58 protein-coding genes and 1 pseudogene (1 of these 59 running past the window's edge) are annotated in these 57,671 nt (G+C 32.4%); 37 read left to right on the top strand and 22 right to left on the bottom strand.

Going from position 1 to position 57,671, the window contains the following annotated elements:
* The 3 genes in view from IEV63_RS07730 to IEV63_RS07720 are tightly spaced (at most 3 nt apart) and all read left to right on the top strand, a layout consistent with a single transcriptional unit that may run on beyond the window.
* A protein-coding gene (locus IEV63_RS07730; protein WP_188406224.1) for a DUF368 domain-containing protein crosses the window boundary here: on the top strand, nt 1–322 show its 3' portion. The gene continues 692 nt to the left of window position 1, outside the view; 322 of the gene's 1,014 nt are visible here — the last part of the coding sequence; its start codon lies off the left edge, out of view; its stop codon occupies nt 320–322.
* Nucleotide 323: 1 nt separating this feature from the next.
* Nucleotides 324–1,061 carry a shikimate dehydrogenase family protein gene (locus tag IEV63_RS07725; protein WP_188406223.1) on the top strand — a complete coding sequence of 246 codons (738 nt, stop codon included), beginning with the start codon at nt 324–326 and terminating at the stop codon, nt 1,059–1,061.
* A 3-nt stretch (nt 1,062–1,064) separates the two neighbouring features.
* Complete coding sequence (locus IEV63_RS07720) at nt 1,065–1,808, top strand: succinate dehydrogenase/fumarate reductase iron-sulfur subunit (RefSeq protein ID WP_188406222.1); 744 nt, start codon at nt 1,065–1,067, stop codon at nt 1,806–1,808.
* 101 nt (nt 1,809–1,909) lie between these two features.
* Here the strand turns inward: IEV63_RS07720 and IEV63_RS07715 are convergent, their stop codons facing one another.
* A complete protein-coding gene (locus IEV63_RS07715; protein WP_188406221.1) occupies nt 1,910–2,719 on the bottom strand; it encodes a lysophospholipid acyltransferase family protein in 810 nt (269 codons plus the stop codon).
* Between the two features lie 40 nt (nt 2,720–2,759).
* Nucleotides 2,760–3,395: an NUDIX hydrolase gene (locus tag IEV63_RS07710; protein WP_229737208.1), complete on the bottom strand. Its 636-nt coding sequence runs from the start codon at nt 3,393–3,395 to the stop codon at nt 2,760–2,762.
* Here IEV63_RS07710 and IEV63_RS07705 point away from each other — a divergent pair.
* The 5 genes from IEV63_RS07705 (at nt 3,383) to IEV63_RS07685 (ending at nt 7,181) form a co-directional block, all read left to right on the top strand.
* On the top strand, nt 3,383–4,114 hold the full coding sequence (locus tag IEV63_RS07705) for a peptidylprolyl isomerase (RefSeq protein WP_188406220.1): 732 nt from the start codon (nt 3,383–3,385) through the stop codon (nt 4,112–4,114). The two genes, IEV63_RS07710 and IEV63_RS07705, sit on opposite strands and share 13 nt — an antisense overlap.
* A gap of 79 nt (nt 4,115–4,193) precedes the next feature.
* Complete coding sequence (gene gcvT / locus IEV63_RS07700; protein WP_188406219.1) at nt 4,194–5,276, top strand: glycine cleavage system aminomethyltransferase GcvT; 1,083 nt, start codon at nt 4,194–4,196, stop codon at nt 5,274–5,276.
* Nucleotides 5,277–5,341: 65 nt separating this feature from the next.
* The gene (locus IEV63_RS07695; RefSeq protein ID WP_188406218.1) at nt 5,342–6,172 is read left to right on the top strand and encodes a sugar nucleotide-binding protein; all 831 of its coding nucleotides are present in this window, start codon (nt 5,342–5,344) and stop codon (nt 6,170–6,172) included.
* Between the two features lies 1 nt (nt 6,173).
* Nucleotides 6,174–6,458 carry a 4a-hydroxytetrahydrobiopterin dehydratase gene (locus tag IEV63_RS07690; protein ID WP_188406217.1) on the top strand — a complete coding sequence of 95 codons (285 nt, stop codon included), beginning with the start codon at nt 6,174–6,176 and terminating at the stop codon, nt 6,456–6,458.
* A 90-nt stretch (nt 6,459–6,548) separates the two neighbouring features.
* Nucleotides 6,549–7,181 carry an NAD(P)H-dependent oxidoreductase gene (locus tag IEV63_RS07685; RefSeq protein ID WP_188406216.1) on the top strand — a complete coding sequence of 211 codons (633 nt, stop codon included), beginning with the start codon at nt 6,549–6,551 and terminating at the stop codon, nt 7,179–7,181.
* A 5-nt stretch (nt 7,182–7,186) separates the two neighbouring features.
* On the opposite strand, the gene IEV63_RS07680 is transcribed toward IEV63_RS07685, so the two are convergent.
* Complete coding sequence (locus IEV63_RS07680) at nt 7,187–8,428, bottom strand: protoporphyrinogen/coproporphyrinogen oxidase (RefSeq protein WP_188406215.1); 1,242 nt, start codon at nt 8,426–8,428, stop codon at nt 7,187–7,189.
* 315 nt (nt 8,429–8,743) lie between these two features.
* Here IEV63_RS07680 and IEV63_RS07675 point away from each other — a divergent pair, with 315 nt between their 5' ends.
* The gene (locus IEV63_RS07675) at nt 8,744–9,163 is read left to right on the top strand and encodes an arsenate reductase family protein (RefSeq protein WP_188406214.1); all 420 of its coding nucleotides are present in this window, start codon (nt 8,744–8,746) and stop codon (nt 9,161–9,163) included.
* A 121-nt stretch (nt 9,164–9,284) separates the two neighbouring features.
* On the opposite strand, the gene yaaA is transcribed toward IEV63_RS07675, so the two are convergent.
* The 5 genes from yaaA to mfd form a co-directional block, all read right to left on the bottom strand.
* On the bottom strand, nt 9,285–10,046 hold the full coding sequence (gene yaaA, locus IEV63_RS07670) for a peroxide stress protein YaaA (protein WP_188406213.1): 762 nt from the start codon (nt 10,044–10,046) through the stop codon (nt 9,285–9,287).
* A gap of 70 nt (nt 10,047–10,116) precedes the next feature.
* Entirely contained in the window at nt 10,117–11,217 is a 1,101-nt protein-coding gene (locus IEV63_RS07665; RefSeq protein WP_188406212.1) for an AMP-binding protein, read from the bottom strand.
* 50 nt (nt 11,218–11,267) lie between these two features.
* Entirely contained in the window at nt 11,268–12,218 is a 951-nt protein-coding gene (locus IEV63_RS07660) for a CPBP family intramembrane glutamic endopeptidase (protein WP_188406211.1), read from the bottom strand.
* A gap of 4 nt (nt 12,219–12,222) precedes the next feature.
* On the bottom strand, nt 12,223–13,254 hold the full coding sequence (locus IEV63_RS07655) for an o-succinylbenzoate synthase (RefSeq protein WP_188406210.1): 1,032 nt from the start codon (nt 13,252–13,254) through the stop codon (nt 12,223–12,225).
* Between the two features lie 203 nt (nt 13,255–13,457).
* Complete coding sequence (mfd, locus tag IEV63_RS07650) at nt 13,458–16,874, bottom strand: transcription-repair coupling factor (protein WP_188406209.1); 3,417 nt, start codon at nt 16,872–16,874, stop codon at nt 13,458–13,460.
* Between the two features lie 640 nt (nt 16,875–17,514).
* Between mfd and IEV63_RS07645 the strand changes: the two genes are divergently transcribed.
* The 10 genes and pseudogenes from IEV63_RS07645 to IEV63_RS07600 all read left to right on the top strand — a co-directional run bounded on the left by IEV63_RS07645 (nt 17,515) and on the right by IEV63_RS07600 (nt 25,209).
* On the top strand, nt 17,515–17,736 hold the full coding sequence (locus IEV63_RS07645) for a hypothetical protein (RefSeq protein WP_188406208.1): 222 nt from the start codon (nt 17,515–17,517) through the stop codon (nt 17,734–17,736).
* Nucleotides 17,737–17,823: 87 nt separating this feature from the next.
* Nucleotides 17,824–18,516, top strand: a pseudogene (locus IEV63_RS07640) (GLPGLI family protein); the annotation flags it as partial.
* A gap of 206 nt (nt 18,517–18,722) precedes the next feature.
* Nucleotides 18,723–18,941, top strand: a complete 219-nt coding sequence (locus IEV63_RS07635; RefSeq protein WP_188406207.1) for a hypothetical protein — start codon at nt 18,723–18,725, stop codon at nt 18,939–18,941.
* Between the two features lie 61 nt (nt 18,942–19,002).
* A complete protein-coding gene (locus IEV63_RS07630; RefSeq protein ID WP_188406206.1) occupies nt 19,003–19,701 on the top strand; it encodes a GLPGLI family protein in 699 nt (232 codons plus the stop codon).
* 91 nt (nt 19,702–19,792) lie between these two features.
* Nucleotides 19,793–20,038, top strand: a complete 246-nt coding sequence (locus IEV63_RS07625; protein ID WP_188406205.1) for a carboxypeptidase-like regulatory domain-containing protein — start codon at nt 19,793–19,795, stop codon at nt 20,036–20,038.
* Between the two features lie 359 nt (nt 20,039–20,397).
* On the top strand, nt 20,398–20,622 hold the full coding sequence (locus tag IEV63_RS07620; RefSeq protein WP_188406204.1) for a hypothetical protein: 225 nt from the start codon (nt 20,398–20,400) through the stop codon (nt 20,620–20,622).
* Between the two features lie 51 nt (nt 20,623–20,673).
* Nucleotides 20,674–21,387, top strand: a complete 714-nt coding sequence (locus IEV63_RS07615; protein ID WP_188459565.1) for a GLPGLI family protein — start codon at nt 20,674–20,676, stop codon at nt 21,385–21,387.
* A gap of 104 nt (nt 21,388–21,491) precedes the next feature.
* Nucleotides 21,492–21,737 carry a hypothetical protein gene (locus IEV63_RS07610; protein WP_188406202.1) on the top strand — a complete coding sequence of 82 codons (246 nt, stop codon included), beginning with the start codon at nt 21,492–21,494 and terminating at the stop codon, nt 21,735–21,737.
* A 4-nt stretch (nt 21,738–21,741) separates the two neighbouring features.
* Nucleotides 21,742–22,449 carry a GLPGLI family protein gene (locus IEV63_RS07605; protein WP_188406201.1) on the top strand — a complete coding sequence of 236 codons (708 nt, stop codon included), beginning with the start codon at nt 21,742–21,744 and terminating at the stop codon, nt 22,447–22,449.
* Between the two features lie 177 nt (nt 22,450–22,626).
* Nucleotides 22,627–25,209: a peptidase associated domain and porin domain-containing protein gene (locus IEV63_RS07600; protein ID WP_229737207.1), complete on the top strand. Its 2,583-nt coding sequence runs from the start codon at nt 22,627–22,629 to the stop codon at nt 25,207–25,209.
* Nucleotides 25,210–25,240: 31 nt separating this feature from the next.
* Here the strand turns inward: IEV63_RS07600 and IEV63_RS07595 are convergent, their stop codons facing one another.
* Genes IEV63_RS07595 through gldB form a run of 3 tightly spaced genes read right to left on the bottom strand, consistent with a single transcriptional unit; the run spans nt 25,241 to nt 26,926 of the window.
* Nucleotides 25,241–25,621: a GTPase gene (locus IEV63_RS07595; protein ID WP_188406199.1), complete on the bottom strand. Its 381-nt coding sequence runs from the start codon at nt 25,619–25,621 to the stop codon at nt 25,241–25,243.
* A 1-nt stretch (nt 25,622) separates the two neighbouring features.
* The gene (gldC, locus tag IEV63_RS07590) at nt 25,623–25,958 is read right to left on the bottom strand and encodes a gliding motility protein GldC (protein ID WP_188406198.1); all 336 of its coding nucleotides are present in this window, start codon (nt 25,956–25,958) and stop codon (nt 25,623–25,625) included.
* Nucleotides 25,958–26,926, bottom strand: a complete 969-nt coding sequence (gldB, locus tag IEV63_RS07585) for a gliding motility lipoprotein GldB (RefSeq protein ID WP_188406197.1) — start codon at nt 26,924–26,926, stop codon at nt 25,958–25,960. The genes gldC and gldB overlap by 1 nt, the downstream gene beginning before the upstream one ends.
* 167 nt (nt 26,927–27,093) lie before the next feature.
* Between gldB and nadE the strand changes: the two genes are divergently transcribed.
* Nucleotides 27,094–27,882, top strand: a complete 789-nt coding sequence (gene nadE / locus IEV63_RS07580) for an NAD(+) synthase (RefSeq protein ID WP_188406196.1) — start codon at nt 27,094–27,096, stop codon at nt 27,880–27,882.
* Between the two features lie 91 nt (nt 27,883–27,973).
* Here nadE and folK read toward each other — a convergent pair whose 3' ends face one another.
* On the bottom strand, nt 27,974–29,098 hold the full coding sequence (gene folK, locus IEV63_RS07575; RefSeq protein WP_188406195.1) for a 2-amino-4-hydroxy-6-hydroxymethyldihydropteridine diphosphokinase: 1,125 nt from the start codon (nt 29,096–29,098) through the stop codon (nt 27,974–27,976).
* 114 nt (nt 29,099–29,212) lie between these two features.
* Here folK and IEV63_RS07570 point away from each other — a divergent pair, with 114 nt between their 5' ends.
* The 5 genes from IEV63_RS07570 (at nt 29,213) to IEV63_RS07550 (ending at nt 34,361) form a co-directional block, all read left to right on the top strand.
* Nucleotides 29,213–29,923 (top strand): queuosine precursor transporter, encoded by a 711-nt coding sequence (locus tag IEV63_RS07570; protein WP_188406194.1) that lies wholly within the window; start codon nt 29,213–29,215, stop codon nt 29,921–29,923.
* An 11-nt stretch (nt 29,924–29,934) separates the two neighbouring features.
* Nucleotides 29,935–31,182 carry a peptidase T gene (pepT, locus tag IEV63_RS07565; protein ID WP_188406193.1) on the top strand — a complete coding sequence of 416 codons (1,248 nt, stop codon included), beginning with the start codon at nt 29,935–29,937 and terminating at the stop codon, nt 31,180–31,182.
* A gap of 18 nt (nt 31,183–31,200) precedes the next feature.
* Nucleotides 31,201–32,418, top strand: a complete 1,218-nt coding sequence (locus IEV63_RS07560; protein ID WP_188406192.1) for a DNA recombination protein RmuC — start codon at nt 31,201–31,203, stop codon at nt 32,416–32,418.
* A 360-nt stretch (nt 32,419–32,778) separates the two neighbouring features.
* Nucleotides 32,779–33,117 (top strand): P-II family nitrogen regulator, encoded by a 339-nt coding sequence (locus tag IEV63_RS07555; protein WP_188406191.1) that lies wholly within the window; start codon nt 32,779–32,781, stop codon nt 33,115–33,117.
* 11 nt (nt 33,118–33,128) lie between these two features.
* The gene (locus IEV63_RS07550) at nt 33,129–34,361 is read left to right on the top strand and encodes an ammonium transporter (protein ID WP_188406190.1); all 1,233 of its coding nucleotides are present in this window, start codon (nt 33,129–33,131) and stop codon (nt 34,359–34,361) included.
* A 267-nt stretch (nt 34,362–34,628) separates the two neighbouring features.
* Here IEV63_RS07550 and IEV63_RS07545 read toward each other — a convergent pair whose 3' ends face one another.
* Nucleotides 34,629–35,348, bottom strand: coding sequence for a DUF4294 domain-containing protein (locus IEV63_RS07545; protein ID WP_229737206.1), 720 nt, complete (start codon nt 35,346–35,348; stop codon nt 34,629–34,631).
* An 89-nt stretch (nt 35,349–35,437) separates the two neighbouring features.
* On the opposite strand from IEV63_RS07545, the gene IEV63_RS07540 reads away from it, so the two are divergent.
* On the top strand, nt 35,438–36,508 hold the full coding sequence (locus tag IEV63_RS07540; protein WP_188406189.1) for a M42 family metallopeptidase: 1,071 nt from the start codon (nt 35,438–35,440) through the stop codon (nt 36,506–36,508).
* A gap of 338 nt (nt 36,509–36,846) precedes the next feature.
* On the opposite strand, the gene IEV63_RS07535 is transcribed toward IEV63_RS07540, so the two are convergent.
* The 4 genes from IEV63_RS07535 to IEV63_RS07520 form a co-directional block, all read right to left on the bottom strand.
* A complete protein-coding gene (locus tag IEV63_RS07535; RefSeq protein WP_188406188.1) occupies nt 36,847–37,827 on the bottom strand; it encodes a LuxE/PaaK family acyltransferase in 981 nt (326 codons plus the stop codon).
* Nucleotides 37,828–37,907: 80 nt separating this feature from the next.
* Nucleotides 37,908–39,629 carry a T9SS type A sorting domain-containing protein gene (locus IEV63_RS07530; RefSeq protein WP_188406187.1) on the bottom strand — a complete coding sequence of 574 codons (1,722 nt, stop codon included), beginning with the start codon at nt 39,627–39,629 and terminating at the stop codon, nt 37,908–37,910.
* Between the two features lie 83 nt (nt 39,630–39,712).
* Complete coding sequence (locus IEV63_RS07525) at nt 39,713–42,529, bottom strand: TonB-dependent receptor (RefSeq protein ID WP_188406186.1); 2,817 nt, start codon at nt 42,527–42,529, stop codon at nt 39,713–39,715.
* A gap of 79 nt (nt 42,530–42,608) precedes the next feature.
* On the bottom strand, nt 42,609–43,871 hold the full coding sequence (locus IEV63_RS07520; RefSeq protein ID WP_188406185.1) for a beta-helix domain-containing protein: 1,263 nt from the start codon (nt 43,869–43,871) through the stop codon (nt 42,609–42,611).
* A 290-nt stretch (nt 43,872–44,161) separates the two neighbouring features.
* Between IEV63_RS07520 and IEV63_RS07515 the strand changes: the two genes are divergently transcribed.
* On the top strand, nt 44,162–44,851 hold the full coding sequence (locus IEV63_RS07515; RefSeq protein ID WP_188406184.1) for a response regulator transcription factor: 690 nt from the start codon (nt 44,162–44,164) through the stop codon (nt 44,849–44,851).
* A complete protein-coding gene (locus tag IEV63_RS07510; protein ID WP_188406183.1) occupies nt 44,841–45,911 on the top strand; it encodes a sensor histidine kinase in 1,071 nt (356 codons plus the stop codon). Before IEV63_RS07515 ends, IEV63_RS07510 begins: the two co-directional genes overlap by 11 nt.
* Before the next feature lie 26 nt (nt 45,912–45,937).
* Here the strand turns inward: IEV63_RS07510 and IEV63_RS07505 are convergent, their stop codons facing one another.
* Nucleotides 45,938–46,987, bottom strand: a complete 1,050-nt coding sequence (locus tag IEV63_RS07505; RefSeq protein ID WP_188406182.1) for a glycosyltransferase — start codon at nt 46,985–46,987, stop codon at nt 45,938–45,940.
* Nucleotides 46,988–47,051: 64 nt separating this feature from the next.
* On the opposite strand from IEV63_RS07505, the gene trmB reads away from it, so the two are divergent.
* The 7 genes from trmB to IEV63_RS07470 all read left to right on the top strand — a co-directional run bounded on the left by trmB (nt 47,052) and on the right by IEV63_RS07470 (nt 51,850).
* Nucleotides 47,052–47,729, top strand: a complete 678-nt coding sequence (gene trmB, locus IEV63_RS07500; RefSeq protein WP_188406338.1) for a tRNA (guanosine(46)-N7)-methyltransferase TrmB — start codon at nt 47,052–47,054, stop codon at nt 47,727–47,729.
* A gap of 4 nt (nt 47,730–47,733) precedes the next feature.
* The gene (locus tag IEV63_RS07495) at nt 47,734–48,357 is read left to right on the top strand and encodes a LysE family translocator (RefSeq protein ID WP_188406181.1); all 624 of its coding nucleotides are present in this window, start codon (nt 47,734–47,736) and stop codon (nt 48,355–48,357) included.
* On the top strand, nt 48,350–48,685 hold the full coding sequence (locus IEV63_RS07490; RefSeq protein WP_188406180.1) for an MGMT family protein: 336 nt from the start codon (nt 48,350–48,352) through the stop codon (nt 48,683–48,685). The genes IEV63_RS07495 and IEV63_RS07490 overlap by 8 nt, the downstream gene beginning before the upstream one ends.
* Before the next feature lie 319 nt (nt 48,686–49,004).
* Complete coding sequence (locus IEV63_RS07485) at nt 49,005–50,147, top strand: Mrp/NBP35 family ATP-binding protein (RefSeq protein ID WP_188406179.1); 1,143 nt, start codon at nt 49,005–49,007, stop codon at nt 50,145–50,147.
* A complete protein-coding gene (locus IEV63_RS07480; protein ID WP_188406178.1) occupies nt 50,147–50,389 on the top strand; it encodes a NifU family protein in 243 nt (80 codons plus the stop codon). The genes IEV63_RS07485 and IEV63_RS07480 overlap by 1 nt, the downstream gene beginning before the upstream one ends.
* Before the next feature lie 61 nt (nt 50,390–50,450).
* Nucleotides 50,451–51,512, top strand: a complete 1,062-nt coding sequence (locus IEV63_RS07475) for an NAD(P)/FAD-dependent oxidoreductase (protein ID WP_188406177.1) — start codon at nt 50,451–50,453, stop codon at nt 51,510–51,512.
* Between the two features lie 5 nt (nt 51,513–51,517).
* Nucleotides 51,518–51,850, top strand: a complete 333-nt coding sequence (locus IEV63_RS07470) for a 2Fe-2S iron-sulfur cluster-binding family protein (protein WP_188406176.1) — start codon at nt 51,518–51,520, stop codon at nt 51,848–51,850.
* Between the two features lie 210 nt (nt 51,851–52,060).
* Here IEV63_RS07470 and IEV63_RS07465 read toward each other — a convergent pair whose 3' ends face one another.
* From IEV63_RS07465 to IEV63_RS07455, 3 genes are all read right to left on the bottom strand, one after another.
* Nucleotides 52,061–52,969 carry a TIGR01777 family oxidoreductase gene (locus tag IEV63_RS07465; protein WP_188406175.1) on the bottom strand — a complete coding sequence of 303 codons (909 nt, stop codon included), beginning with the start codon at nt 52,967–52,969 and terminating at the stop codon, nt 52,061–52,063.
* A gap of 61 nt (nt 52,970–53,030) precedes the next feature.
* Entirely contained in the window at nt 53,031–53,732 is a 702-nt protein-coding gene (mnmC2, locus tag IEV63_RS07460; RefSeq protein ID WP_188406174.1) for a tRNA (5-methylaminomethyl-2-thiouridine)(34)-methyltransferase MnmC2, read from the bottom strand.
* Nucleotides 53,704–54,300: a DUF4920 domain-containing protein gene (locus tag IEV63_RS07455; protein ID WP_188406173.1), complete on the bottom strand. Its 597-nt coding sequence runs from the start codon at nt 54,298–54,300 to the stop codon at nt 53,704–53,706. The genes mnmC2 and IEV63_RS07455 overlap by 29 nt, the downstream gene beginning before the upstream one ends.
* A gap of 101 nt (nt 54,301–54,401) precedes the next feature.
* Here IEV63_RS07455 and IEV63_RS07450 point away from each other — a divergent pair, with 101 nt between their 5' ends.
* Entirely contained in the window at nt 54,402–55,472 is a 1,071-nt protein-coding gene (locus tag IEV63_RS07450; RefSeq protein WP_188406172.1) for a branched-chain amino acid aminotransferase, read from the top strand.
* Nucleotides 55,473–55,615: 143 nt separating this feature from the next.
* Entirely contained in the window at nt 55,616–56,950 is a 1,335-nt protein-coding gene (locus tag IEV63_RS07445) for a fasciclin domain-containing protein (RefSeq protein WP_188406171.1), read from the top strand.
* 283 nt (nt 56,951–57,233) lie between these two features.
* Here the strand turns inward: IEV63_RS07445 and IEV63_RS07440 are convergent.
* On the bottom strand, nt 57,234–57,671 hold a 438-nt coding region (locus tag IEV63_RS07440), incomplete at its 5' end, for a T9SS type B sorting domain-containing protein (RefSeq protein ID WP_188406170.1).

The following is a 57,671-nucleotide window of genomic DNA, read 5'->3' as shown; positions in this document are numbered from 1 at the left end:
TGGGTCTGTTTTTGGCTTAATTAGTTTATCTCACCTATTAGGATTTGTTTTAAAAAACTATAAATCAATTACTTATTCAATAATTATTGGTTTTATTACTGGTAGTTTAGGTGTGGTTTGGCCTTGGAAAAAACCAGTTTTTAAAACTGATGCTGTAGGAAAAATGATTTTAGACTCCAATAACAATAAAATCCTTTCAAACTACCAACGCTATTGGCCAAATTTAGAAGATTCTTCTACTTGGATAGCAATTATTTTTATGTTTGTTGGGATATTTATTGTTTTATCCTTAGCTTGGTATGGTAAAAAGAAAAGGAAATAATATGCGCAAATTTGGTTTACTTGGAAAAGATATAGACTATTCATTTTCAAAAACATTCTTTACAGATTACTTCAAAAAAAACAATATTAAAGCAGAATACATTAATTTTGATGAAGCAGAAATACCAAAATTATCTTCGTTAACTTCAACACATTCTAACTTAGAAGGTTTTAATGTAACAACTCCATATAAGGAAGCAATTATTCCATTTTTAGATGAATTAGATGAAACTGCAAAACGCATAAAAGCAGTGAATACCGTTAAGTTTGAAAACGGGAAATCTGTGGGCTACAATACAGATGCATATGGGTTTATAAGGTCTATTTTTCCCTTAATTGAAAACCACCATGAGCAAGCGCTAATTCTTGGAACAGGTGGCGCTGCTAAAGCTATCGCTTCTGCTTTAAAATCCATGTCTATTGCAACAACATTTGTAAGCAGAAATCCTAAAAATGCTGGAGAAATTGCCTATACAGATTTAACTGAAGAATTATTAAACAAACACTTTTTAATTATAAACTGTACACCAATTGGTACAAGTCCTAATGAAGAAAAATGCCCTGATATTCCTTATGTTTATCTAACTAAAAAACACTTTTTATACGATTTAGTTTACAATCCACCACTCACCAAATTTTTAGCTCTTGGTAAACAAAAAGGGGCCAAGTTAAGTAACGGTTTAAAAATGTTAGAATACCAAGCTTTAAAAGCTTGGAATATTTGGAATGAAAATAAGTAGCTTATGAATTTAAAATTAAAAATTTGGCGCCAACCCAATCGAGCAGCAAAAGGTAAATTCGAAAACTATTTTTTAGAGGGTTTAGATGTAGATATGTCTTTCTTAGAAATGCTTGATTTTTTAAATGAAAAACTTATTTTAGAAGGTAAAAGCCCGGTGGTTTTTGATCACGATTGCAGAGAAGGAATTTGCGGACAATGTGGTTTTATGATCGACGGAATAGCCCATGGTCCAATTCAAAACATCAGTACTTGTCAATTGCATTTACGTGCATTTAAAGATGGGCAAGAATTAGTTTTAGAACCGTTTCGTGCCAATGCCTTTCCAGTAAAAAAAGATTTAAAAGTAGACCGCAGTAGTTTTGATAGGATTATTGGAGCAGGCGGATATGTTTCGGTAAATACCGGTCAAGCTCCAGAAGCTAATTCTATTCCAATAACTCACAAAACAGCCGAAGCTGCATTCGATGCTGCTTCTTGTATTGGCTGCGGAGCCTGTGTTGCAACTTGTAAAAATGCAAGCGCAGCTTTATTTACAGCTGCAAAAATTAGCCACTTAAGTTTACTTCCGCAGGGAAAACTTGAACGTGAAGAACGGGTGGTGAATATGGTTAACCAAATGGATAATGAAGGTTTTGGAAATTGCAGCAATACTTATGCTTGCCAAGTTGAATGTCCACAAGATATTGACGTATTACAAATTGCAAGAATGAATGCTGAATACATAAAAGCTAAAACTAATATTTAATGTATTTAATGTATTTATTGAACTCAAGATATCTATTTAAAATTAAATGCCTTGTTGCAACCTAATAAGACTATTTATTTTGAAATTATTTCGCATAGTTTTTAATCTTTAGCACTATACCTACGTTTTTCATTCAATAATTCTTCTTCTTCCAATTGTTTTTTAGTAAGTACTTTTAAAAATGAAGGATGTTGTTCGATAGCATATTGTAGTTTTTCAACAATTACGTTGACAGTATCATTTTCATAATCAAATTCGAGTGGTTCCTTAATGTGCATACTTTGTAGAATTCCACGCTTTTTTATATTGATACCTTTTTTATCAAAAGATCTTCTAAAACCATCGATTACGATAGGAATTACTATGGGTTTATATTTTTTTATAATATGAGCAGTTCCTTTTCGTATAGGTTTCCAAGGAGTAGTTGTACCTTGCGGAAAAGTAATTACCCAACCATCGTTTAAAGCTTTCCCTATATTGGTAATATCGCTCATTTTTACTTGTCTATTAACTTGCTTGCCTTCAGCACGCCAGGTTCGATCAATACTCACAGAACCTGCGTAAGCTAAAATTTTAGGGAGCAAGCCTCCTTTCATAGTTTCCTTGGCAGCAACATAGTAAATATTCATTTTAGGATTCCACAAATAACCTATGTTTTTTATGTTGTCATTTCGCCCTTTTAAGCTCGCATTAAAAACATGATACATGGCAACCACATCGGCAAAGTAGGTTTGGTGGTTAGAGACAAAAAGCACTTTTGTGTCGGGTAAATCTTTAATAATTTCAGAACCAATTATTTGTAGTTGATTAAAGCCACGATAACGTCTATGAGTTAAAGAACCCATGATTCTGATTAACCATTTCTTTAAAAATAAATAATGTCCAAACGGATTTTGCTTAAATAAGCCCATTGTTCTATTTTAACTTCGCAAATATAGAAAAACCTACAAATTAAAGGCTTTTCAAAAGGTATTTGATTTCACTTAAAATCATTGCTGTTGCACCCCAAACTGTAAAATTATTTAATTTAAAGGCTTTAACATCTATTTGATGTGCATACGAAGTGCTTAAATTTTCTGAAACAAGTACAGAATCGTCTAACAAATCGCTTAATTTAACTTCTATTAACTCCTGCACTTCACTAGTTTGTAGTCTAAAATTTGGTGCTTTATTACAAAATCCAATAAAAGATTTTACCTGAAAATTTGAAGGTGGAATATAAATATCGGTAAGTTGCTTTAATAATTTAACATGGCTTTGCTGCACACCAATTTCTTCTTCACATTCGCGTAAAGCAGTATGGCTAAAATCTACATCTGTGGCTTCAATTCTGCCTCCCGGAAAACTTACTTGATTGGAATGGACACCAGGGTATTTGTTTCTTAAAATCAACGGAAAATAAATTTCGCCAGCCTTGGGATAAAACAAACATAAAACAGCTGCAAATTTTGGTGTTAGCTTTTTAAAATCTAAACTATCTAAGGCTTCTTTTCGAGATAAAGGCATCATCTCTGCATGTGCTTTTCTACCCAATAAAGGATTTTTTTTTATTTTCGTTTCTAAATTAGTAAAGTATGCAGTATTCAAGTTTTTTTATATTTATAATAATAATTATACTTAGCTGTAGTTCCGATAAAAGTACAAAAACCAAATCGACTACAGAATCAAAAAACATTGAAAATATAGAATTTAAAGATGAAATTCCAGATATTAACTTTCCATCTAGTGGAAGAGAAACAAAAGATTTATCGCACATAAAAACGCTTCAACAAGAAGAGTTAATGCCTTTTTTAGAAAAATACGCGCAAGAAAACCAGGAAACAAAAGTTCAAATTGAAACTGAATTTGGTAATATTATTGTTCAGCTTTTTAAAGAACCAATTTATCACCGAGCTAATTTTATTCGACTTACAAAATTAGGGTATTTTAATACTTGTGTATTTCATCGAGTAGATCCAAATTTTGTTGTGCAAGCAGGAAATTCGGACCGTGTACTTACTCGCGATTACCGCACTGCAATTGGTCGGTATTTAATTCCGAGTGAATACACCAACAAATACAAACACAATTATGGTGCTTTTGCCGCGGCCAAGTACAAAAAACAAAATGTAAGTAATGCTTCATCTCCATTTGAATTCTACATCGTAACAAAAAAAGATGGTGCTCACCATTTAGATGGCGAGCACACTGTTTTTGGAAAAGTAATTGAAGGCATGGATGTAGCCGAAAAAATATCTAAAGTAAAAACTGATAATAGTGAATGGCCGATTAGCAATATTGATATAAAAATTAAACTTATAAACTAAACCTAAAATAGAAAATCTTACTTCGATAAGGATAAAGATTTGTTGCTAAACACTTAAGTTTGCAAAAATTATTTTTGGAATGAAAAAAACAGCTTTAAACCATATTCACCAGAAGTTAAATGCAAAATTAGTTGATTTTGCAGGCTACGAAATGCCAGTTTCCTATGCTGGTGTAAACGAAGAACACCAATGCGTTCGCGAAAAACTTGGCGTATTTGATGTTTCACACATGGGTGAATTTTTTGTTGAAGGTCCAGAAGCGCTTCAGCTAATACAAAAAGTATGCAGCAATGATGCTTCAACTTTAAAAGATGGAAAAGCACAATATACTTGCTTACCCAATGAAGCTGGTGGTATTGTAGATGATTTAATTGTGTATCGATTTTCTGAAGAAAAATATTTAATGGTGGTAAATGCATCTAATATTGAAAAAGATTGGAATTGGATTAGCAAATACAACACTTATAAATGTAAATTAACCAATGCTTCAGAAAATTATGCTTTGCTAGCTATTCAAGGACCAAAAGCCGTTGAAGCTATGCAAAGTTTAACTAAAATTAAACTTGCTGAAATCCCTTTTTATCATTTTGAAGTAGCGGAATTTGCTGGATGTAAAGATGTAATTATTTCAGCAACAGGTTACACGGGAAGTGGTGGCTTCGAAATTTATTGCAAAAATGAAGATGCCGAAATTATTTGGAATATGGTAATGCAAGCCGGTGAAGCCTTTGGTATTCAACCCATTGGTTTAGCTGCTCGCGACACTTTACGTTTAGAAATGGGCTTCTGTTTATACGGAAACGACATTGATGAAACCACCTCGCCTATTGAAGCCAAATTAGGATGGATAACTAAGTTTACAAAAGACTTTGTGAATGCTGAAGAATTAAAAAAACAAAAGGAAAACGGAGTAGAAAGAAAATTAATTGCTTTCGAATTAAAAGACAAAGGAATTCCACGTAAGGATTACGAAATAGTTGATGCAGACGAAAAGCATATTGGCCAAGTTACTTCTGGAACCATGTCCCCAACTTTAAAAAAGGCAATTGGATTAGGATATGTAAAAACTACATACAGTAAATTAGGGACAGAAATTTTTATTCGAGTAAGAAAAAAACAACTAAAAGCAGAAGTTGTAAAACTCCCTTTTTACAAAGCCTAGCAAAACCTTTAAAAATAGCCTAAACTGCCATAAAGTCTCTATACTTTTTGGCAGTTTTGTATACTATGGCGAAGTCCAAACAAAAAATATTAATTCTTGGTGTTAGCGGGTTTTTAGGAAAAAATCTGTATAAAGAGCTTTATCCTTATTTTGATGTATATGGTACCTACTGCACGTCTACACAAAAATTAGAAAAAAATAAACAATTTTTTTTATGGAATGCAGAACAAGAATTACCGGGGCTTTTGCTAGACAAATTAAAACCAGATCTCATAATCTCTGCATTTAGGTCGGATTTTAGTGCTCAGGTTTATGCGCATTTTGACATCATAAATTATTTAGTTGCCAACAATAAAAAACTGATTTATATTTCATCGAGTAATGTATTTGATGCCTTTACCAACTATCCATCTTACGAATACGACAAAACTCTCTCGCAAAGCAAATACGGTTTGTTTCAAATAAAAATTGAAAATGCATTATTACGATTGCCAAACCACTTATATAATATTGTACGCATACCCATGATTTTTGGTTATAACTCTCCAAAAATAAATGAGATAAAATGCTTATATGAATTGAATCAACCGCTAGAAGTTTTTCCTAATGTAGTAATTAACGCAACAGTACATAGCAAATTCACTCAACAAATACATTATATAATTAATCGGAATAAACAAGGGGTTTTTCACTTAGGCAGTACAGATTTAATACATCATAATGAGTTAATTGAAGAAATTTGTAATGTACTTCAACTTAAAAACCCTATATTTAAGCAAGTATATAATTCTAACGAAGACCGATTTATAGCTGTTATTCCAAAAGATAACCTATTACCAAAAAACCTTCAAATAAGCATAGAAGAAGTAATCGAAAAATCAATAAAAATTCAATAAAATGGAACCTTTACAAAAAGAAGAAATTGAAAAAGCAATTCAAAATTTAGATGGCTGGGAATACAATGAAAATGCCATTCATACTAAAATAGAGTTTAAAAATTTTAAAGAAGCCTTTTCAGCCATGACAAGGATTGCTTTTGAAGCTGAAGCACAGGCACATCACCCCGAATGGACCAATGTGTATAACCAATTAGAAATTAGTTTAAGTACTCACGATGCTGGCGGTGTTACGCAAAAAGATATCGAAATGGCCACTACCATAGAAACTCTTTTGTTTAATTGATGCTAACATTTAACAAAAGTTCACTTAATTAAAACTTAAGTTGAACATTTGTTTGCTTACTAAACTTACATTTGCATCAAAATTAAAACAATGACCAGTTTAGAAGCATTAAAGTGGCGTTATGCTACCAAAAAATTTGATAATGAAAAATATATTGCAGAACATAAAATTAATATTTTAAAGGAAGCATTCAATTTAACTCCCACTTCTTACGGACTGCAGCCTATTAAAATGCTAGTTATACACAACAAAAGTTTGCAAATGCAACTTCAGAAGGTAAGTTATAACCAAATGCAAGTTTCAACTTGTTCGCATTTACTAGTGTTTTGTATCGAAAAAAAAGTAAACAAAGATTTTATTTTAAAAAACTTCGAGCGCATTAAAGAAGTTAGAGCAACGCCCGATGAAGTTTTAGCCCCATTTAGAGAGTTTTTAATCGATGATTTTTCTAAAAAAGAAGCCGAAGAAATTGAAAATTGGGCAACAAAGCAAGCTTATCTAGCACTTGGAAATATACTTACCGTTTGTGCCTATGAGCAAATCGATGCTTGCCCTATGGAAGGTTTTGAAATTGAAAAATATAACGAGATACTACAGCTTAAACAACAACAATTATCTTCTTGTTTAGTTTTACCAATTGGATATCGTGCAGAAGATGATCAATTTGCCGATTTTAAAAAAGTAAGAAGACCGCTTGAAGAAGTAGTTTACAATGTAAATTAACAAGCTTAATTTACATTTATAAATCCATTTTTAATTTTAGCTATCACAGCTCTGGCTGCAGATTCTCCATTTAACATTGCCGCGTTTAAAGAACCGTTAGATAGTTGGTCTCCAGCTAAAAATATTCTGTCTTTTAATTGTGTTTCAGATGGAGGCATCATATAATTTACGGTATGCATTACTGGAAGTGCTTTTTTTATTTTAAAGTATTTCACAAAACTATCTACTTTTATATCGCAATAGATAGCTAAATCTTCTTCTACTCGATTAATCAGTTCATCTTTAGATAAGTTATGCTGTTTAATAACACTAACTGATAAAAGATAATTATCTGATTTTTTGATAGGTTGATAATGAATATTGTTAACCAAAGCAGCTTCGTCTGCAATTAAACCAATTAATGGTTTTTTAATTACTTTTTCCTTAACCTTAAAATATAAATTTTCAACCGACTTCCAAGCCGATTCTTGATTCTTTAAGTTAGCAATTATAGGCCAGGCTTCGGCAGCAATGATACAATAATCAAAAGCCAAAGTTTTTCCATTAGTTAATACCAATTCGTTGGCTTTTATATGTTCAACAGAAGTATTAAATTCTAGTTCTGTATTTTTTAGCTGCGCGGCTAACTGATTTGGAATAGCTTGAATGCCTTTTTTGGGAATTGCTGCACTGCCTTCGGCAAACATTTTATAGACAAATTCGAATTTCCTGCTGGACGTTGTTAATTCGCTTTCCAGAAAAATTCCTGTAAAAAAAGGTTTAAAAAACTTTTTTATAACTTCATCAGAAAAACCCTTTTCCTTTAAATAAACAAGCGTTGTTGTTTCGGGTGCTAAAAATATATCATCAAAACTTTTCTTTTTTAAAGCCTTGCTTAATTTCAAGATTTTTAGTTTATCTGCAACATTACCGATCTTTGCCAACAAGGTTGGAAATAAAAGAGAAAGTTTGCGACTTGGATCTCCAATGTAATATTTTTTTTGATGATAAAATATACAAGACCCAGGATCAAATTCTACTAGATCTAATAAATTGTAATTCAAATATTTTTTTGCAGCTGGATATTGGGTAAGTAAAACCTGAAAACCATGGTCAAATTGATAACCTTCTCTATAATCGGTTTTTACTCTTCCACCTACTCTATCAGATTGATCTAAAATAACAGAATTAAAACCAGCTTTTTCTAGATTAATAGCTGCAACTAAGCCGCTTACTCCTGCACCAATAATAATAATTTTCTCCTTCATCTAGCTATTAAAATTTTATGTAAAAATAACTCGTTGCACATTATAATAAAGCCTTTTAATTCGAATAAATTTCAGTAAGAAATTTGTATCGAGAACAGCAATTTATACAAAATCTTATTCTCTGTGCAGTTTTTACTATGCATTAAAAAATCGCTCGAATAAACAGATTTTCTTTACTATTCTAGCCAATGCGCCAAAAGTATAAAAGTAAGTATTTCAAGTCATTCTAAAAAGAAGAATTTATTTTATAAATGTTTGTAAATCTTTTAAGCAAAAAAAATAAAGCTTGTATATTGGGGTAAATTAATTTTAACAATGACTAATATTAAAGACATGGGAGTGATTGCTCGAAGTAATAAATTAATAACTATATATTGTCATCCAGAACATCAACTAACTACAAAATGTATAGCTGTTGCAAAAGCAAGTAAAGCAGAAGTACAAATTATTGAAATTGACAAAACCAAAGTTACTGGAACAGAATGGACTGAGTTAGCAGATTTATTAAACTTAAAAATTGAAGATTTAATTGCTAAAAATCACCCTGAATTTTTAAAAATTTACAACAACAATGTAACTTTAGACCCTGAAGATGCTATAAAGCTACTTCAGCATGAGCCGCAAGTTTTGGCTTTCCCGATAGCTATTCGTGGAGATAAAGCTATCCAAGCTAAAAACAGCACAGACATTATGGCCTTACATAAACCCGACTCTAAAGATGCTAAATTGCCTTAAAATTAAACTAATAAATATTGATGCTTTAATAAAGGGAACTAGTATATTTTATGAAAAGCTAACTTAACAAAAAAGCCGTTTCAAATTGAAAAGGCTTTTTTATATTGATCCTTCATATTAACTATCTAATAAAAACAGGTTCATTTACATTATCTGTATATTCTTCACTAAAACGGTAATTATCATAATTAAAACCGAGTAATTCATCAAAATCAGAAACATCATTATCTATTATAAAACGCGTCATGCTTCCTCTTGCTTTTTTGGCATAGAAACTAATAATTTTTAGCTTTCCATTTTTAAAATCCTTAAATACTGGACTAATTAATTTAGCTTTTAATTTAGCTGAATCAATTACTTTAAAATATTCGTTGCTTGCTAAATTGATTAACAAATCTTCTTTTTTCATTTCAGCATTTAAACTTCGCGTAACTTTGTCTTGCCAAACTTCATATAAATTATTATTATGTACTATACCAAACTTAGTCCCCATTTCTAGCCGATAAGCCTGTATTAAATCTAAGGGTTTTAAAACACCATATAAACCGGACAAAATCCGTAATCGGTCTTGCAGTAACTCAATTTTATGTTCAGGAATGGAATAGGCATCAATACCATTATACACATCACCATCAAAAGTATAAATTGCTGGTCTAGAATTGTCTTTAGTATGATTTTCTTCAAATTCTTGAAAACGCGAATAATTTAAATCAGCTAATTTATCGCTTATACTCATAAGCTTGGCAACTTCTTGCTTGGTTAATCTAGCCAATTTTCGTTGTAGTTGTGAAGCTGTATCTAAAAACAACGGACGAGTATATTTCGTTGTTGGCAAATCTGATTCTAAGTTCAATGATTTTGCTGGCGAAACTAAAATTTTCATGAGTCTATTTTCATCAAAAATACGGCAATGCTACTTTAGCTACATAAAATTTAAAAAATCCTTATGAAAACTAATTTACAGAATTTGAAATGCCTGCTTTAATTGTTGCTGAACGGTGAACTTTAGCAGTGCGTGTTTTTTTAAATTCTGCAACCACAATAATTTGTTTAGGCACTTCAAACTTATCTAAAGTATCTATCTCCTTTATTGTTTCCTGAATAGCTTGCTCTTCATTTGGGTTTGTACTCTCTACAAACAAAACTACTTTTTCACCAAGGTTTTCATCTGGAACTCCAGCTATAAAAAATGGTTTATGTATATGCAATTGAAGCTTTTTTTCGACTTGTTCGGGATGAATTTTTACTCCACCTGAATTAATTACATTATCTAGTCTTCCCTTCCAATAAAAACGAATATCATCTACCAATTCAACTACATCTCTAGTTACCACTGGCTCGTCTGTTATTTTTGGTGCAGTAACTACCAAACAATTTTTATCGTTTACAGTAAAACTTACATTTTGAAGAGCTTTTAATGGTTTCAATTTAGTTTTTGTTGAAGAATTTAAACGCCTAGTTGCAATATGGGTTATTGTTTCCGTCATGCCATAAGTTTCAAATACTTTGGTAGGAATATCTTGAATTTTCTTTAACAAGCTTTCTGAAATGGGTGCACCACCTACAATCACCTTTTTAATGAAATGTATTTTATGAAGAGAATTGCTTAATTGGTGTGGGGTTAAAGCAGCAAAATCGTATTCTTTTTCTACTTGTGCTAAAGCATTTGCTTTTGGTTCTACTAAATCTAAATGCCAACCTAAAACCATGGCTCGAATTAACATCATTCTACCAGCAACATAATTAGCAGGAATACAACACAAAGCCTTGGTTTTAGCAGGAAGTTTAAATCGTTTAGCTGTAGCGATAGCACTATTTTTCATCTTATCGCGATGCACAAACATTTCTTTTACTTCACCAGTTGAACCTGATGTACGCAACTTCATTTGTTCGTAATTATCGTTAAACCAATCCAATAAAAAATTTCCTATTAATTCTTCATATTCGATTCCTTCTTTTATGAAGCTGTACGCAACTGGATAAATTTCAGTTTCGTTATAATGATAACCATTCAGTTTAAAATCGGGATGAATGGGGATGATATTGTCTAGCATATTTTCTTATTTAATAATGCATAAATGTAGAAAAAATAAACAATACTTTATTAAATATTTCCTATTTCTACAGGTTGGTTTACTTTGCCAAATAGTTTTTTATTCCAATCTTTCCACTTATAAATTTTAGCAAGAACAATAATATAAATTGGATAAATTACCAATACAGGAAAAAGTACTTCAAAATTAGCGCTTGGTTCTGCCAACGAAATAAAAATAGATTCGGTTTGGAAAGCGGTCCAGTCGGCAGTTACTAATAAAGCAGTTACTAAATTATTAGCAGCATGAAAACCCATTGAAAGTTCTAGACCTTCATCCATTAAAGCGAAAATAGCTAATAGAAAACCTGTGCCAATATAACTAAGCATAATAATATTTCCTATTTTATCTACTTCGGGATTAAAAAAGTGAAGCATGCCAAAGCCTACCGAAGTAAGTATAAAAGGCACCGCTCTATTTTTAAAAATTACACCCAAACCTTGCATTAAATAGCCTCGAAAATAAATCTCTTCAAAACTGGTTTGAATAGGTACTAAAATAATTCCTATTGCAGCTAAAATTAAAAAAGGAACTAGTTGAAAATTTAATGCATAATCTTCTGGATTGTAAAAATAATCAACAATTGTAACCCCTATAATAAAAACCCCAATTAACGAAAAACCAACAAAAAAACGTTTCCAATCAAATCTTTTACGACTTGTAATAACCTCTATAAATTTTTGTTGATGTATAAATTTTACAACAAACCAAACCCCTAAAAATCCAAACACAAAAGATAAAAGCATTAGAAAAAAAGTTAAGTTTTTACTCAAAGTATTCATCATAACAGAAAAATCGCCTGCTGATGCTACATCTTTACCATCTTGATATAATTGCCAAGAAACGGCACCAAGAAATGGAATACTTCCAAATTGCCAGATTACAAAAATTAAAACAGTACCTACAATATAGCGCCACGCATCGTGTTCAGCTTTAAAGGCTTGTGCAATAAAATCTCTCATTTATTTAAATTTTACCCCAATTTAAATTGGGATTATACCATAATTTTTCGCCTTTTACTTCTAGTGGAGACGGAATGTTGTTGGTATACAAACTTCCTGTTCCTAAACCTTGTGGCATGTTATTTTGCAAAGTTTGTGTAAACTGAGCAATGCCACTTAAACCAATATTACTTTCTAAAGCACTGGTAATCCACCAACCTACTTTTTGTTGTTCTGCCAAATCTATCCAGTGTTTTGTATTTGCAAAACCACCTACCAAACTCGGTTTTAAAATAATGTATTGCGGCTGTATGGTTTGTATTAATTCTTGACGATTTGTTACATTAAACACTCCAATTAATTCCTCATCTAAAGCAATAGGCAAAGGTGTTTTTTCACAAAGTTGGGCCATTTGTTTCCACTGATTGGCTTTTATGGGTTGTTCTATACTGTGTAAATCGAGTTCACTCAGGTATTTTATTTTTTCAAAGGCATCATCTGGATGAAAAGCGCCGTTAGCATCTACCCTTAATTCTACTTCATCGGCTGTAAATTGAGCTCTAATTTTTTTCAATAAATCTAATTCTGCTTCAAAATCGATAGCACCAATTTTTAACTTTACACAGCTAAAACCTAGTTGCAACTTTTCTTCGATTTGCTCTTTCATAAAAGAAAAATCGCCCATCCAAATCAAGCCGTTGATTGTGATTCCTTGTTTTCCTTGGGTAAAATTAGAAGGAAATAACTCGTAAGGATTAGCGGCTGCTAAAGATGCAAAAGCCATTTCTACACCAATTTGTATCGACGGAAATTCAATTAATTCTGTTAGTAATTTTTCTTTTCCTAAATAAATATTTTGGCAAGTCCATTTTAATTTCTCTTCATAATCTGGGCGGTCGTCTACAGACAAACCGCGCAAAATTCCGCACTCTCCTATTCCAAAATTATTTTTGTCTGAAATTTTAATGAACCACGTTTGTTTGGTTTTTAAAATTCCACGCGATGTTCCACTTGGACGTTTAAATTGAAGTGTATGTTTTTGGTAAGTTGCTTTCATGCATATTTCTTTAAAAAATCTATATCGAATCTAAGATAACTAGACTGTAAAAATTTAATACTTAAATTTATTTTCAATTAACATTAGTCCTTTTTGTTTGCCACGAATAAAATCATTAATTATTTGTTCACTTAAATTTTATTAATAGCAGTTTAGTGATAAAAATTTGGATGGTGGGTTGTGTAACTATAACGTTCATTAATCTATCTTTCTGAAACATCCATAACATCTGTATTTTGTTCTTCTTTGGGCAATAATTCTTCAAAAACAGCAAGTGCATGTATTGCTTTTTGAATACAAGTTATTTCACCAAAACTCACTATTAATCGAAGTCCGTTGCGCGTTTGCTTCTCTTTTATCTGGCACATTTGATGGTTTTGCTGCACCAATTGCATTACTCGCATAAAACGCTGTGTTTGATAAAATTCAGATTGTTGGTCGGCTACAAAGTAACCAATCATTTTATGTTGCTTCAAAATTACTTTTTCCAAGCCCATGGCATTGGCAATCCATTTAATCCGAACGCTATCTAATAAATCTTTTGCTTCATTAGGCAAGCTTCCAAAACGGTCTTTCAACTCATTTTCAAAAGCTACCAATTCTTTTTCATTAGCTACATTTCCTAATTTAGCATACAGATTAAGTCGTTCTTTAATGTTGTTTATGTAATCGTCGGGAAATAAAATTTCAAAATCCGTATCGATTTGCGTTTCTTTTACAAAGACTTTATCTTCTTTGCTTTCTTCTGTGTACAAATCTTTAAACTCTTTTTCTTTTAGTTCTTGTATGGCTTCATTTAATATTTTCTGGTAGGTTTCAAAACCAATATCGTTAATAAATCCACTTTGCTCACCGCCTAGCAAATCTCCAGCTCCACGGATTTCCAAATCCTTCATAGCAATTTCGATTCCGCTTCCTAAATCAGAAAATTGTTCAATGGCTTGAATTCGTTTTCGGGCATCTGGCGTCATGTGATGTAAAGGTGGTGTAACGAGATAACAGAAGGCTTTTTTGTTGCTTCGCCCTACCCGTCCGCGCATTTGGTGTAAATCTGAAATTCCAAAATTATTGGCATTGTTGATGAAAATGGTGTTGGCGTTGGTTACATCCAAGCCGCTTTCAATAATAGTAGTAGCCACCAAAACATCAAACTCGTTATTCATGAATTTCAGCATCAACTGCTCCAGTTTTTTACCATCCATTTGTCCGTGACCAATTCCAATTTTGGCATCGGGAACAAGTCGTTGTATTAAGCCCGCTACTTCATTGATATTCTCAATACGGTTGTTGATGAAAAATACTTGTCCACCACGTTGAATTTCATAGGAAACCGCATCACGAATCAATTCTTCTGAAAAACGAATTACGTGGGTTTCGATAGGATAACGATTGGGCGGCGGTGTTTTAATGGTCGACAAATCCCGAGCGGCCATCAAACTAAATTGAAGCGTCCGCGGGATAGGTGTTGCCGTTAAAGTAAGCGTATCGACATTGGCTTTGATGGTTTTGAGTTTGTCTTTTACTGAAACTCCGAATTTTTGCTCTTCGTCGATAACCAACAAGCCTAAATCTTTAAATTTCACATTTTTGTTCACCAGTTGATGGGTTCCGATGACAATGTCAATTTTCCCAGCTTCTAAATCGGCTAAAACTTGGCTGCGTTCTTTTGCCGTTCTAAATCGGTTTAAGTAATCTACCGTTACAGGAAAATCTTTCAAACGTTCATTAAAGGAATTGTGGTGCTGAAAAGCTAAAATGGTAGTGGGTACCAAAACAGCCACTTGTTTACCATTATCTACCGCTTTAAATGCCGCACGAATAGCAACTTCTGTTTTGCCAAAACCAACATCGCCACAAACCAATCTATCCATGGGCTGTGGACTTTCCATGTCTTTTTTTACATCTTCGGTAGCAGCACTTTGGTCGGGTGTGTCTTCATACATAAATGAAGCTTCCAACTCGTGTTGCAAATACGAATCGGGATGGTATTGAAAACCTTTTTCTAATCTGCGTTTAGCATACAATTGAATTAAATCGAAAGCGATTTTCTTGACTCTGGTCTTGGTTTTTTGTTTTAAACTCTTCCAAGCTTTACTACCTAATTTATAAATTTTTGGTGCTTTACCATCTTTTCCATTAAACTTAGAAATTTTATGAAGCGAATGAATACTTAAATACAAAATATCGCGATCGCCATACACCAATTTGATGGCTTCTTGTTTATTTCCTTCAACATCAATTTTTTGAAGTCCACCGAACTTCCCGATTCCATGGTCGATGTGGGTTACATAATCACCAATTTCTAAGCTGGTCAATTCTTTAATAGTCAGTGCTTGCTTTTTAGCAAAACCACTCTTCAATTTGAATTTATGGTAGCGGTCGAATATTTGATGGTCGGTGTAGCAAAGCAACTTATTATTGGCATCTACAAAACCTTCATGCAAGGAAAAAACCAAGGTTTGGTAAGCTACTTTTTGGTCTTGGTCGTCAAAAATATCATGAAAACGCTTGGCTTGTTGTTGACTTATACAAGCAATGTAATTGGTAAAACCTTCTTGGTTGCGTTGGTTTAAATCTTCAATTAATAAATCGAATTGCTTATTGAAACTAGGTTGTGGTTTTTGGTTGAAATCCAATACCGCTTGAGCTTCAAATTTTGTTTGGCTACTGACTTCAACAAAGCTGAATTTTTCAAATTGCTTGGCAATGACTTCTGCATTACAAAACAAATCTTTTGGTGGACTTTGTTTTAATTCTGAATCCAATTCCGCATAGGCTTTTTCAGCTTTGGAAAATAAATCATCTAACTTGGCTTCCAACAGCGATACATTTTTACTAAAAATGATGGTTTTAGCCGAAATGAATTTCAGAAACGACTCACGTACTTCGTCCAATTGCTTGTTTTCCACATTCGGCATAATGCCTATTTTATTCTTGGTTTGGTTAGAAAGTTGGGTTTCTACATCAAAAGAGCGAATGCTTTCCACTTCATCACCAAAAAACTCGATTCGGTAGGGTTCGTCGTTACTGTAAGAAAACACATCAATAATTCCACCGCGAACTGAAAATTCACCCGGTTCGGTAACAAAATCTACACGTTTAAAGTGGTATTCAAATAAAACTTCGTTGATGAAGTCCAAACTCAATTCTTCACCGACATTGATTTTTAAAATGTTTTTGTCCAGTTCTTTTTTGGTGACTACTTTTTCAAAAAGCGCTTCGGGATAACTAACAATCACAGAAGATTTTTTTCTGGAATTGATGCGGTTGAGCACTTCCGCACGAAGCAAAACATTGGCATTATCGGTTTCTTCGCCAGCAAGCGAATCGATGTGATAGGGTCTGCGGTAACTTCCAGGGTAAAAAAGCACGTCTTTTTCGCCGATTAATCCTTCTAAATCGTTGAGATGATAGGCTGCACTTTCTTTGTCTTCCAATAAAATTAAAAATGGAACATCGCTTTGTTTAAAGGCTTCTGCCAGCAAAATAGAAAAACCTGAACCGACTATGTTTTTCAATTGAAGCTTAGGATGTTGTTCGGATTGTGACGCAAAAATCCCCATCAATTCCGAAAATTGTGGGGAGTCTTTAATGGACTCGCTTAGTTTGGATATGCTCATGCCGCAAATATAATTAGTTTGCTAGCTTAATGGACTACAATTTTAAATTTGACAATTATTTAATAGCGGTGTAGGTGTTATGGTAATCTTGCATTGTAATCTATTATACATGGTGTAGCGTAAGAAAAATCAAAAGGTGAACACCTGATAATCAAAAAATTAATTAAAAAAAGTTTGCTACATTGTTTTTTTTTTTTTTTATAAATTTGAAATGTAAAACCGATAAAAATTGTCACTATTCATCAAAAATTAACAATAAAAAAGTATTGATAAGGCAGGAAGCAATACACACCAAGTCGCTAAAAAAAAGCCCCTGCATATGCAAAGGCTTAATTAGCGGAAATATGAAAAAACATACATCCACATCCAAATACAAATGTACGTTTTTTCATGATGACCTATACTGATTCTGTTTTAAATTTACTCAGGATAAAAATAATGGATTTTTGTTATAGGTAAGGCGTAAAAATCAAGCATAGCCTTAGCTACGGTTTATTTTTACAACGAAACATAGGGCAAAAAGACACATTTTTATTGATTAAATTTGAGGCAGAAACAGTATCTAACCAATTTCTATAAAAGAAAGTTGGATTATCGTTCCAAGATGGGAACAACAAATAAAATTTAAAAATTTATCAAAATGAAAAAATTAGTATTAACTTTAGTATTGGGTGTATTCGCTTTTGGAAGCAGTGGGTTTGACACACAAGAACTACAACAAGATCCTAGCCAAGATTGCTTGAATGACGCATGGGATTATGGGACAAGAGCAGCGAGCCTACTTGTGTACCCAAACACAGAAGAAGCAAGAAATCAATTTGCTTATTTAGCAATGGAATATTATATCGAAGAAAATTGTTAAAATTTAAATCTCTTATTTATATTTATATTATAGATATGGATAAGAGATTTTTAATACCCATTTAAATGACTAAATACATTTTATTTTTTTTTTATTTTTATAAATATTACAGCAGCTCAAAATCATGGTAAAGCCATTTATAAAATTAAATACAATATAAATCTTGATTCTGTATTCAATGATACTAAAGGAGAAAAAAAAGAAAAATTCAAAAAAACTTTTTTTAAAACAATTGAAAATACAGAAAAACAGAAATTTTCATTAATTTTTAAAGATAATGTATCTTATTTTTCAATGGTTGAAAGAATGGATTCAGATCATGACGAAATTGAATCAAAATTTGTCAAAAAGTTATATCCAGATCATTATTTTTATTTCAAGGAAAATAATTTATTTAAAGTACAAAAAGGATTTAATAAAAATGGTTATTTAGTAGATATCAATAAAATTATTGATGTCTCAAAGTTAGATTTTAAAGATGGGGCTTTTAACAAAAAAATCAATGGTTTTGATTGTTCCTTGGCTTTATATGAAGATAAAGAAATAACAAAGATATGGTTCACAACAAATATTAACAAACCTTTTGGTCCGCTTACATATGTCGGATTGCCAGGATTAGTGGTAAAAGTTGAAACCCCTAATGGAATTATAATAAACTTAGAAAAAATTACATTTAAAAAACAAAAAGATATTACTATTCCTGATGATTTAGAAAAAATCACAGAAGAAAAATTCAATGAGATAGTAAAACAAGCCTTAGGTAGATATAATAACAATTAAACCAATAAAATATGTCAATTTTCTGCAACTAATCTAAAAAAGAGAAAGCTCCTACAAAGTAGAGGCTCCTCACCGTTAATGCATGTAAAACATACATCCACTACCAACTACAAATGTAGGTTTTTTCATGATGAACCTTACCACCATAACAAAAGAGCTGGGAAAATTCATAAAATTATTTAGAAACATAATAAAATTTACAGATTATGAAAAAATTACTTTTAACCTTAACATTAGGTACAATAGCATTCGGTACTAGTAGTTTCGAAACATATGTTAGTCCACAGTCTGACTCTGTACAAGAAGCAAGAGCAATAGTTCAAAATACTGCTGATCAATTTGGTGATGATTTGAATGGAGAATACCACGAATTGTACCTTTGGGCATACATGAATATTTACACAGATTGTATAGAATCCTTGTAGCCAATAAACATTTTTCAATAAAGCCTTGGAACATAGCTTTCAAGGCTTTAAACTTTTACATATGAGACATCTTTTTTTAATATCATTTTTTTTTATTTTATCAATTTCTTTCGCTCAAGTTGCAGGAACAATATCGTATACTTTATCTTTAGATAAAGAACGGGCAACCAAAAAGATAAAAAATAATAAGAGTGATAGCAACAGTAACCTGTTTATTTTAAAACAAATAAATGAATTTGAAAAAGTAGAAGCCAAATTAATTTTCAACAAACATGAATCTAGTTATAAAGTAGTTGAAAGTTTGGATTCAGATAGCAATAATAATTTTAATTTATTTGAAGCAAAAGCTGGTGCCAAATCAGAATTTTATTCAGACATTTTAAATGATATCTATTTTTACACTAGTTTGTTTGATGATAGTCAACTAGTTGCATATCCTAAGTTTAAATGGAATATAAAAAATGAATTTAAAAACATACTAGGTTTTGAATGTCAAAAAGCTGAAATTATTTCCAGTGATGACAAAAATAGAGTTGCTTGGTTTACTAAAGATATTTCAGTGCCTTTCGGACCACTTCGCTACCATGGTTTACCTGGCTTAGTATTGCTTTACGAAGAAGATGGAGGACTTTTAATTTTAGAAGCTGTTGATATAAGTTTTGATGACCATATTGAAATTAAAAAGCCAGAGGGGAAACTTACTGATGAAGAATCTCACAAAAAAGATTTAAGAAAAAAATCTTCACTTTACGAAAATTAGGTAAAATCAAATTATATATAAAAATGTGATAAATTTCCATTGATAAAATATTAATTAAAATAATTTCACGATCAATTAGAGAACTTATTTATTGAAAAATTTAAAATACTTTTTCTTAATTCTATTCACTACAACTGCTTTCGCCCAAAACCTAACCGGCGTAATACAAGACAGCACAGGTATAGCTTTACCCTACACTAATCTCATTGCAAGCCCTATAGAAAACTCCGATGCACAAATCACCTTTTCTATAAGTGATGAAAAAGGTAGATATAAGTTGGAGCTGAAAAAAGCCATTCCCTACAAAATTGAAATTACCCATATGGGGTTTCTATAAAGCCTATTTGACTTGCATAGAATAAAGAAATCACAAAACAATTTAACACTTCTTAATTGTCTGATTATCAATAATAAAAAAAAAAAAAAATCAATTTTTCCCTTGCTAGAATAGTTTTTTTTAACTTAATTTGAAGTGTAAACCAATAAAATATGTCAATCTTCTGCAACTAAACAAAAAAAGAGAAAGCTCCTACAAAGTAGAAGCTCATCATCGTAAATGCATGAAAAACATACATCCAAAACTCAAATACAAATGTACGTTTTTTCATGATGACCTCAACCACTTTCTGTAAAAGAATGTTGGAATTACGTTCCGAGACGGGAACAGAAAATTAAAATTTTAAAAATTTAGAAATTATGAAAAAATTAGTATTAACTTTAGTATTAGGCGTATTTGCTTTTGGAAGCAGTGGGTTTGTTACAAATGATAATGACCCAATAACAGTAATTAAAGACTGTAACGAATTACAACATGTAATTTTTGCTTTTTACTATAATAATGGTTGGGGTAGCGACTATGCATGGGATAGGAGCATAAGATCTTATGAAAGATGTGAGGCTAGAAAACTATTAGGTAATTAATCAAACACACTAATCCTATACATAATAGGATTAGTGTTTATTTCACAATTTATGATAAAAATAAAGTTTATATCTGCAATTTTTTTTGTGACTAGTATTATTTTTTCTCAACCCAATAGTGGTGAAATTACTTATGGTCAAAATGTTATCAAAATGGTAATTGACACTACTTCAATTAATGATTCGTATGTCAAAAAAATATTAGTTGAGCAATATTATGAGAAGCAAAAAGCACTGAAAGCAGACGACCCTTATTACTCGCTTCAATTTAATGGAGAAAAATATGTTTTTAAAAGGCTAAATTTCATGGACAATGATGCTTATGGAAAAATAACCAACCAATTGGCAAAAGGAACTTATTTCATAAACACACAAAAAAACTCTATTTATCATAAGGGTAATTTTATGGGAGAAGATCTAATAATATATTACAATAAACAGCCCTACAAATGGGAAATTAAAAACGAACATAAAATTATACGAGGTTATAATTGCATAAAAGCAGAAACAATAAAAAGAAATGAAAAGGGAGTAGAAACAAAAGTGACAGCTTGGTTTACCACCGAGATCAATTTAAATTTTGGTCCAAAAAATTACTTTGGCCTTCCCGGATTAATTATAGAATTATATGAATTAGATAGTGTCTATTATTTGAAAGATATAAAATTTAAAAGTATAAAATTGAATGAAATTAATTCTAAAGACAAAAAAATAATTACTTATGATAAATATATATCAAAAGTGAATGGTAATATCAGATTCTAAATAGTATTGAAAACTAACTTTTTAAGAAAAAATAAAATTTGTTTGTTACAAGAGAAAGTTAAAATACCGTTCCGAGATGTTACAAAATTTAAAAATTAATCAAAATGAAAAAATTAGTATTAACTTTAGTATTAGGCGTATTTGCTTTTGCGGCAAGTGGGTTTAAATCGGATAATTTAAATGACGGATGTCATGACTATGCTTTTGGTGCTGTAAATGCAGAACAAGAGGCATTTGGCGAAATTTATGATTATGGTGATTATTATAATGCTTATTATTGGTATTACAACATTTGTGTTGGTGCACCTACATTCAACTCAGATCTATTAACTCCTGTAATAGTAAAATAATATTATGTTAAAAAATATACTGTTATTTTTAATTAGCTTCCAAGCTTTTTCTCAAGGCTTGGAAGTTACTTATGGAAAGATATACACAAAAGATATAAGTCAAATAGAGAATATTGGACTAAGGAGTAGAGCCAGTGATTTAAAAAAAAATGTAGGGAATATTAAATATAGTTTAAAAATAAACAATTTAAAAAACAAATCATGGTTTAAGTATATTGAACAAATGGGCAGTGACTTTGGACAAAATAACCAGTTTCAAATTAGCATAGGTTTACCAACTGAGGAGAATTTTTACAACCAAAAAAATAATAATAATATTTCTTTGGAGGAAATTAGTGGCACAACCTATTATATTAATTATAGAAATGTTGAATTCGAATGGGAGTTTAATGGGAATAAGAAACGAATATTAGGTTATGAATGTAAAGAAATTGATCTAATCTATTTTATAAATGATATCAGAGGCAATAAAAAATTAAAATATAAGGTTTGGTTAGCCACAGAATTACCTACAGGATATGGTCCTTCGATTTTCACTAACTTCCCAGGTTTAGTTCTTGGTTATAAGTCAGAAAATTTCGAAATAATTGCAGAAGACTTATCAATTATAGAAAATCCTGAAATAAATTTTCCAAATGAAGAAATTATTATTAGTTTGGAAGATTTTAAAAAGCTAATGAGTGATATGATTGATAGTTTACATGGAAAATAATTTTTCTAAATTAACTCTGAAGCGAGCATTTTAAAATTATAAACGAAATTTTATGCATAATTAAACAAAATATCTAATTTGCACCAATTCCACTTCAAAATATTTCTTCTTTTTCTTTTCTGCTCAATAACAACTTTCGCCCAAACCCTAACCGGCACAGTCCAAGACAGCACAGGTATGGCCTTACCCTACACCAACCTCATTGCAACACCTATAGAAAATCCCGATGCACAAATCACCTTTTCCATTTCTGATGAGTTAGGGCGGTATAAGTTGGAGCTGAAAAAAGCCATACCCTACAAAATTGAAATTACCCACATGGGGTTTTCAAAAATTACTGACACCCTACAAATTGAAGAAAGTACCACCAAAAATTACACCTTACTAGAAAGCAACGAAAGTCTAGAAGCGGTGTTGGTAAAAGCTGAGATGGCAGTTATTGTGAAGGAAGATACCATCACCTACCGTACCGACCAGTTTAAGACTGGAGACGAGCGCAAACTCCGCGACATCTTAAAAAAACTCCCCGGTGTAGAAGTAGATAGAGAAGGCAACGTAACCGTTAATGGTAAACAAGTTACCAAACTCATGATTGAAGGCAAAGAATTCTTTTTTGGCGACCCCAAACTCGGCGTCAACAACATTCCCGCCGATGCGGTAGATGAAGTAGAAGCCTTAGACAATTATTCGGAAGTGGCTTTTTTAAAAGGGTTAAAAGATAGCGATAAAATGGCGCTCAACATCAAACTAAAAGAAGGCAAGAAAAAATTTGCTTTTGGAGACATCGAAACAGGCGCTGGACATGAAGATCGGTATTTGGTTAATCCTACCCTATTTTACTACAGCCCCAAAACATCGGTTAACTTTATAGGCGATTTTAACAATGCTGGGCAAAAATCCTTTAGTATGAGCGATTACATCAATTTTGAAGGCGGTTATGCTGATATGATCGACCGTCCAAACGCATTTTCCATTTACCGAGACGATTTTGCCCAGTTTCTTAATCAGCAGGATTTTGTGTTCAATCAAAACGATTTTGGAGCAGGAAGTTTATCGCAAGATTTGGGCAGAAATTGGCAACTCGATGCCTATTCTATCATCAATCGTGGCATTGTCGAAACCCAAAACAGCAGTGACATTACCTACCAAACCGGCATGGCAGAAGATGAATTGCGTACCCAAGAAAGCGAGCAGGAAATGTTATTTAGCATCAATAAAGCCAAACTACGGTACGATAACATTAAGGATTTAGATATGTTTATCGATTTGTTGGTCAAAACTTCTGATGCCGATAGCCAATCTACTTTAAATTCGCTTACCGCTTCTCGAGAAAATTTTGTGGTTACAAACCAATCGCCTAGAAAGTTAGATGTCTCCAAAACCATGAGCATCAACAAGCAATTTTCCTACAAACACACCACCAGTATCAATACCAAATTGCAATATGTAGAAAGTGAAAATACCCAAGATTGGTTGTTTAATCAACCTGTTTTTTCAAATCTGATTCCGTTTCAACCCGATGGTGACAGCTTCAACTTACTGCAAAACAACCGCAGCATCACCCGAGCTGCCCAAATTGACGTGAAGCATTATTGGGTCTTGCACAACTTTCACCATATTTATCCTGTGGTGGGTACGGATTATTTTAGTCAATATTACGGCAGTAACGATGCACAAATTCTTGAAGATGGAAGCGTGAATCCCTTTCAAGAAGCAGGCTTCAACAACGACTTAGATTTTCGTTTGCTCGATGCCTATGCGGGGTTTCAGTATAAAACCAAAATTGGAGACTTGACTATTCGCCCAGGTGTAATTGCACATTCCTTTCATTGGAGTACAGCACAATTTGATGAAACACAAGTAAATCAACAAAAATTTGCTTTCTTACCCGAGCTGATGATGAAATACGAGTTCAATTCCAGTAAAAAACTCAATTTCGATTACAATCTGCGTACCCAATTTGGCAATGTACAGCAATTCGCCAATCGTTTGCGATTAATGAACTTCAACAGCTTGTATCGAGGTAATGAAGAATTAAAAAATCAACTGTATCATCAATACCGTTTACGGTATTCTAATTTCAATATGTTTAAAGGCTTATTTTTGAATGCATCTGTTAATTACAATCGCCGTTTTCAAAGCATCCGCAACCAAACTGAAATTGAAGGCATAGACCAAGTAAACACCAGTATTTATACTGATTTACCCGAAAATTCGTACAGCTTCAATAGTTCAGTTTCAAAATTGATTAGAAAATTGCGTTTTGGCATTTCTGGTGGCGTAACTTTAAGCGATTACTCCCGCATCATCAATGAAGAAATTATCGATTACAATTCCAATTCATACAATTATGCCTTCACTTTTAGTACACGATTTAAAGAAAAATGGCCCAATGTAGAATTGCGTTTTCAGCAGTTTTATAATGATTTAAGTTCGGTGGCTATCGATAATCAATTTATACAAACTTCGCCCAACATTAATGTGAGTTATCGTTTTTTTGAAGATTTTTTATTCAAAGCCGATTACCAATACAATCATTATAAAAACCGAACCCAAAACCAAAGTAATGTTTTTGAAATTGGAAGCGCCAGTTTACTTTATGGAAAAGAAGATAGCCCATGGGAAATTGGTATAGAAGCCACCAACCTATTTGATGTACGTTTCAAAAACAACAACTCTGTCAATCAATTTTTGGTGAATGACCAACGAATATTTATTCAACCTAGAATCATCATGTTGAAATTGAATTATAGGTTATAAAATAAGAGCAAAAAAATTATTATGTAATGATTTAATTAGGATTATTCTTCAAACGTTTTTCAATTTCTTTAATAAGTGTAGGTAAATTTTCTAAGCTATTTATTTGCTTCGCATTCATAAAAATATCTAGCTCGTAATGATTTTGAATTAAGATAACTGGATATTTATATTGCTGGGCAAACTTCGATTTAAACTGTTTTTCGCACTCATCTTTGTGTAAAAAGTCCATACTAATGCCCGATTCTTTTCTAAACTTTTTCCATTTTTTCCTTTCTAAAATTGGACCGTAAGTTAAAGCACATAATTTACAATCGTAAGTACTTGGACTTAGTATTTTTTTAGCAGCATCTAGCAAGCCGTGCTTTGTGTTACTATGGGCATTGTAAACAAATATCAGTTTGTTTAATGCCATATTATTTCTTCTTCAAGTCGAGTTTTTCTGCGAAATAATCGCAAAAATCTTTCATAGTTTCTGTCATTTTTTCATCTTGGGTTGCACGGTAATACGTATCGCTCATAGTAACTAAAGTCTGATGAAAAAACTTTTTCATTTCATCCATAGGCATATCTTTTGTCCATAAATCTATGCGTAAAGTTTCTTGATTTTCAGCATCCCAAAGCGAGAGTAAAACAGCCTTGGCTTCTTCTTGATTTACGCCACCATCTTGTGCTGACCAGCTTAGTTTTTCTGGAATTTTATTTTCGTCAGTTTCTACTGTAATACTAATTTCTGATTTTTTGTGTGCCATTATTTTTGGGGTTTGTAAGCAGATTGCTTAAACAGATTATCTTCTTTTAATTTTAGTAACTCGTCCATTTTTACATTGGGATTTTTTTCCATAAAATCTTGTACAATACGCAAACCTATAAATTGTCCTAATCTTGGTGGACTTTCTGGGTCTAATTCTAAGTAAAATTTAGAATACGGAGCTAAATTTATAAAACGCTCATTTAAATTTTGATCTGAACTATATAGCAAGTCTTTTTCTACAAAATATTCCCAAATTTTAGTCTCGTTTTGCTTTGCCCACTTTAGCTCGTCTGCCGTATAATGCAAGTTTAAATGCGCTTCTTGAAATGGAATTAACTCTTGAATAATGTAGCGTAATTTACCATAATGAATCATAGTCGATAAAAAATTTCTTCCTTGTTTATGCTGGTTTAACTCGCGAGCATATTTTTCTGCTATATCGGTTAATAAGTAATTAGGATCTTGTAATTCTGCAACATAAGAATAGATTCCTTCGTAAAATCGATGATTTTTACCTAAATAATTGTCGAGTGAAATTAGCAAAAAATTATCGGTTAAAATTACTTTGTTTTTATAATCTACCTCTTCAGCTATAGTGATTAGGCTAGGTACAGAAAATTCAGGAAAATAATATTTTAAATGTTTATAAAACAGCTCAATATCTTGGTAATGTTTTGAAAAATCAGAAAACTTTTGGGCTACTTCATTTTGGATTTCTATTTGCAAAGTGTCTTGCATTTTGGCTACCCAAATACTATCGTGAAATTGTGTAGGAAATAAAAACGGATATTCATTTTTTAAATTTGGCAAATCGCTAGGTGAAGCTTCAGCAAAAGCACGGTCGAAGCGTTTAAGTTCCAAATCTACTTCTATTTTGTTAATTTCATTATTTACTTTTTCTTCAGCACAAGCAAAAAGAAGGATTAAACTTAAAAAACTTAAACTTTTAATATAAAATCTACACATTTTTTTTAGTTGTATTTGGAAAACAAATTTAATTGAATTTACGGCTTTGAGCTAACTTTAAACAATTTCTTATGAAGAGCTTCAAACTTTGGTTAAAAAAAATAATCTAAAGGAGTTCTCGTTTCTGTAAACTAAGCGAGTGTTGTATTTTTACCTAAAATTGAATTATGAAAACAGATTTAGTTGTAAAACACATGGTAAGTTGGCTCAAAAATTATGCAGAAACTAGCAAAACAGAAGGTTTTGTAATTGGAGTTTCTGGAGGAATTGACTCTGCTGTTACTTCAACTTTGTGCGCAAAGACAGGAATGCGAACGCTTTGTTTAGAAATGCCGATTCATCAAGATTTAAATCAAGTTAGTCGAGCGCAAAAACATATTCAAAATTTAAAAAAGCAATTTGCCAATGTAAGCAGCTTAAAAGTAGATCTTACCCAAACTTTTGAAACTTTTAAATCGGCTTTACCCCAAACACCAGAATCTGACCAAAAGAGTTTAAGTTTAGCCAATACAAGAGCTCGCTTTAGAATGTCTACACTATATTATTTTGCTGCTTTGCATGGCTATTTAGTGGCTGGAACGGGCAATAAAGTAGAAGATTTTGGGGTTGGATTTTACACCAAATATGGAGATGGCGGCGTAGATTTAAGTCCAATTGCAGATTTAATGAAGTCTGAAGTGTATGAAATTGCCGCTTATTTAGGCATTACCGAAGAAATTCAACAAGCGGCTCCAACCGATGGACTTTTTGGCGATAGCCGAACCGATGAAGATCAACTAGGAGCAAGTTACGACGAATTAGAATGGGCTATGTTGTATGTTGAAAATGCTTCAAATGAAAATTTAAACGAAAGACAAAAACGTGTTTTAGAAATCTATAGAAACTTGAATGCTAAAAATCAACATAAAATGAACCCAATTCCAGTGTGTGAAATACCAGATGTAATGCGAAGTTAGTTGATTTTTTGATTGTTGATTTGGGATTAATGATTGCTGATATTAGATTTATGGTTGATGATTTTTGAATTTGATATCTTAAATCTCAAACTCAGTGTTTAGAAATTGTTGTTAACAAATTGATATAATCGCTTCGGTGAGCTACGAAGTCCATATCAGAAATATCGATGACTTTTACATTTATTTGTTGTTGACTTTTTATAAAATTTAAGTAACCGCGGTTTATTTTTTCTAAATACTCAGGTTCGATGTTTTGCTCGTAACTTCTACCCCGCTTTTTAATATTAGCTAAAAGTCGTTCGGTATTTTGGTATAAATACACGTATAAATCGGGTTTGGGTAACTCTTTATACATTATATCGAAAACCTTTTTATATAAACTATATTCATCTTCTTGCAAGGTTACTTTTGCAAAAATCAAGGATTTGTAAACATCATAATCAGCTACAACAAAATCAGAAAATAAGTCGTATTGCGAGATATCGTCTAATAATTGTTGATGCCGATCGGCTAAAAAGGACATTTCTAGCGGAAAAGCGTATCGATGTTGGTCTTCATAAAACTTGGGCAAAAAAGGATTATCTTTAAAACGTTCGGTAATTAACTTTGCATTGTAATCTTCAGAAATCATAGTTGCCAAACTGGTTTTTCCGGCACCTATATTACCTTCAATAGCAACGTAATTTGAAGTTATCTTCGGTAAAATAGGAATTTTCAACTTTTCTGAAACTTCATTTATTTTAGATGCATCTTCAGATTTTTTCAACAATTCTTCAATAGGCTTTAGCAAAAGTGGATGCATTAATTTTGGGGTAATATCGGCTAAAGGAAACAATACAAAATTTCGTTCTGCTAATTTAGGATGTGGTATTTGCAGTTGGCTAGAATCGTGTTTTTCTTCACCAAAAAAAATAATATCTAAATCGATGATGCGGTTTTGATATCCAGCTTGTGGAATTCGAATTCTACCTAAATCAATTTCAATAGCCAAAAGTTTCTGAAGTAAAACCTCAGCAGAATATTTTGTTTGTACAGCTATACAAGCATTTAAAAAATCTTCGCCGTTAAACCCCCATGCTGGCGTTGTATATATTTTTGAAACTGCTTTAACAGTACCGATACGTTCAAAAATTAACTGAATAGATTGGTTTAAATTTTCTAATTTATCTCCTTGGTTACTACCAATGGCAATGTATGTGGTTGTGAATGAATTCAATAGTTTTAAGAATAATTTAGCGTAAAGCGAAGTGAATAAAACAGTTTAAAGTTATTTAAAATACAAACACACTTCTATATTTGTAAGCAAATATAAAGCGCAACACCCAAAAATTTGAAAAATAAAGATAAAGATTTAGCTTTACGGATTTACTTAATCCTAGCTGCCTTGTTTATAGCATCTTTAGTAATGGCTAATTTAATTTTTAAGAAATTTGTGAACATAGATTTTTTTGGAATCTACACTTTTAAAATTTCTGTGGGTGTTTTACCCTATCCCATTACATTTTTAATCACCGACACGATAAGTGAAATTTATGGCAAACGAAAAGCAAATTGGGTGGTTACTTCTGGAATTTTCGCTTCAATTTTTACCTTGCTAATTGTGTTAATTGCAGATTATTTACCAGCCTATGCAGAATCTCCGTTAAACAATAAAATTTTTAATGAAGTATTTGGAGCAACAGGTATTGCCGTTGGCGCTTCGATGTTGGCCTATTTATTGGCACAATACATCGATGTTTCGGTGTATCATTTTTGGAAAAAAATTACGCAAGGAAAACATTTATGGCTTCGCAACAACTTTAGTACATTTACTTCTCAATTTGTAGATACAGCTGCAGTTGTAGGATTATTAAGTATTTTTGGACAATTAGACTGGAAAGACTTTTGGACTTTACTCTTAAGTGGTTTTCTATTTAAAGCCTTGATTGCTTTAATAGATACCCCCATTTTATACGCCATTGTGTACAGCTTTAAAAAGAAATTTAATTTAAAGGAAAACCAAGAAATTAATTGGATCGACGAAGAAAATAACACAAAATAAAAATTACAATAATGCAGATTGAAATTAATAAAGAAGAAGTTTTAAACCGATTTATAAAATACATAAAAATCGATAGCCAAAGCGATGCAACTAGCCATTCTACACCAAGTACAGAAAAACAATGGGAAATAATCAGATTGCTCGAAACAGATTTACAAAGCATTGGAATGAGCGATGTTGAAGTAGATGAAAAAGGCTACATTATGGCAACTTTACCAGCAACAACTACGAAAAAAGTGCCATGTATCGGTTTTGTAGCACATTACGACACCTCTCCAGATTTTAAGGCTAGTAATATTAATCCGCAAATTCATGAAAATTACGATGGAAAAGATATTCTCTTAAACAAAGAAGAAAATATTGTCCTATCTCCTGATTATTTTGAAGATTTACAGCAATACAAAGGACAAACCATCATCACTACCGATGGAACTACGTTGCTTAGTGCAGATGATAAAGCTGGTGTAACCGAAATTGTTTCTGCCATGAAATACCTTATAGACCATCCTGAAATTGAACATGGAAAAATTAGAATTTGCTTTACACCAGATGAAGAAATTGGCCGTGGAGCCCATTATTTTGATGTAGAAAAATTTGGAGCGAAATGGGCCTATACCATGGATGGCAGCCAAATTGGCGAATTGGAGTATGAAAACTTCAATGCAGCATCGGCCGATATTTATTTTAAAGGAAGAATTGTACACCCAGGATATGCAAAAGGAAAAATGGTAAATAGTATGTACATGGCTAGCCAATTTATACAGGCTTTACCAGCTGATGAAGTACCTGAAAAAACAACTGAAAAAGAAGGATTTTTTCATTTAAGTGATATCAAAGGAGAAGTAGAAGAAACGCATTTGCATTACATTATTCGCGATCACGATGAAGTACTTTTTGAAAAACGCAAAGATTTAGTTCGAAATGAAGTACAAAAATTGCAAGCTATTCATGGAACAGAAAATGTTGTACTCGAATTGAAAGACCAATATTACAACATGCGTAAAAAAATTGAACCCGTTATGCACATTGTAGATATTGCTGAAAAAGCAATGCGAAGCTTAAAAATTGAACCCATTTTTAAAGCCATTCGTGGTGGCACCGATGGTTCTCAGTTAAGCTACAAAGGTTTACCCTGCCCAAATATATTTGCTGGTGGACATAATTTTCATGGAAAATACGAATATGTTCCTTTAGAAAGTATGTTAAAAGCTACACAAGTAATTGTAAAGATTGCAGAAATTACCGCAGAAGATGCTTAAACAATAAATCAATTTAAAATGGAATTTATATTTGTTGGAATTAGTTTAGTAGTTGCTTTATTTTTAGGTCTTTTTTTAGGACAAAAAATGAAAAAATCTAAAATTGAAGTCCTAGAAAATCAGCTTCAAAAACAAGATAAAATTGAAAATCAAAAAAATGAATTCCAGCAAGAATTAACTCGTGAACAGACTAAAAACCTTCATTTGCAAGAAAAGTTAGCCGATCAAAAATCAGATTTAGTTCAACTAGAAAAACGATTTAAAACTGAATTTGAAAACTTGGCTCAAAAAATTCTAGAACAAAAAACAGAAAAATTTACGGAAGTAAATCAAAAAAACATACACCAAATTCTTTCCCCTTTACAGGAAAAGATTAAACATTTTGAAGCACAAGTTTCTAAGAATAATGAAACCTTTCTTAAAGAAAATTCAAAGCTAGAACAACAGTTAAAGCAATTAAACGAACAAAATATTCGTATTGCAGAAGAAGCCCAAAACTTAACCAAAGCTTTAAAAGGAGATAATAAAATGCAAGGCAATTGGGGCGAAGTAATTTTAGAACGCGTACTCGAAAAATCTGGACTTACTAAAGGTATAGAATACGATGTGCAAGTAGCCACCAAAAATGAAAGTGGCAAAACCCAACTTCCCGATGTAATTGTTCATTTACCCGATCAACGCAAAATGATTATCGATGCAAAAGTGAGCCTAACCGCTTACGAACGGTATATGAGTACAGATGATAAAAAAGAAAAAGAACAAGCCTTAAAAGCTCATTTACTCTCTCTTAAAAATCATATTAAAGGCTTAAAAGACAAAAAGTACGAAGATCTGCATCATGAAAAAAGTCCTGATTTTGTGTTGCTTTTTATTCCTGTTGAACCCGCGCTTTTTTTAGCCCAAAGTGAAGATACTAACTTTTTTTATGAAGCTTTCCAACAAAATATTTTATTGGTTAGTCCTACCACATTACTTTCTACTTTGCGCACTGTTGAAATGATCTGGAAAACCGAAAAACAACAGCAAAATGCTATGGAAATTGCTAAACACGCAGGAAACCTTCATGATAAATTTGCCAACTTAATTGAAGAATTAGAAACGCTAGGAAATCGTATTGATTCGAGTAAAGACAAGTTTGATGATGCCATGAAAAAACTAACAGGAAAGCAAAACCTAATTAAGGACATTAAAAAACTAAAAGTCCTAGGTGTTCCAACCAAAAAACATTTATCCTAATACCGAATGTTATTTAAAATGTTTCTCGTACTTAGAAAGACCTTAGAACACCTATCTGCAGTTGGCTGTTACGCCTTTATTTTACATTGGAATATAAATTAGTAACATTATACAATTAAAATGATATAATACCCAAAAGTTAAATTGAATTTTTAGAAACAAATTTGAGTTAGCATTCTTTTTCTCGTTTTTTAATTTTAGTTTTTACAAAAAAAACATTTTTTTACTTTTTAAATTAAATACCCATAATTTTTAGGGGTGTATTTTTATTTATATAATAAAAATTATACTATACCCCTATATTATTTATAAAGATAAGGATTAATTATATATTTTTATCAAAATTTAAAAATCATCTTCATGAAAAAAATTGAAGCAATTATTCGAAAATCCAAATTTGATCGCGTAAAAAAAGACTTGCACGATATTGGAGTTAATTTTTTTAGTTATTGGGATGTTACGGGTGTTGGAAATGAGAAACATGGCCATGTATACCGTGGTGTTTCATATAGCACTAGCGATATACAGCGAAGACATCTAGTTATTGTAGTTTCAGACGACTTTGTTGATAAAACTGTAGACACTTTACTAAATTCAGCTTCAACAGGAGAAGTTGGCGATGGTAAAATATTTATCTCTACTATAGACCAAGCTTACCGAATTCGAACAAAAGAAACAGGAAATCCAGCTATTAACTAAAAACAAAATCTATGAATCAAGAATTATTTACTACCAATAATGTGTGGATGATGGTCTGCACAGCTTTAGTTTTTTTTATGCATTTAGGGTTTTCCTTATTAGAAATTGGGCTCACTCGACAAAAAAATACGATTAATATTTTATTTAAAAACATATTTATTATTTGTGCAGGATTACTTCTATACTATGTAGTTGGTTTTAGCTTAATGTATCCTGGCGACTTCAATGGTTTTTTTGGTTTTTCTGGCATAGGCATCAGCTTACCCGAAAATGGAAACACTTTAGCATATGCCGATGGTGGGTATACTTATTTTACTGATTTTATTTTTCAAGGTATGTTCGCTGCAACAGCTGCTACGATTGTATCTGGCGCAGTTGCAGAACGTATTAAATTAGATGCATTTATGTTATTTAGTATTTTATACGTGGGTTTAATTTACCCAATCGTTGGTTCATGGAAATGGGGCGGCGGATTTCTAGATAAGTTAGGATTTTATGATTTTGCAGGTTCTACTTTGGTACATTCAGTTGGTGGTTGGGCTGCATTAATTGCTATTATTTTATTGGGTCCACGGATTGGTAAATTTAGTACAGAAGGCAAATCGCAAGTAATATTAGGACACAATATTCCACTATCTACCGCGGGAGTATTTATTTTGTGGCTTGGATGGTTTGGCTTTAATGGTGGTTCTGTATTATCTGCAGATCCAGCTTTAACATCTTTAGTTTTAGTAACTACGAGTCTAGCAGCGGCTTCTGGCGGAATGGGTGCTTTTATATTTTCAAGAATTTTATATAAAAACTTAGATGTAAGTATGTTTTTAAACGGAATACTTGGTGGTTTAGTTGGCATTACGGCTGGTGCAGATGTAATGTCTCCACTAGAAGCTATTGCCATCGGTTTAGTATCTGGAATTGTTATTGTTTTTGCGGTGAGTTTTATAGATCGCTTAAAACTTGACGATCCGGTTGGCGCTGTAGCGGTTCATTTATTTTGTGGTATTTGGGGAACATTAGCCGTAGGAATTTTTGGCGAATTAGCTAGCTGGTCACAGTTTTTAAATCAATTAACAGGGGTTGCTATTGTAGGTGGATTTTGCTGCGCAACTGCTTGGTTGTTTATTTTCAGCATTAAAAAATCCATTGGAATTCGTGTTCCTGCTAGAGAAGAAGTGGAAGGTTTAGACCAACATGAGCACGGCATGAGTGCTTACAACGATTTTAATACAACTAACGATTATTGATTTGAATTCTAAAACATAAATTATATAGCTTGTTTGGCTAGTTTTGCATTTGTAGCGTATAGATTCTGAATGAACTAAAATAGAACGTTTAGTTTATTTTTGAAGCTATTGCTTTAGGTAGAATTAGCCATTACATTTTAATTTTGTTTAATACGTGACTTTGATGAAAAAAAACCTTAGAAACGCAATGTTCGCAAAGGTATTAACCTAATGGTTAAATGGCATTTTAACTTTCTAATGTAGCTTGGTAGAAGAATCAAAAAAAAATTATTTAAAAATTTGGACTTTGTCTTTCCAGATTGAAGTCAACTCGTAATAATCAATAGAAATAGCTGGTGGTTGTTTTTCTAGCGAACCTTTGCTGAACTTCCGCTGCAAAATATCTTCAATTAAAAAATCTTCTCGAACTTGATAAGGATCAAATTCTTCTTTTAAAGAAATATTAAACATGTTTGCAGTGGTATTGTACCAAAATGCTCGCCAGCCAGTACGCAACTCCTTCACCAAATCAAAGGTAGTTTCTCCAGTTTGTCGATGCATCAATTTTACCAAAATTTGTCCTTCAGTTTTGGTTAGTTTTTTTAGCTCGTCGGTAAACTCTCCTTCAATATATTTTTGAATCATTTTAGTGTAGCGCTTGCGTTTACTTTTAGATTCAATTTTAGCTAGACGTACATTTAAACTATCTAAACGTTGCGCAGCTAAAACGGCATATGGCCAAACTTTTTTAGTCTTTCGTTGTAAAATTAAATATTCGCGAAGGTCTTTTTTATTAGTGAATTGAAGTTTTGGAAGAATTAAAACTTCATCTAAATACACTGCATCTTCAAAAACAGAATCATTCACAAATTGATAAATCTCAACATCTACAGTATCTCTAGTCTGCTTTGTTAAGGTATCAGCTTCTTTTTGCGCAAAACTTGAATGCATCAAAAAACAGAAAAATATAAAATAGAAAAATTGGTTTTTCATTAATATTAATTTCATTAAAATGATTTCAAAATTAGGTATTCATAAACATTTTAGTCTCAAAAGATTATTAAATTCGCAAGGATTCAAATTTAAAACAAAACAACATGCAAAAAGATTCTTTAGCATTTTTAGAAAAATATTTAAACAATGCATCTCCAACAGGATACGAATGGGAAGGTCAAAAACTATGGATGGAGTATTTAAAACCTTATGTAGATGAATTTATTACCGACACTTATGGCACTGCAGTTGGCGTAATAAATCCTGATGCTAAATATAAAGTAGTTATTGAAGGGCATGCTGACGAAATTTCTTGGTATGTAAATTATATAACCGATGAAGGATTAATTTATGTAATTAGAAACGGCGGAAGCGACCACATGATTGCCCCTTCGAAACGGGTAAATATACACACCGACCAAGGAATTGTAAAAGGAGTTTTTGGTTGGCCTGCAATACATACAAGAAAGGGTGATAATGAAGAAACACCAAAATTAGATAATATTTGTATAGATGTTGGTTGCACAACCAAAGATGAAGTTGAAAAGCTAGGCGTACACGTAGGTTGTGTAATTACGTATCCAGATAAATTTTTTATTTTAAATAAAGACAAATTTGTTTGCCGTGGTTTAGATAACCGCATGGGCGGATTTATGATTGCTGAAGTGGCAAGAAAATTAAAAGAAAATAATATAAAGCTTCCTTTTGGTCTGTACATAACCAATTCTGTACAAGAAGAAATTGGCTTACGCGGTGCAGAAATGATTACAGCCCGAATAATGCCTAATGTTGCTATTGTTACTGATGTTTGTCATGATACTACTACACCGATGATTAAAAAAGAAAAGGAAGGTTTAACAAAAATGGGCGATGGACCTGTAATTTCATACGCGCCTGCAGTACAAAACAAACTCCGTGAACTCCTTATTAATACAGCTAACGAGCATAAAATACCTTTTCAACGAATGGCTGCTAGCAGAATGACTGGAACAGATACAGATGCATTTGCTTACAGCAATGGTGGCGTAGCTTCTGCGTTAATTTCGCTACCTTTACGTTATATGCATACTACTGTAGAAATGGTACACAAAAGCGATGTTGAAAATGTAATTGAATTAATTTATAACTCCCTGTTAGCCATAAAAGATGGTGATGAATTTAGTTATTTTGACTAGAGTAGAAAATTGAATTTTAAAAAGCAGCTTTAGAGCTGCTTTTTTTTTGGTTTTTAAACAAAAATAAAACGCCTGCTCGGGCGAGCAGGCGTTTTAAACTAACCAATCTATTATGAAAAACTTCATCCAAGACAAATATACAATTGATATTAAATTAGGCTTGAAATTTACCCACTTTAACATTTGTTTGTAATCAACTTATTCTTTCTAAAATTCAATAAAAAAAGCCTGCTCATTAAAATGAGCAGGCAAATTAACTAACCAATCTATTATGAAAAACTTCACATAACAAAAGTAGTACATCTACTACAAATTACAATCATTATTTCAATAAAAAATTAAAAAAACATTAAATTACATCCTCTTACATCGCTATGATCAAATCTTCCTAATATTTCGTATTCATTATCAGCAACTTGCCTTCCTAAATCCTGAGTAGCGATAAACGAAACTGAATATAAGTTTGCCAAATCGATAATATTAATCCCTCCTGTTTTTTGTTTATTTAAAATATGTAGTGGATTTTCTGTATCACGAATTAAAATTTTCATACTTGTTGGGCACTTAAAAATTCCATCTCCTGTAGAATAGGACTGCGAAAGCAACTCAGTCATACCATATTCGCTATGAATTTGCTGAACGCCAAAACCTTGTTTTAATTGAACATGTAATTCTTCACGAATTAACTCTTTACGTCTCCCTTTCATACCTCCTGTTTCCATAACAGTAGTAGAGTTTAATTTCAATTGAAACCTTTCAGCAAAATCTAATAAAGCAAAGCTAACCCCTATGAGCAAAATTTTTCGTTTACCATCAAATTTTTCTAAAGTTTGTTTTAAAGCATCAAGATTATCAAGGTAAAAGCCACTTTCATTAAACTTACTGCGTTCTATAAAACTATTTACCATATAAATTAAGGACGAACCGCTACGCTCTAAATAAGAAGGAAGAAGTCCTAAAACTAAATAGTCTTCAATATTTCCGTATTCTGTTTCGAAAGCATTAAAGTAACTTTTTTCGTATAAACTTAGATCAGCTATTTGATGTTTACTAGTTATACTTCCGGTTGTACCACTACTTTTAAAAGTAATTTGTGGTGTATTTGAAGAAGAATAAATCTTGTGGCTCTTAAAAAACTGAATAGGTAAAAATGGAATTTCTTCTAATGAGCTAACGTTTGCAGGTGTTTTGTGTAGTAAATTGCAAAATTTACGATAAAATAAATTATTTTCATATTGAAAAGCAAAAACATTCAAACTCTGATTTAAAAAATCTTCAGGTTGAATTAAGTGGTTGATGTCGATATTTGCTGGATTCATATACTACAAAAATACTGATAAAGAAAAAAGCATCGCTCTGCGAGCGATGCTTTTTTATAAAACTTTAAATGAAAGTTTTCTTATTTGATAATTAACTTCTTGGTGAAGCTTCCGTTTCCTTGACCAAATTTCACTAAATAAAGTCCTGATTGTAAATTAGAGATATTTAATTTAGTTTCACCCGAAATTTCGGTGGTCATCACTTTTTTTCCAAGAAGGTTGTATACACCAACTTGAAAAACTTCTCCGTTTGGAGATAAGATATTTATTTCACTTGATGCAGGGTTTGGAAAGATTGCAAACTCATTTTTGTTGAAATCAGCAATATTTAAAGTAACATCGATATCTGCTTCAAATCTAGAAAAAATCTGTGGTGCACCATTAAATTGGCTTGCCATTCCTACAACTCCAGCTAAAACACCTTGTGGTACAACATTACCGATATAATCTGTATTGAAAAATTCAGTACGCATAACTATTTCATCATTACCATCAGATAAATCGTAGTTAGTACCGTTTTCGAATACTACTGAACCATCTGCTCCAGTAAATTGAACGTTTTGGAAACCTACTAATAATGATTCGTAAGAATCGTAATTGGTAATAAATTCGTTTAAGCTTAAAATTTGAACAGAAGGCTCACTATTTCCGCTTACCACACCATTATCTGCAGTAGGAATTAATTGTAAAACGCCATTATTGAAATTAGACACACCTGTTAATCCAGTAACCTGATCTCCAAATACATACACATCGTTGTCGATAACATCGTTTGGATCAAAAATCATCACTCCTGCACCATTGCTTTGGAACCATTTTCTGTTATTAAAGTTGTCTCCGTGCGTAAATGTAGAAGCTCCTGTTATTTCATAAAAACCGCCAGGTCCGTTAGTTTCAACATCTGCTCTAAAAGCAGCTATATCAGCAACTTGAGTGATATCAGCTACGCTAAAATCTATAGTTACATCATCAATAATAGTCTGACCGTCTACAAGCTCTAGAGTAACATTGTAGTTTTCACCGTTTTGCGTAGCAACATTAAAAGGAGAACTTACATCGACAGTTGTAGAACCATTAACTGTAATATCAAATCGTAAACCTGGATACTCATTTTGCACTGCAAAAGTAACATCTACATTGGTTGTACCTGGGTCTAAAACAGCATTGTTAGCTGGAGAAGTAATAAAAACAGCAGGATCTGTGTTACCGCCACCAGCTGTGTAACTTGCTGTACCAATAATCGATTCGAATGTAGAACCGTCTTGACAGGTTCCTTCTCCATTTAAAGCACCATTAAAGTATGTCCAATTTCCAGCAAAAAAGCCGAAATCTGGGCCAGAACCGTCGTTGCGCTTGGCATACCCATCTTGGTATTCCCAAACTTCTCCAGTTCCATCGGTAGCTTCAGCACCATATTGATCTACAACAGTACTTGTTGCATCTTCAATGATTCTAACTCTATCGTCACCATTAAAGTTTACCGCACTTGAATTTGTTGAAAGTACATTTGTAGCACTTGGATATTCAGTTGCAAAAGATTCATCTTCTTTATGGATGTACACAAAATCATCAGTTACAACACCTAAATCTGCAAGGTTTAAAGTGTTTCCCCAAGTGTCGTTAGCATTGGTTTGAATTTCTAATGAATAATTTGCAAAGTCAACAGTGCCATCTGCATAAATTTCAACTACTTTTGGATTTCCACCAGAGCAGTCTCCATCAGAAATCATAGTTAAAACAGGAGTTTGTCCTATTGCAAATGCACTAATTAGTAAAGTTAGTAATAAGGTAATTTTTTTCATTTTGTTTAATTTTAAGTTGTTACAAAAGTAATAATTCTATTAGCTTAAACTAGGTTATTGTAACAAATTAACGATTTGGTAATTTAAAATTTTAATGAGTATCCTACAGAAAAGGCTTGACCTATTTTTCGTTTTGAAAAAATTTCTGATTCTGAATTAAAAGATTTATAATAACTTCTAATCGTATCGTTTAGCAGGTTGCTAATTCCAAAGTTGATGCTGGAGTTATTGTTTTCTCCAAAGGTTTTTGTCAATTGAAAGCTTAAGTTATGAAAAGGCTGTGTATATACATCAGGAACGTTTCTAATCCCTACCACTTCTAAAGTTTCTCCTTGAACATTATAGAACAAACCACTTTGCCAACCATTGTCAAAATCGTCATAGTTCAAACTAAAGTTGATTAAAAACGGAGACTGTCCTTGAAGTTCTCTAGTATCGTCGATGGTTTGACCATCACGAGCAGCCAACTGTCTCGATTCAAATTCTCTTGGATCCATTTCTACATCAGAATCGATGAGTGATACATTCATATTTACACTAAATTTCTCTAGTGCTGGAGTAAAATCTAGCTTCTGTCTCAATTCTACTTCTACACCTAAAACCCTTGCAGAACCTACATTTCTAGGTTCGATATTGGTTGGTCTGGTTGGAAAAGCAACCATTTCTATTGGATCGGTAAAATCTTTGTAAAAGCCACTTAAAGCAATCATACCACCTGTTTGTGAATAACGTTCGTAACGCACATCAAAATTTTGAATAAATGAAGGTTCTACATCAATATTTCCTACAAATGTTAAGTTGGTAAGCGGATCAAATATTTGCGCTATAGATGCTTCTTTAAATGAAGGTCTAGCGGTTGTATTTGAATAAGAAAGTCTGAAATTAGAATTGTCTGAATATTCATAAATAAAGTTGGCAGAAGGATACAGATTTGCATCGTTAATTACTTCTTCATCATTAAGCACAATATCGCCTTGGTTGTTTTGTCCGGTATAATTTAAAACATATTGCTCAAAGCGAAGTCCTACAATAGATTTTAATTTCTCTGTAATTTTAAACTCTTCCATTGCATAAGCAGCTCTAATTTGAGCGCTCGAATTAAATGTATTGGCTGGTTGAAAATTACCCTGTATAAAAAAGCCACCATCGTTGTCTGCAGACCAAATATTATCTTCAATTAATATATTGTTTGAATTTCCATTTACAGGAACCGCATTGCTACCTCTAAATGAAATTAAATACTGATCTATAGAAAAATCTCTTTCTTTATAAATATAAGCAGCTCCAAATTTCAATTTAGCTTGTCTGTTAAACAAATTATGTTTTTTAGTAAAATCTAATTTACCTACCATATTTACTTCTTCTAAATTACGCCAAATACGTTGTGGAGCTCCTGCAGTACTTGGTCTAATAGAAAATCCTTGGTTGGTTACTTCAAAAGGAGTCACTCTTACATCTTTATCTTCAACTTTCGAAAAACTAGGTGATACCTTCCACTCTGTTATCCAATTAGCGTCTTTACTTGTATGTTTTCCTTCAAAAAGAAGGTTTGTTAAGGCTCTTTCTGAATATTCTATGTTATCTCGCTTTACTTCAATATCATCTAAAATAAGTGTTCTTCCAGTAAACAATCCAGCTTTCGATTCAGCATTTTGAAGATGAATTATATTGAATTTATATTTAGATTGTTCGGTTTGGTAACTTACGCCACCAAGCGCACTCATCAAGTTATTTCTAATACCTACATCTCCTATTTGAGTTCGGTTAGGTATAATTTGAAACTGTTCTGTTTCTGCTGGTTTAAAAAAGAAATTTTGCTCAAAATCTTCAAAATATTCTACCGTATTTCGTAAGGCAAAAGCTGCTTGATAACCAATTTTTCGATTATTCTCTAAACTAAACTGGTTAGCTGTTGAAAAGCTCAAATTAAAATCTGCATCGCTCGTAGAACGTAAAGGACCAAGGTTTGGATTAAAGGAACGTGTAACATCGGCAATATTTACTCCATTTGCATTAGTTCCGTTACCAACAGCTGCTGGAATATCTAAATTTGGAGATATAGGTAAATCTCTTGATCCATTATCAAAACCAAAAAAATCGGTTACTTCAGTCTCTCCTTTTACAAAATCGCCATTAAAGTGCATGGTTGGATTAAAGCTGCTTCCAAAACTAATGCTGTATTCTTCTTTTGCAGAAAAATCTCTTAAATTGATATCTACCACACCACCTGTAAAGTCGGCTGGTAAATCTGCAGATGCCGTTTTAGAAACTAAGACATTTTGAATCATATTCGATGGAAAAATATCCATCTGAACAGTATTTTTATCTGGATCTAAACCTGGAATATCGACTCCGTTAAGAAGCGACTTTGTGTATCTATCTCCTAATCCACGAACATAGACAAACTTACCACCTTGAATTGAAACACCAGGAACCCTTTTAACAGCAGAAGCTACATTACTAGCTCCTGCTTTTTCCATGCTTTCTGCTGAAAGTCCATCCATAACAACACTTGAAGACTTTTGCAGATTTAATACAGATTGCTCTGTGTTTCTTTTAGCAGTTGTGGTTATAATTACTTCATCTAAACTGTCCGAACTTAAGTTAAGGGTAACATTAACCGTTTTAGTATGATTGGCTTTTACTTCAACATCGGATATATTGATGCTTTGATAACCAACAAATGAAAAAGAGATGGTATAAATACCAGGTTCTAAATTTAACTGATAATTTCCATCGAAGTCAGTACTAGTTCCTTTTGTGGTATTTAAAATTTTAACATCGGCAAAAGGCAGGACATCGTTAAGCTCTCCGTCTGAAACTGTACCTCGTAAAATTCCATCTTGTGCAATACCTAGACCCGAAAAAAGAAGTAAAAAAAATAAGAAATTGAATTTCATTTTATATGCTTTATAAATTTACAAAAAGCCCACCCTTTCGAAGGGTGAGCATTTCTTGTTTTTAAAAGTGTTTGGCTAATTAAAATCTACCTGAATTTTGAGCTGTGTACGTCCAATTAAATGCACTTAAAGTAGCTCCAGTTGTTGCATTATTTATAGATTGAACTGGTGATACAAAATTTACAGCATCTTGAGAAAAAGATGAAGTTCCTGTAGTGTCTGTAAATAAATCTGATACACTTACACCAGCTGGCAACTCAATTTCAATATTTGAAAAAGTTAGTAAACCATTTGTATAATTTGACTCTGTATCATCTGTTAAATTAACATCTGCATCAGACAAACCGTTTAACAATAAAGCATTACTAAATGAACCTAAAGCACCATCTCTAAACTGTGCGTGTTCTCTGTTCCCACTATTTGTAGCTGACTCTGTAGAATTATCATTAAAAACTGTTACATTTTCTATTGTAAATCCATCTTGAAAATCTCCTTCAGGACCATCAATTTCAAAAGCATGATCAGAAACTATAGTTTGTACAATTACTCCATTTGATATTGTACCTGAATAAGCCTGATCTAAGTCAAAAGCATCATCTCCACATCCCCACACAATAAGGTTAGAAGAGTCAACTGTACCACCAAACCATTCAATACCATCGTCTAGATTAGCAATTACTTCAATATTTCTAATAATAGTTCCATTTCCTACACCCCCAAGTGTTAAACCATTAATTTCATTTCCTTCACCAATTTCGGCACCACCATGGCGTATTGAGATATATTCTAAGTGACCTGAATTGTCGTTCGGATTGTTTCCACCATAAAGACCGTATCCTGAATTTTCAGGTAGCCCTTCGATAAGCTCTTGCTCAGCATTACCTTGAAAAGAACATGGTGCTGTTCCTAACACAATAACACCACCCCAAAGATTTCTATCTTGTATAGTTAGGTTTGTCCCCGCAGTTTGACCTATTTCAATATTATCCAAAACAGATGTAAAAACAATAGGTTCACTTGCCGAGCCAACAGCGTTTAATTTAGCTCCATTATCTATAATTAAGGCAGAAGCTAGAGTTTGCACACCTTGCTCACCTTTAACAATAGTACCTGGATCGATAGTTAAGGTAGCTCCATTATCTACTACTACTTTACCTTCTAAAATCCAAATTTTGTCGTTGGTCCAAGTTTCATCTTCTGTAATGAATCCAGAAACACGTACTTCATTTTCTGGCTCAGGATCTGTCCCACCATTAATGTTGTTATCATCATCGCTATCGCAACTAGTAAATAAGAAGCCAAACATAGCTAATACTAAAAAAGAATTAATTAAATTTTTCATTTTAAATGTTGTTATGAATTATTTTGATGCAAATAAACAACAGGACTTTAAGTTAAATGTAAATTCAAGTTTAAGTAATTTCGATTCAATGTTAAGAAAGCTTAACATTAAAAACAAGACATTAAAATTTTGTTTTTCAGACACTTATAAACTTAAAAAGGAAGTTACAATTCACTAACTTAAAGATTACATTTACTTAACAATGGCTGTAAATCTCCTAATTCACATAAAGTTTAATTAACTTTGGATATATATTAATAAAGTACTTTTGTAAAAAGTTTTCAATACACATGAAAAAAGAAGATCTTAAAATATTAATCGTGGACGATGAGCCCGATATTCTTGAAATATTATCTTACAATCTTAGCAATATTGGTTATCAAATCTTTACAGCCAACAACGGTTTAAAGGCTATTGAAAAGGCTAAAAAAGAAAAGCCACATCTTATCATACTCGATGTAATGATGCCAGAAATGGATGGCATTGAAGCTTGCGAACAAATGCGAAAAATGGAAGTGCTTAATGAAAGTGTTATTACATTTTTAACTGCAAGAAGTGAAGATTATTCTCAAATTGCTGGTTTTGATGCAGGTGCAGACGATTACATTACTAAACCCATAAAACCAAAAGTTTTAGCTAGTAAAGTAAAATCTTTACTCCGAAGATTTAAACAAAAAAACAAAAAAGAAGTATATACCGTTGGAGACATTACCATCGATAAACATGAATATAAAGTAATTATAAACGAAAACGAATTAAGCCTACCTAGAAAGGAATTTGAATTGTTAGCCCTACTTACATCAGACCCCAATAAAGTTTTTAAACGCGATGAAATTCTTCAAAATGTTTGGGGAGACGATGTAGTTGTTGGTGGAAGAACAATCGATGTACACATTAGAAAATTGAGAGAAAAACTTGGCGATTTTTATTTTAAAACAGTAAAAGGTGTTGGCTATAAATTTGTGAATAATGGGGACTAAACTCAGAAAAACCTACCGATTTGCGCTTTTTACTTCATTATATATTACATTTATATTAGCTATACTCATTTTCATATTCGAATTAATTTTCTTTAACGTTAATTGGAGTTCTATTTTATTTTTTGGTATCGCTTGTTTTTTGGTATCGTTTTTTCTAATTCAAATTCGCGTAGAAATATTTATTTATCGAAGAGTAAAGTCTATTTATGATAGTGTATCATTGTTAGATTCTGCTTCATTAAGTAAAAGTAAAATTACTACTGATATAACTTCTTTAAAACTAGAAGTTGAAAAATTTGCCAAAGACAAAAAATTAGAAATTGAAACCCTTCAAGTTAGAGAAAACTACCGAAAGGAATTTATGGGTAATATTTCTCACGAATTAAAAACACCTTTATTTACTGTACAAGGTTATATATTAACCTTATTAGATGGTGCCATTAAAGATAAAAAGGTGAGAAAAAAGTATTTAAATCGAGCAAGCAAAGGAGTCGACCGGCTACTTTATATTGTAAAAGATTTAGATATGATTACCAAGCTAGAAACTGGCGACTTAAACTTACATCAAGATGATTTCGATTTAATTGAAATGATTGAGAACGTTTTTGAGTTGCTCGAAATGAAAGCTGCTAAAAAAGAAATCTCAGTAAAATTAGATAAAAACTATCAACGTCCAGTTTTAGTTCATGGTGATCAAGAACGAGTTCAACAAGTGCTAACAAACCTAATTGTAAATTCCATTAAGTACGGAAGAAAAAAAGGAAATACAACAATTAGTATAGAAGATATCAATAAAGATCATTTGGTAATTAAAGTTATAGATGATGGCATTGGGATTGAAAAAGAACATATTCCTAGATTATTTGAACGTTTCTTTAGAGTAGACAAATCTGGCTCTCGAAAAGAAGGTGGTTCTGGGCTTGGTCTTTCAATTGTAAAACACATTATTGAAGCCCACGAAGAAAATTTAGCTGTAGAAAGTGAATTTGGTAAAGGGAGTACATTTTCCTTCACCCTAAAAAAAGCTAATCAGTATAAAAAATTAAGCATTAAAAATTAAAAACTACGGTATTTTAATTCGATTTTTTATTTCAAAAAAATAGAAAAATCAATTTCTTTTTCTTTAAAATCAGGCAACTTGTTAAACGGTATGTTTTGCAATATTGCCGCTGCTTTTTGTTCAAAATCAGCTTGTTTACAAACTAAAAACCAACCTAATTCTTGCATGCGTTTGGCAAGATATTCTTGTTCGAACTGTCCTGGAGTTGGCACTAATAAAGCAGGTTTTTGAAGTCTCAACAAATCCATCAACGAAGTATAACCCGAACGACAAATTATTTTTTTTGATTTATCCATGATTTCATTGAGCTCGGTAGTATTCAGCATATTTCTACTTTCAAAACCTATTTTTTGATCAACAAAAGACAAACTACCAGAAATTAGTATCTTTTTACCAGGCAATTTCAAAAATAAGTCTTCAACCATTTTTTCAAACAAACTTCGCTGTGGCTCAGGACCAGAAATTACTGCACAATAATCATAATAAAACTCGTTTGTAGTCGGTTTCAACCTACTTAACCAACCCAAATATTGTATTTTAAACCGATCATCTTTTAATGTAAAATGACCTAATTCTCCACTTAAACTTGGGTCATTTTCTTCATCGGGCACCCAAATTTCATTAAAATTTTTCATTTGTTGTTGATGCAATCTTGAGCTTAATTGAGAAGTAAATCCGCTTTTTACATTTAATTGATGATTGATATAAACACTGGGAATTGATTTCAAATAAACTCCTGGTCGATTATCTGAAATAATTCCATTAACTTCAATTTGCTCTGCTATGTGTCGAATTGCAGATTGGTCTTCAGCTAAAAAACGGTATAACTTCGGAATTTGTTTTAGCATGTTGAAACCTTGCCCATATTTTGTCTTGGCATATTGTACATCTAATTTGGCCAATTCAAAAATTGTAAGTGAAGGAAATTCGTTAGTTAAAAATTGAAAAGCTAATCCATCGGAAGCTAAAACCACCTTAAAATTAGCATTAAGTAATGCATTTATAATAGGCACACATCGCGTGGCATGACCTAAACCCCAATTTAGTGGAGCAACTAAAATTGTTTTTTTAGTCATAAAACATGGCAATCATTATTTAAGGCTTGAAAAATAACTAATTTTGCAGCAAATTATACAAGAAGTGGGAAGTAAAAATAAATTGAAACGTTTTAAAGAAAACGAAAATTTCGAAAATGTAATTCAACCAGAACGCGAAGAAGTAATCGATGGGAGTTACTTTTTAAGAGGAAAGTGGTCTACTAAATTTTTCAAAAACAATAATCCTTTAATTTTAGAATTAGGCTGTGGTAAAGGAGAATATACTATTGGTTTGGCTAAACGATATCCGGAATACAATTTTTTAGGAATCGATATTAAGGGTGCTAGATTTTGGAGAGGAGCCAAAACAGCAATCGAAGAAAATATACCTAATGCTAAATTTTTAAGAAGTCAAATAGAACTTGTAGATTTGCTTTTTGCTGAAAAAGAAGTAGCTGAAATATGGATAACTTTCCCAGATCCACAAATTAAATTTCAACGCACCAAACACCGCATGACTAATCCTACATTTTTAAAAAAATATCACAACATTTTACAAACCGATGGTATAGTTCATTTAAAAACAGATAGCGAATTTATGCATGGATATACCTTGGGCCTTATAGAAAGTAGCCAACATGAATTACTGTATGCACATCATGACATTTACAGCAATACAGAAATCAATCCAGCTTTAATCGAAATACAAACTTTTTACGAAAAACAGTATTTAAAAAAAAACAAAGCCATAACTTACACCAAATTTAGATTAAAATACTAAGCTTGTGGAAACAACCAAGCTATTTTTCTTTACTTTTTTTGCAGCGGCAGCAGGAGTAATTCCGCCAGGACTCATTAACATGTCTGTTGTAAAAACATCCTTAAGCTTAGGCAAAAGAAATGGCCTAATTATGGCTATTGGTGCTTCAGTTATTGTGTTTTTTCAAGCCTTGGTAGCTATTTTAATGGCACGATACATTTCAACTCACCCAAGCGTTCGTGTAATATTACTTCGCTTAGGATTAGTTATTTTAATATTACTCAGTATTTATTTCTTCATTAAAAGTAGGCTTAAACAAGGAAAAATAAATGAAGCTAAATTTAAGTCTAATAAAAGTTTTTTTAAAGGCTTAGGCCTTTCACTAATTAATATTTTCCCCATCCCATTTTTTGTAGTAATTAGTACGCTTTTCAACACCAATTCAACTAACGAATACGATACTTGGAGTATATTTTTCTTTTCGCTTGCAGCAGCGCTTGGCACATTTGCAACACTTTATTTATATATCTATTCATTTATACGCATTGGTGTTGACCGGCAAAAGTTTGCTAAAAAATCAAATCTTTTCATGGCAATTTTAATGTTAATTTTAATCGCTGTAACTTCAATACGCATTTATTATGAGTAAATTACCAGAAGATTTTTACCAAAAAGTTTACCAATTAGTAAAGCAGATTCCAACAGGAAAAGTAACAAGTTACGGTGCAATAGCTAAAGCTTTGGGATCGCCACAAAGTGCTCGAACAGTAGGCTACGCCATGAACGCATCTCATAAATTAAACAATGTTCCAGCCCATCGAGTTGTAAACAGAAACGGCGTACTTACTGGTAAACATCATTTTTCGGGTACCCACGCCATGCAGCAACTTCTAGAAGCAGAAGGGCTTGTAGTAATAGACGACCAAATTCAGGATTTCGACAAACATATTTGGCAACCTAAAAATATAGATACGTAGCTATTTCCCGCTATACATTACAAGTACGCAGTCTTCCATGCTAAAATTAAGGCTTTAGCAAAAGCTTCTAAAGTCGCTAATGCTAAAGCCAATTTTATACATCTAAGCCTTTGCGGGCTTTTCATTGCTATCGGGGCTAAAAACAAATCTTAGCAATAAAAATAAACTAATACTTTAAAACAATCACTCTTTAAAATTTAAATAAATAAGATTACTAAATCCTGTTATACCATCGTTAATTTCAATGTAACTAGCTACATAATAATTAGCTAAAAACCTATATTTGCATTTAGATTAATTCTAATTAAATTTAATTTAGATGAAGCTTAATAAATCTGATATACAAAAGGCACTTGCAACTATTAGTGTAGCTGGAGACGGTAAAAACATGGTAGATGCTGGTGTAGTTAAAAATATAATTACATTTGGAGATGAAGTTGTTGTGGATTTACTGCTGCAAACTCCAGCACTTCATATAAAAAAAAGAGCCGAAGTAGATGTTATGAAAGTAATTCATGAAAAAGTCTACGAAAAAGCAAAAGTTAAAGTAAATATTAAAGTTGAAGCTACCAAAAAGCAAAATCCCAACGAAATTAAAGGAAAACCAATTCCGGGGATAAAAAATATTATAGCCGTTGCGTCGGGCAAAGGTGGTGTCGGCAAATCTACCATTACTTCAAATTTGGCAGTTAGTTTAGCTAAAATGGGATTTAAAGTTGGCCTGCTAGATGCCGACATTTATGGTCCTTCGGGACCGACTATGTTCGATGTGCTAAACGAAAGACCGCTCTCGGTTACTGTAGATGGAAAATCAAAAATGAAACCGATTGAAAACTATGGTGTAAAAATGCTATCTATTGGATTTTTTACAAAACCCAATCAAGCAGTTATTTGGCGGGGTCCGATGGCAGCAAAAGCTTTAAACCAAATGATTTTTGATGCTGACTGGGGAGAACTAGACTTTTTGTTAGTCGATTTACCTCCTGGAACTGGAGACATTCATTTATCCATCATGCAATCTATGCCTATTACTGGTGCTGTTGTAGTTAGTACACCACAAAACGTGGCACTAATCGATGCACAAAAAGCAGTGGCCATGTTTCAACAAGAAAATATCAACGTTCCTGTTTTAGGGGTAGTAGAAAATATGGCCTATTTTACTCCCGAAGAACTTCCTGAAAATAAGTATTATATTTTTGGTAAAGAAGGAGCTAGAAATTTAGCAAACCAATTAGAAGTTCGATTTTTAGGCGAAATTCCATTAGTACAAAGCATAAGAGAAGCAGGCGATGTGGGTAGACCAGCCGCATTACAAGAAAATACTCCACTGGCAGATGCATTTTTAGAAACTACTAGAAATGTAGTTGAAGAAGTGGTAAAACGTAACGAATCCATCCCTCCTACCGAAGCCATACAAATAACCACAATGGCTGGGTGTAGTGCGGTTAATAAGAAGAAATAATGACAGGAATTGAATTAAAAACATCTGTAGAAAATGCTTTAGAAGAAATTCGCCCCTTTTTACAAAACGATGGTGGCGATATTAAACTTTTAAGCATTGAGAATGACAAGCTCGTAAAAGTTCAATTGTTAGGTACCTGTGTTGGCTGTGCTGTAAATCAAATGACACTTAAATCTGGGGTTGAAATGACCATTAAAAAACACGCCCCACAAATCGAAAGCGTTATTAATATTGAAGCTTAAATTGACACTTGTCATTTTAAATTGAAAATTATAATGAAAACTTTGCTACGAAAATAAAGCTATGATAAAAACAGACATTCTAATAATTGGAGCTGGACCTACTGGATTATTTACTGTATTTGAAGCAGGGCTACTTAAACTAAAATGCCACTTAATCGATGCTTTGCCACAGCCAGGTGGGCAATTAGCAGAATTATATCCTAAAAAACCCATTTACGATATTCCTGGTTACCCAGAAGTAAAAGCTGGCGAGTTAGTAGACAATCTTATGGAGCAAATTAAATCTTTCCAACCTGGGTTTACCTTAGGCGAAGTTGCTCAAAATATTGATAGACAAGAAGACGATAGCTTTATTGTTACTACCAATAAAGGAACAATGCACCATGCAAAAATTATTGCAATAGCGGGTGGCTTAGGTAGTTTTGAACCAAGAAAACCACCCATTAAAAATCTCTCTAAATTTGAAGATTTAGGTGTACAATACATGATTAGAGATCCTGAAAAATTTAGGAATAAATCTGTTGTTATAGCTGGTGGTGGAGATTCTGCACTAGATTGGAGTATTTATTTAGCTGATATTGCAGATGAAGTAACCTTAATTCACCGTAGAAATGAATTTCGTGGTGCTTTAGAATCAGTAGATCGTGTGAAAGAATTAAAGGATATCGGTAAAATTAAACTCGTTACTCCAGCTGAAGTCGTAGATGTATACGGAAGTTCAAATCTTGAAGGTGTTATGGTTAGAAAAAACAATAATCCTGAAGAAGACTTTGCTCTAGCAGCTGATTATTTTATTCCTTTATTTGGTTTGTCTCCTAAATTAGGCCCAATAGCCAATTGGGGATTAGAAATTGAAAAAAATGCAATAAAAGTCGATAACACCCTAGATTACCAAACCAATATTCCTGGTATTTATGCTATTGGCGATGTAAATACCTATCCTGGTAAATTAAAACTTATTTTATGTGGTTTCCATGAAGCTACCTTGATGTGTCAGAGTGCATATCAAAAAATCTATCCTAACAAACGTTATGTTATGAAATATACAACTGTTGGTGGTGTTACAGGGTTTGATGGTTCAAAAAAAGAAGCTCCAAAGGCGGTCGTAAAAAGTATAGATTAAACCGGATGCAAGACGTAAATATTACTATTATCGATCGTAATGGAGTAACTCATAAAATTGAAGCTCCTACAGACATGGCTATGAATTTAATGGAAGTAGTTCGCTCGTACGAATTAGCTCCAGAAGGAAGCATCGGAATTTGTGGCGGTATGGCCATGTGTGCATCTTGCCAATGTTATATTGAATCTGATACAAATTTACCAGAAAAAGAAGATGATGAAGAAGCCATGCTAGCTGAAGCATTTTTTGTTAAAGAAAATAGCAGGTTAGGTTGTCAAATCCCAATTAATGAAGATTTAGAAGGCTTAAAAGTTAGATTAGCTCCAGAAGATATTTAATACAAACAAAACTAGGTATCAAAAAAGATGCTAGTTATAAAATACCAATTTAAATAAACCTTAGCATTTACCAGTTGTTCTTAAGTTTAATGCGAGTAAACAAAAAAGTATGTCGGCTAAATTTATAAGATGAATAATAATTGCTCTCGCTTGAGTATTATTTTTATATCCATCTAGACAGATATTTTCTTTTAGTTGATTAAAGTAGGTTTATAATAAATCTTTTAAAGCATTTTTTAGATAAGGAAAACTAAACTGAAAGCCATGATTTGTAAGTTTTTTTGAACTAACTAACTGACTAGCCAAAACAATAGTAGACATCTCGCCTAAAGCTAATTTTAAAGCAAAGCTAGGCACATTAGGCAAGAAAAGCGGCTTTTTAACTTGCTTGGCAATACATTCTGTCATTTCTTTATTAGTTACGGGGTTGGGTGCTACAGCATTATAAACACCACTAAGCTGATGTTTCGCAGCATATATAAACAAATTTACTAAATCGTCAATATGAATCCAAGATTGCCACTGTTTTCCAGAACCTAGTGGTGCTCCTATATAATATTGAATAGGCTGTAAGATACGTTCTAAAGCTCCACCTTTTTTAGACAGCACAAGACCAATTCTTAATTTAGCAACGGCAATATTTAAAGCTTTAATTTCATCTAAGCTACACTCCCATTCTTCAACCACATGCCCAATAAATTCCTTATTATGAAACTCTTCATCTTCATCTTCTGTATGAAGTCTTGTAAACGAATTTTTATAAATACCAATAGCACTGGCAGACACCAAATGACTAACCTGATGTTCCATTTCACTTAACGACTTAGCAAGCAAAAAACTAGAATTTGTTCTGCTTTCAATAATTTCTTTTTTATACTTGGGTGTCCAACGTTGGGCTACATTAGCCCCAACAAGATTAATAATAACATCTACTTCATGAAAGCAATCCCTATCAATTTCATTTTCTGATGGATTCCAATAAAAACCAGCATAATGATCAGTTTTAGTTATTTTTTGTTTCGATGTTGTTAAGTAATTTACTGCAATCCCTAATTCGTGGCACTTCTTTACAAGTGTACTCCCAATCATCCCTGTAGCTCCTGTTATTAAAAATCGCATATCTAACTTTTTATCAAAAGTAGTTTGAAATTTTGAGCTAATACTCGAACTTTAAAGATGTTTAACAGGGTGTTTTAATTGCTCTTAACATTTCCCTTTTTCCTGGAGGACCACCAATTTTTTCAACCGTAAAACCGCTTTCCAATAAGTTTCTTCTAAAACTTCCTTTCACAGAATACGTAACCATGATTCCTTGCCAATTAATCATTCGATAAAGTTGATCAGTAATTTTTTTGGTCCAAAGTTCGGGTTGTGCATTTGCTCCAAAAGCATCAAAATAAACTAAATCAAATGTTTTTCCTTGCTTATAATTTTCAAATAAGCCATAGATTTTCGTGAAACTAAAATACTGATTTAATAAATGTTTTGATCCAAAGTCTAATTGGTGAAGATTTAAAAAATCACTTTTTGTATAAGGTAAGTGTTGATGAAAGTTTAATTGTTCTACTTCTTCAATTTTAACAGGGAAAGCTTCAATTGCAGTGTAATCTATATGCATATTGTTTTTTAGGGCTTCAATTGCTGTTAATATACAATTTAATCCAGTACCTAAACCCATTTCAAAAATAGAAATGGGTTTAGAGTTATTTTGTAAAATAAAATGTAAGCCAGAATGTATAAAAACATGTTGTGCTTCTAAAATCGCACCATGTTTAGAGTGGTATTGTACATTTTCAGCTTCAATGTAAATACTTTTGCTACCGTCTGCAGTGGTTAGAATTTTACGGTGTTGATTATTCTGAGGCTTTTTCTTGTTCTGCATCTTCTTTTACTCCTTCAACTTGACCTTTAAAATCTTCTTCAGTCCCTTGTACTAAGGCACCTACAGCTGTAAAAGAATATGTTATTTTGGGGGCTGTAATCGCATCAATTTCTTCTTGAGATTTACCTTCATCTTCTGCATAATGTTTTAAATCTTCTACCGATGTTTCATCTAAAAAAGCTACACCTTCAACTACCGTTTTTCTTCCTTCAGCATTTTTAGGAACGAAGAAGCCATAATCTTTAAAGCGAACCATTGTTTCTTGTTCATCACTTACAGCAAGCTTCATCCAGCATCCTTTTTTCTTACAAACCGAATTAATAGTAGATGCTATTTTAACATTGATGCTGTCTCCTACTTTTAAATTTGTGTATAAATTACTTAATTCTTCTTCTGTAAGTGCATCTTTTTCGTCTAAAGCTTCACCAAAGTTAGCATAAGGCACATTTTCTGTAACTGTTTCAACTACAACATCTTCATTGTCTGATACTTTTTCAACTTCTTTTTTTTCAGGGTTTTGACAACTAACAATAATTGATAAAAACAATACTAAAAATAGATTTTTCATATTTTTTAATGGATTTAATGGGTCATTATTATGACAAAGTTAATATCTTTACGAAAAAGTAAATAATTTTTATTTCTTACTTTTGCAACAAATTTAAACTAATGGAAACACAAAGTCTAACAATACAGATAAAAAAAGTAGAAAAATCTAAAATTAACGAAGTAGATTTTAATAATCTAGCATTTGGAAAGAATTATGCAGACCACATGATGTATTGCGACTACAAAGATGGAAAATGGCATACCCCACAAATCGTTCCATACGGACCGATGGAATTTCATCCTTCTACTAAGGTTTTTCATTATGGTCAAGCAGTTTTTGAAGGGATGAAAGCTTTTAAAGATGATCATGGAACAGTTCATCTTTTTAGACCAGAACAGAATTTTGAACGAATTAATAAATCTTCGAAGAGACTAGCTATTCCTGAATTCCCTAAAGACTTATTTTTTGAAAGTTTAGAAGCTTTAATTAAATTGGATTACAATTGGGTAAAACCAGGTCAGGGTAATTCATTATATATACGGCCTTTTGTTATCGCAACAGAAGAAGGTGTAGCTGCGGCTCCATCAGATTCATATCGGTTTATGATTATTACTTGTCCATCTCAAGCCTATTACAATAAACCTGTAAAAGTTCTATTTGCTGAAAAATTTTCTCGCTCTGCTAATGGTGGTGTGGGTTATGCTAAAGCTGCAGGAAATTACGGTGCACAATTTTACCCTACTAATTTAGCTAAAAGCAAAGGCTATGACCAAGTAATTTGGACTGACGCAAATACACACGATTACTTGGAAGAAGCAGGTACAATGAATATCTTTTTTAGAATTGGAGACAAATTATTAACCGCTCCTACAAGCGACAGAATATTAGATGGTGTTACTCGTAAAAGTGTAATTCAATTAGCAAAAGATAAAGGAATTGAAGTTGAAATTGCACCTGTAGAAGTGAAACGGATTAAAGATGCTGCCAAAGTTGGCGAATTGAAAGAAATTTTTGGAACAGGAACAGCTGCTACTATTGCTAAAGTTACCGCTTTTGAACATGCTGGTGAAGAATTTCCACTTCCAGAAGTTGATAAAGAATACAGCGTTTTAATGAAAGATTCCTTACAGGATATACAATATAACAGAGTTGAAGACAAAAATAATTGGTTACACCCAGTAAAACCTTAAGCTCTTATTATTACAAAGCTAAAATCTTGAGTCCAGTATCTTACTGGACTTTTTTTTTTGGATATTGATTAAAATAAAAATTATTTTTTTAAGAAATACGTTTCTTTAATCCATTTCGTTAGTTAGTTTTGAAACAAAAAGAAATGGTACAACAGTTTAGGTTTTCAGTTTTATTAATTTTAGTATTTACGTTCTTTATTTCTTGTGAAGATGATAGTAATTCTCAACCTATTGAAGGCTTACCAAGCACTTTAGATGTACTTCTAAAAAGCGAAGAACATATTATATTTAGCAATTTAATTGAAACATATAACTTAAAAGAACTTTTAAATAGCGGAACCTACACAGTATTTGCTCCTGTAGATGCCGTATTTGACCAAATTAACTTAACAGAACTAAATGATTCGGAAATTACAAATCTACTCCGCTATCATATTATCCAAGGGAATGCACAATCAGGCGATTTATCCAATACATATTTAAATACAGAAAGTAATTTAACAATCAACGAGAATGAAACTAACTTAAATTTGCTAATTACATTGGGTGAAAGCATTATTTTAAATGGAAACGCGAAGATTATTGAAGCAGACATACAAGCTTCTAATGGTACTGTTCATAGTATTGATGAAGTACTAAAAATACCGAAATTGAGTGATTTAATAGAAAATGATCCAAATCTAACATCACTTTTAGCTGCGTTTACATGGCCAGGTCAACCAAATTATTTAGTTAACTTGGGAACTGAAATACAAACACAACCAGCACCATTTACATTGTTTGCACCTAATAACAATGCATTTACTGAAGCTTTAACTTTACTTGAAATTGAAAGTTTAGATGACCTGGAAATTAATGCGCTAACTGAAATATTGAACTTGCATTTAGTTACAAATGCAAATTTACGTGAAATTGATTTTACTGAAGATGGAATTGAAACTGAAGGCGGACTATTAAATTATGATTTAGAAAATAATCAAATTATTGATTTTAACGAACGTGAAATAGCTTTTTCAATCCGAAATATTCAAGCAAGCAATGGCGTTTTACATGTGTTAGAAAATGTAATTTTACCCGAGTCAGATTTGGCAAATCCGGGGAATAATGAAAATGAAGTGAGCTTCACCCTAAATAATGACGCTAATTCAGCTTATTTTATTTCTGAAATTAATGGAAACGAAAATGTATCAGTCTTAAGTGAAAACAATTCAACTTGGACATTATTAATTGGTTCACGTTACAATATTAATGTTGTAAATGCCGGAAGCCATCCATTAGAGTTAAGAAATCAAGCAAATGAAACTTTACTTGCCCAATCGGAAATTATCCAAGGTAGTTTTGAAAGTGATGAAGCTATTAATTTCACAGTAGAAGGAACAATTTTTAGTTTTACATTAACACAGGAATTAGCCAGCCAACTCTCAAGTTATTTCTGTAGCAATCACCCTTCAATGAATGGAGATATTATAGTAAATTAACATCCCTGAATATTAAGACATATCTTTTTAAAAAGTTCTTTAAACAAATAGTTAATTGTAACATACAATCAGAAACTTTCATACCACACTTGATGCGACATTAAAAAACACCAATCAAAACTGTCATTCCGCACTTGATGCGGAATCTCATGAATTTGACCCAAAATGCTAAACCGGACTTGCTTTGCTTTTTCATAAGGATAAGACTCCGTGTCGCCGCACGGAGTGACAATTCCTAGGGAATGTTTACAGGTTGTTCAAACCCGTTTTACATGGATTTTCTCTACCGCTTCAACGTAAAATTAGCCTTAAACTCTTGTCTCTTTCCGGTTGATGGTTCTTCGTATTCTACGCTAAACCAGTAATCGTTTGCTGGCATTACTTTACCGTTGTACGTGCCATCCCATCCTGGGCTACTTGGACTGAGTTGTTTTAGCAGCTTTCCGTAACGATCAAAAATGTAAATTTTCGCGTTGTTTTGATTGGCTATACCAATAATATTCCATCTGTCGTTATAACCATCTTCGTTGGGGGTGAAGAATTGTGGGTAATCGATTAAGGATACTTCTACAATAACTTCGCCACAACCCCCTATATCTCTCCCGCGTACTTGGCGAACCCCAGCTTCTAAATTACTGAAGATGATGCTTACTTCTCCTTCTGCTAAACTGCTCCACGGTCCATTGTCTATCGCAAATTCATAATCGCCGTCGCCTTGAAT

The organism is Psychroflexus salis (genome assembly GCF_014640175.1).
GTDB classification, from domain to species: domain Bacteria; phylum Bacteroidota; class Bacteroidia; order Flavobacteriales; family Flavobacteriaceae; genus Psychroflexus; species Psychroflexus salis.
Note: the sequence above shows the minus strand (reverse complement) of the source record. Positions and strands in the feature narration are given on the sequence as shown.

What these genes read in the sequence shown, in the direction of transcription:
- IEV63_RS07725 (WP_188406223.1), top strand. Translation starts at nt 324, where the DNA reads ATGCGCAAATTTGGTTTACTTGGAAAAGATATAGACTATTCATTTTCA.
- IEV63_RS07720 (WP_188406222.1), top strand. Translation starts at nt 1,065, where the DNA reads ATGAATTTAAAATTAAAAATTTGGCGCCAACCCAATCGAGCAGCAAAA.
- IEV63_RS07715 (WP_188406221.1), bottom strand. Translation starts at nt 2,719, where the DNA reads ATGGGCTTATTTAAGCAAAATCCGTTTGGACATTATTTATTTTTAAAG.
- IEV63_RS07705 (WP_188406220.1), top strand. Translation starts at nt 3,383, where the DNA reads ATGCAGTATTCAAGTTTTTTTATATTTATAATAATAATTATACTTAGC.
- gcvT (WP_188406219.1), top strand. Translation starts at nt 4,194, where the DNA reads ATGAAAAAAACAGCTTTAAACCATATTCACCAGAAGTTAAATGCAAAA.
- IEV63_RS07695 (WP_188406218.1), top strand. Translation starts at nt 5,342, where the DNA reads ATGGCGAAGTCCAAACAAAAAATATTAATTCTTGGTGTTAGCGGGTTT.
- IEV63_RS07690 (WP_188406217.1), top strand. Translation starts at nt 6,174, where the DNA reads ATGGAACCTTTACAAAAAGAAGAAATTGAAAAAGCAATTCAAAATTTA.
- IEV63_RS07685 (WP_188406216.1), top strand. Translation starts at nt 6,549, where the DNA reads ATGACCAGTTTAGAAGCATTAAAGTGGCGTTATGCTACCAAAAAATTT.
- IEV63_RS07680 (WP_188406215.1), bottom strand. Translation starts at nt 8,428, where the DNA reads ATGAAGGAGAAAATTATTATTATTGGTGCAGGAGTAAGCGGCTTAGTT.
- IEV63_RS07675 (WP_188406214.1), top strand. Translation starts at nt 8,744, where the DNA reads ATGACTAATATTAAAGACATGGGAGTGATTGCTCGAAGTAATAAATTA.
- yaaA (WP_188406213.1), bottom strand. Translation starts at nt 10,046, where the DNA reads ATGAAAATTTTAGTTTCGCCAGCAAAATCATTGAACTTAGAATCAGAT.
- IEV63_RS07665 (WP_188406212.1), bottom strand. Translation starts at nt 11,217, where the DNA reads ATGCTAGACAATATCATCCCCATTCATCCCGATTTTAAACTGAATGGT.
- IEV63_RS07660 (WP_188406211.1), bottom strand. Translation starts at nt 12,218, where the DNA reads ATGAGAGATTTTATTGCACAAGCCTTTAAAGCTGAACACGATGCGTGG.
- IEV63_RS07655 (WP_188406210.1), bottom strand. Translation starts at nt 13,254, where the DNA reads ATGAAAGCAACTTACCAAAAACATACACTTCAATTTAAACGTCCAAGT.
- mfd (WP_188406209.1), bottom strand. Translation starts at nt 16,874, where the DNA reads ATGAGCATATCCAAACTAAGCGAGTCCATTAAAGACTCCCCACAATTT.
- IEV63_RS07645 (WP_188406208.1), top strand. Translation starts at nt 17,515, where the DNA reads ATGAAAAAATTAGTATTAACTTTAGTATTGGGTGTATTCGCTTTTGGA.
- IEV63_RS07635 (WP_188406207.1), top strand. Translation starts at nt 18,723, where the DNA reads ATGAAAAAATTACTTTTAACCTTAACATTAGGTACAATAGCATTCGGT.
- IEV63_RS07630 (WP_188406206.1), top strand. Translation starts at nt 19,003, where the DNA reads ATGAGACATCTTTTTTTAATATCATTTTTTTTTATTTTATCAATTTCT.
- IEV63_RS07620 (WP_188406204.1), top strand. Translation starts at nt 20,398, where the DNA reads ATGAAAAAATTAGTATTAACTTTAGTATTAGGCGTATTTGCTTTTGGA.
- IEV63_RS07615 (WP_188459565.1), top strand. Translation starts at nt 20,674, where the DNA reads ATGATAAAAATAAAGTTTATATCTGCAATTTTTTTTGTGACTAGTATT.
- IEV63_RS07610 (WP_188406202.1), top strand. Translation starts at nt 21,492, where the DNA reads ATGAAAAAATTAGTATTAACTTTAGTATTAGGCGTATTTGCTTTTGCG.
- IEV63_RS07605 (WP_188406201.1), top strand. Translation starts at nt 21,742, where the DNA reads ATGTTAAAAAATATACTGTTATTTTTAATTAGCTTCCAAGCTTTTTCT.
- IEV63_RS07600 (WP_229737207.1), top strand. Translation starts at nt 22,627, where the DNA reads ATGGCCTTACCCTACACCAACCTCATTGCAACACCTATAGAAAATCCC.
- IEV63_RS07595 (WP_188406199.1), bottom strand. Translation starts at nt 25,621, where the DNA reads ATGGCATTAAACAAACTGATATTTGTTTACAATGCCCATAGTAACACA.
- gldC (WP_188406198.1), bottom strand. Translation starts at nt 25,958, where the DNA reads ATGGCACACAAAAAATCAGAAATTAGTATTACAGTAGAAACTGACGAA.
- gldB (WP_188406197.1), bottom strand. Translation starts at nt 26,926, where the DNA reads ATGTGTAGATTTTATATTAAAAGTTTAAGTTTTTTAAGTTTAATCCTT.
- nadE (WP_188406196.1), top strand. Translation starts at nt 27,094, where the DNA reads ATGAAAACAGATTTAGTTGTAAAACACATGGTAAGTTGGCTCAAAAAT.
- pepT (WP_188406193.1), top strand. Translation starts at nt 29,935, where the DNA reads ATGCAGATTGAAATTAATAAAGAAGAAGTTTTAAACCGATTTATAAAA.
- IEV63_RS07560 (WP_188406192.1), top strand. Translation starts at nt 31,201, where the DNA reads ATGGAATTTATATTTGTTGGAATTAGTTTAGTAGTTGCTTTATTTTTA.
- IEV63_RS07555 (WP_188406191.1), top strand. Translation starts at nt 32,779, where the DNA reads ATGAAAAAAATTGAAGCAATTATTCGAAAATCCAAATTTGATCGCGTA.
- IEV63_RS07550 (WP_188406190.1), top strand. Translation starts at nt 33,129, where the DNA reads ATGAATCAAGAATTATTTACTACCAATAATGTGTGGATGATGGTCTGC.
- IEV63_RS07545 (WP_229737206.1), bottom strand. Translation starts at nt 35,348, where the DNA reads ATGAAATTAATATTAATGAAAAACCAATTTTTCTATTTTATATTTTTC.
- IEV63_RS07540 (WP_188406189.1), top strand. Translation starts at nt 35,438, where the DNA reads ATGCAAAAAGATTCTTTAGCATTTTTAGAAAAATATTTAAACAATGCA.
- IEV63_RS07535 (WP_188406188.1), bottom strand. Translation starts at nt 37,827, where the DNA reads ATGAATCCAGCAAATATCGACATCAACCACTTAATTCAACCTGAAGAT.
- IEV63_RS07530 (WP_188406187.1), bottom strand. Translation starts at nt 39,629, where the DNA reads ATGAAAAAAATTACCTTATTACTAACTTTACTAATTAGTGCATTTGCA.
- IEV63_RS07525 (WP_188406186.1), bottom strand. Translation starts at nt 42,529, where the DNA reads ATGAAATTCAATTTCTTATTTTTTTTACTTCTTTTTTCGGGTCTAGGT.
- IEV63_RS07520 (WP_188406185.1), bottom strand. Translation starts at nt 43,871, where the DNA reads ATGAAAAATTTAATTAATTCTTTTTTAGTATTAGCTATGTTTGGCTTC.
- IEV63_RS07515 (WP_188406184.1), top strand. Translation starts at nt 44,162, where the DNA reads ATGAAAAAAGAAGATCTTAAAATATTAATCGTGGACGATGAGCCCGAT.
- IEV63_RS07510 (WP_188406183.1), top strand. Translation starts at nt 44,841, where the DNA reads ATGGGGACTAAACTCAGAAAAACCTACCGATTTGCGCTTTTTACTTCA.
- IEV63_RS07505 (WP_188406182.1), bottom strand. Translation starts at nt 46,987, where the DNA reads ATGACTAAAAAAACAATTTTAGTTGCTCCACTAAATTGGGGTTTAGGT.
- IEV63_RS07490 (WP_188406180.1), top strand. Translation starts at nt 48,350, where the DNA reads ATGAGTAAATTACCAGAAGATTTTTACCAAAAAGTTTACCAATTAGTA.
- IEV63_RS07485 (WP_188406179.1), top strand. Translation starts at nt 49,005, where the DNA reads ATGAAGCTTAATAAATCTGATATACAAAAGGCACTTGCAACTATTAGT.
- IEV63_RS07480 (WP_188406178.1), top strand. Translation starts at nt 50,147, where the DNA reads ATGACAGGAATTGAATTAAAAACATCTGTAGAAAATGCTTTAGAAGAA.
- IEV63_RS07475 (WP_188406177.1), top strand. Translation starts at nt 50,451, where the DNA reads ATGATAAAAACAGACATTCTAATAATTGGAGCTGGACCTACTGGATTA.
- IEV63_RS07470 (WP_188406176.1), top strand. Translation starts at nt 51,518, where the DNA reads ATGCAAGACGTAAATATTACTATTATCGATCGTAATGGAGTAACTCAT.
- IEV63_RS07465 (WP_188406175.1), bottom strand. Translation starts at nt 52,969, where the DNA reads ATGCGATTTTTAATAACAGGAGCTACAGGGATGATTGGGAGTACACTT.
- mnmC2 (WP_188406174.1), bottom strand. Translation starts at nt 53,732, where the DNA reads ATGCAGAACAAGAAAAAGCCTCAGAATAATCAACACCGTAAAATTCTA.
- IEV63_RS07455 (WP_188406173.1), bottom strand. Translation starts at nt 54,300, where the DNA reads ATGAAAAATCTATTTTTAGTATTGTTTTTATCAATTATTGTTAGTTGT.
- IEV63_RS07450 (WP_188406172.1), top strand. Translation starts at nt 54,402, where the DNA reads ATGGAAACACAAAGTCTAACAATACAGATAAAAAAAGTAGAAAAATCT.
- IEV63_RS07445 (WP_188406171.1), top strand. Translation starts at nt 55,616, where the DNA reads ATGGTACAACAGTTTAGGTTTTCAGTTTTATTAATTTTAGTATTTACG.